The 57,671-nt window shown below is 45.7% G+C and carries 49 protein-coding genes and 3 pseudogenes (1 of these 52 running past the window's edge); 37 read left to right on the forward strand and 15 right to left on the reverse strand.

Annotated elements, in window-relative coordinates:
* The 3 genes in view from LYZ37_RS16115 to LYZ37_RS16125 are tightly spaced (at most 56 nt apart) and all read left to right on the forward strand, a layout consistent with a single transcriptional unit that may run on beyond the window.
* A protein-coding gene (locus LYZ37_RS16115; protein WP_004744111.1) for a PTS sugar transporter subunit IIA crosses the window boundary here: on the forward strand, positions 1 to 79 show its end. The gene continues 365 nt to the left of window position 1, outside the view; only the last 79 of its 444 coding nucleotides appear in the window; the start codon falls outside the window, past its left edge; it ends in the stop codon at positions 77 to 79.
* 56 nt (positions 80 to 135) lie between these two features.
* Positions 136 to 423 carry a PTS sugar transporter subunit IIB gene (locus LYZ37_RS16120; protein ID WP_004744110.1) on the forward strand — a complete coding sequence of 96 codons (288 nt, stop codon included), beginning with the start codon at positions 136 to 138 and terminating at the stop codon, positions 421 to 423.
* A gap of 9 nt (positions 424 to 432) precedes the next feature.
* Positions 433 to 1,689, forward strand: a complete 1,257-nt coding sequence (locus LYZ37_RS16125; protein WP_004744109.1) for a PTS ascorbate transporter subunit IIC — start codon at positions 433 to 435, stop codon at positions 1,687 to 1,689.
* A 60-nt stretch (positions 1,690 to 1,749) separates the two neighbouring features.
* Here LYZ37_RS16125 and LYZ37_RS16130 read toward each other — a convergent pair whose 3' ends face one another.
* Positions 1,750 to 2,520: a helix-turn-helix domain-containing protein gene (locus LYZ37_RS16130; RefSeq protein ID WP_272787914.1), complete on the reverse strand. Its 771-nt coding sequence runs from the start codon at positions 2,518 to 2,520 to the stop codon at positions 1,750 to 1,752.
* Between the two features lie 123 nt (positions 2,521 to 2,643).
* On the opposite strand from LYZ37_RS16130, the gene LYZ37_RS16135 reads away from it, so the two are divergent.
* Positions 2,644 to 3,900 carry an MFS transporter gene (locus LYZ37_RS16135; protein ID WP_272787915.1) on the forward strand — a complete coding sequence of 419 codons (1,257 nt, stop codon included), beginning with the start codon at positions 2,644 to 2,646 and terminating at the stop codon, positions 3,898 to 3,900.
* 39 nt (positions 3,901 to 3,939) lie between these two features.
* On the opposite strand, the gene LYZ37_RS16140 is transcribed toward LYZ37_RS16135, so the two are convergent.
* The gene (locus LYZ37_RS16140; protein ID WP_171320960.1) at positions 3,940 to 4,278 is read right to left on the reverse strand and encodes a thiamine-phosphate diphosphorylase; all 339 of its coding nucleotides are present in this window, start codon (positions 4,276 to 4,278) and stop codon (positions 3,940 to 3,942) included.
* 273 nt (positions 4,279 to 4,551) lie between these two features.
* On the opposite strand from LYZ37_RS16140, the gene LYZ37_RS16145 reads away from it, so the two are divergent.
* From LYZ37_RS16145 to LYZ37_RS16155, 3 genes are all read left to right on the forward strand, one after another.
* On the forward strand, positions 4,552 to 5,025 hold the full coding sequence (locus LYZ37_RS16145; protein WP_272787916.1) for a PaaI family thioesterase: 474 nt from the start codon (positions 4,552 to 4,554) through the stop codon (positions 5,023 to 5,025).
* A 197-nt stretch (positions 5,026 to 5,222) separates the two neighbouring features.
* Positions 5,223 to 5,825 carry a sugar O-acetyltransferase gene (locus LYZ37_RS16150; protein WP_420794650.1) on the forward strand — a complete coding sequence of 201 codons (603 nt, stop codon included), beginning with the start codon at positions 5,223 to 5,225 and terminating at the stop codon, positions 5,823 to 5,825.
* A 201-nt stretch (positions 5,826 to 6,026) separates the two neighbouring features.
* Positions 6,027 to 7,715, forward strand: a complete 1,689-nt coding sequence (locus tag LYZ37_RS16155; protein ID WP_272787918.1) for an amidohydrolase — start codon at positions 6,027 to 6,029, stop codon at positions 7,713 to 7,715.
* Positions 7,716 to 7,800: 85 nt separating this feature from the next.
* On the opposite strand, the gene LYZ37_RS16160 is transcribed toward LYZ37_RS16155, so the two are convergent.
* Positions 7,801 to 8,676 carry a LysR family transcriptional regulator gene (locus tag LYZ37_RS16160; protein ID WP_272787919.1) on the reverse strand — a complete coding sequence of 292 codons (876 nt, stop codon included), beginning with the start codon at positions 8,674 to 8,676 and terminating at the stop codon, positions 7,801 to 7,803.
* A 157-nt stretch (positions 8,677 to 8,833) separates the two neighbouring features.
* Here LYZ37_RS16160 and LYZ37_RS16165 point away from each other — a divergent pair, with 157 nt between their 5' ends.
* The 3 genes from LYZ37_RS16165 (at position 8,834) to LYZ37_RS16175 (ending at position 12,851) form a co-directional block, all read left to right on the forward strand.
* Positions 8,834 to 10,108: a serine hydrolase domain-containing protein gene (locus tag LYZ37_RS16165; RefSeq protein WP_272787920.1), complete on the forward strand. Its 1,275-nt coding sequence runs from the start codon at positions 8,834 to 8,836 to the stop codon at positions 10,106 to 10,108.
* A 232-nt stretch (positions 10,109 to 10,340) separates the two neighbouring features.
* Positions 10,341 to 11,036: a VC0807 family protein gene (locus tag LYZ37_RS16170; protein WP_171320511.1), complete on the forward strand. Its 696-nt coding sequence runs from the start codon at positions 10,341 to 10,343 to the stop codon at positions 11,034 to 11,036.
* A 261-nt stretch (positions 11,037 to 11,297) separates the two neighbouring features.
* Positions 11,298 to 12,851 carry a methyl-accepting chemotaxis protein gene (locus LYZ37_RS16175; RefSeq protein ID WP_272787921.1) on the forward strand — a complete coding sequence of 518 codons (1,554 nt, stop codon included), beginning with the start codon at positions 11,298 to 11,300 and terminating at the stop codon, positions 12,849 to 12,851.
* Between the two features lie 82 nt (positions 12,852 to 12,933).
* Here LYZ37_RS16175 and LYZ37_RS16180 read toward each other — a convergent pair whose 3' ends face one another.
* A complete protein-coding gene (locus LYZ37_RS16180; protein ID WP_272787922.1) occupies positions 12,934 to 13,821 on the reverse strand; it encodes a LysR family transcriptional regulator in 888 nt (295 codons plus the stop codon).
* A 112-nt stretch (positions 13,822 to 13,933) separates the two neighbouring features.
* On the opposite strand from LYZ37_RS16180, the gene LYZ37_RS16185 reads away from it, so the two are divergent.
* Positions 13,934 to 14,644, forward strand: a complete 711-nt coding sequence (locus tag LYZ37_RS16185) for an NAD(P)H-binding protein (protein WP_272787923.1) — start codon at positions 13,934 to 13,936, stop codon at positions 14,642 to 14,644.
* Positions 14,645 to 14,691: 47 nt separating this feature from the next.
* Here the strand turns inward: LYZ37_RS16185 and LYZ37_RS16190 are convergent, their stop codons facing one another.
* The 4 genes from LYZ37_RS16190 to uraH form a co-directional block, all read right to left on the reverse strand.
* On the reverse strand, positions 14,692 to 16,053 hold the full coding sequence (locus LYZ37_RS16190) for an 8-oxoguanine deaminase (protein WP_272787924.1): 1,362 nt from the start codon (positions 16,051 to 16,053) through the stop codon (positions 14,692 to 14,694).
* A gap of 164 nt (positions 16,054 to 16,217) precedes the next feature.
* Positions 16,218 to 17,624 carry a nucleobase:cation symporter-2 family protein gene (locus LYZ37_RS16195; RefSeq protein ID WP_272787925.1) on the reverse strand — a complete coding sequence of 469 codons (1,407 nt, stop codon included), beginning with the start codon at positions 17,622 to 17,624 and terminating at the stop codon, positions 16,218 to 16,220.
* Between the two features lie 158 nt (positions 17,625 to 17,782).
* Entirely contained in the window at positions 17,783 to 19,126 is a 1,344-nt protein-coding gene (locus LYZ37_RS16200; protein WP_004744095.1) for an NCS2 family permease, read from the reverse strand.
* A gap of 136 nt (positions 19,127 to 19,262) precedes the next feature.
* The gene (gene uraH, locus LYZ37_RS16205) at positions 19,263 to 19,616 is read right to left on the reverse strand and encodes a hydroxyisourate hydrolase (protein ID WP_272787926.1); all 354 of its coding nucleotides are present in this window, start codon (positions 19,614 to 19,616) and stop codon (positions 19,263 to 19,265) included.
* Positions 19,617 to 19,968: 352 nt separating this feature from the next.
* On the opposite strand from uraH, the gene puuE reads away from it, so the two are divergent.
* From puuE to LYZ37_RS16305, 21 genes and pseudogenes are all read left to right on the forward strand, one after another.
* Positions 19,969 to 20,892 carry an allantoinase PuuE gene (puuE, locus tag LYZ37_RS16210; protein WP_171320517.1) on the forward strand — a complete coding sequence of 308 codons (924 nt, stop codon included), beginning with the start codon at positions 19,969 to 19,971 and terminating at the stop codon, positions 20,890 to 20,892.
* A 1-nt stretch (position 20,893) separates the two neighbouring features.
* Complete coding sequence (uraD, locus tag LYZ37_RS16215; RefSeq protein ID WP_171320518.1) at positions 20,894 to 21,409, forward strand: 2-oxo-4-hydroxy-4-carboxy-5-ureidoimidazoline decarboxylase; 516 nt, start codon at positions 20,894 to 20,896, stop codon at positions 21,407 to 21,409.
* 121 nt (positions 21,410 to 21,530) lie between these two features.
* On the forward strand, positions 21,531 to 22,517 hold the full coding sequence (gene alc, locus LYZ37_RS16220; RefSeq protein WP_239854955.1) for an allantoicase: 987 nt from the start codon (positions 21,531 to 21,533) through the stop codon (positions 22,515 to 22,517).
* A gap of 14 nt (positions 22,518 to 22,531) precedes the next feature.
* A complete protein-coding gene (locus LYZ37_RS16225) occupies positions 22,532 to 23,095 on the forward strand; it encodes an ureidoglycolate lyase (protein WP_272787927.1) in 564 nt (187 codons plus the stop codon).
* 11 nt (positions 23,096 to 23,106) lie between these two features.
* Positions 23,107 to 24,049 (forward strand): annotated as a pseudogene (locus tag LYZ37_RS16230) (urate hydroxylase PuuD); the annotation flags it as partial.
* An 89-nt stretch (positions 24,050 to 24,138) separates the two neighbouring features.
* A pseudogene (locus tag LYZ37_RS24360) lies at positions 24,139 to 24,408 on the forward strand (urate hydroxylase PuuD); the annotation flags it as partial.
* Between the two features lie 140 nt (positions 24,409 to 24,548).
* A complete protein-coding gene (locus LYZ37_RS16235) occupies positions 24,549 to 26,468 on the forward strand; it encodes a methyl-accepting chemotaxis protein (RefSeq protein WP_272787928.1) in 1,920 nt (639 codons plus the stop codon).
* Positions 26,469 to 26,702: 234 nt separating this feature from the next.
* Positions 26,703 to 27,986 (forward strand): urea ABC transporter substrate-binding protein, encoded by a 1,284-nt coding sequence (gene urtA, locus LYZ37_RS16240; RefSeq protein WP_004744086.1) that lies wholly within the window; start codon positions 26,703 to 26,705, stop codon positions 27,984 to 27,986.
* Positions 27,987 to 28,409: 423 nt separating this feature from the next.
* Positions 28,410 to 29,711 (forward strand): annotated as a pseudogene (gene urtB / locus LYZ37_RS16245) (urea ABC transporter permease subunit UrtB); the annotation flags it as partial.
* Between the two features lie 9 nt (positions 29,712 to 29,720).
* Positions 29,721 to 30,914, forward strand: a complete 1,194-nt coding sequence (gene urtC, locus LYZ37_RS16250) for an urea ABC transporter permease subunit UrtC (protein WP_272787930.1) — start codon at positions 29,721 to 29,723, stop codon at positions 30,912 to 30,914.
* On the forward strand, positions 30,911 to 31,762 hold the full coding sequence (urtD, locus tag LYZ37_RS16255; protein ID WP_069668908.1) for an urea ABC transporter ATP-binding protein UrtD: 852 nt from the start codon (positions 30,911 to 30,913) through the stop codon (positions 31,760 to 31,762). Before urtC ends, urtD begins: the two co-directional genes overlap by 4 nt.
* Before the next feature lies 1 nt (position 31,763).
* The gene (urtE, locus tag LYZ37_RS16260; RefSeq protein ID WP_272787931.1) at positions 31,764 to 32,459 is read left to right on the forward strand and encodes an urea ABC transporter ATP-binding subunit UrtE; all 696 of its coding nucleotides are present in this window, start codon (positions 31,764 to 31,766) and stop codon (positions 32,457 to 32,459) included.
* Positions 32,456 to 33,364 carry an urease accessory protein UreD gene (locus LYZ37_RS16265; RefSeq protein WP_272787932.1) on the forward strand — a complete coding sequence of 303 codons (909 nt, stop codon included), beginning with the start codon at positions 32,456 to 32,458 and terminating at the stop codon, positions 33,362 to 33,364. The genes urtE and LYZ37_RS16265 overlap by 4 nt, the downstream gene beginning before the upstream one ends.
* Positions 33,365 to 33,421: 57 nt before the next feature.
* Positions 33,422 to 33,724 carry an urease subunit gamma gene (gene ureA / locus LYZ37_RS16270; RefSeq protein ID WP_272787933.1) on the forward strand — a complete coding sequence of 101 codons (303 nt, stop codon included), beginning with the start codon at positions 33,422 to 33,424 and terminating at the stop codon, positions 33,722 to 33,724.
* An 8-nt stretch (positions 33,725 to 33,732) separates the two neighbouring features.
* A complete protein-coding gene (locus tag LYZ37_RS16275) occupies positions 33,733 to 34,074 on the forward strand; it encodes an urease subunit beta (RefSeq protein ID WP_272787934.1) in 342 nt (113 codons plus the stop codon).
* A gap of 22 nt (positions 34,075 to 34,096) precedes the next feature.
* The gene (gene ureC, locus LYZ37_RS16280) at positions 34,097 to 35,800 is read left to right on the forward strand and encodes an urease subunit alpha (RefSeq protein WP_272787935.1); all 1,704 of its coding nucleotides are present in this window, start codon (positions 34,097 to 34,099) and stop codon (positions 35,798 to 35,800) included.
* Positions 35,801 to 35,868: 68 nt separating this feature from the next.
* Positions 35,869 to 36,321, forward strand: a complete 453-nt coding sequence (ureE, locus tag LYZ37_RS16285) for an urease accessory protein UreE (RefSeq protein WP_171803437.1) — start codon at positions 35,869 to 35,871, stop codon at positions 36,319 to 36,321.
* A 39-nt stretch (positions 36,322 to 36,360) separates the two neighbouring features.
* On the forward strand, positions 36,361 to 36,924 hold the full coding sequence (locus LYZ37_RS16290; RefSeq protein WP_272787936.1) for a HupE/UreJ family protein: 564 nt from the start codon (positions 36,361 to 36,363) through the stop codon (positions 36,922 to 36,924).
* A 10-nt stretch (positions 36,925 to 36,934) separates the two neighbouring features.
* Positions 36,935 to 37,624: an urease accessory protein UreF gene (locus LYZ37_RS16295; RefSeq protein ID WP_272787937.1), complete on the forward strand. Its 690-nt coding sequence runs from the start codon at positions 36,935 to 36,937 to the stop codon at positions 37,622 to 37,624.
* A 35-nt stretch (positions 37,625 to 37,659) separates the two neighbouring features.
* Positions 37,660 to 38,283 (forward strand): urease accessory protein UreG, encoded by a 624-nt coding sequence (gene ureG, locus LYZ37_RS16300; protein ID WP_272787938.1) that lies wholly within the window; start codon positions 37,660 to 37,662, stop codon positions 38,281 to 38,283.
* Positions 38,284 to 38,428: 145 nt separating this feature from the next.
* The gene (locus LYZ37_RS16305; protein ID WP_272787939.1) at positions 38,429 to 38,902 is read left to right on the forward strand and encodes a hypothetical protein; all 474 of its coding nucleotides are present in this window, start codon (positions 38,429 to 38,431) and stop codon (positions 38,900 to 38,902) included.
* A gap of 50 nt (positions 38,903 to 38,952) precedes the next feature.
* Here the strand turns inward: LYZ37_RS16305 and LYZ37_RS16310 are convergent, their stop codons facing one another.
* Complete coding sequence (locus LYZ37_RS16310; protein WP_272787940.1) at positions 38,953 to 40,326, reverse strand: nucleobase:cation symporter-2 family protein; 1,374 nt, start codon at positions 40,324 to 40,326, stop codon at positions 38,953 to 38,955.
* A 349-nt stretch (positions 40,327 to 40,675) separates the two neighbouring features.
* Here LYZ37_RS16310 and LYZ37_RS16315 point away from each other — a divergent pair, with 349 nt between their 5' ends.
* The 4 genes from LYZ37_RS16315 to LYZ37_RS16330 all read left to right on the forward strand — a co-directional run bounded on the left by LYZ37_RS16315 (position 40,676) and on the right by LYZ37_RS16330 (position 45,778).
* Complete coding sequence (locus LYZ37_RS16315; RefSeq protein ID WP_272787941.1) at positions 40,676 to 41,176, forward strand: hypothetical protein; 501 nt, start codon at positions 40,676 to 40,678, stop codon at positions 41,174 to 41,176.
* The gene (locus tag LYZ37_RS16320) at positions 41,169 to 43,292 is read left to right on the forward strand and encodes an ATP-binding protein (RefSeq protein WP_336314496.1); all 2,124 of its coding nucleotides are present in this window, start codon (positions 41,169 to 41,171) and stop codon (positions 43,290 to 43,292) included. Before LYZ37_RS16315 ends, LYZ37_RS16320 begins: the two co-directional genes overlap by 8 nt.
* A 201-nt stretch (positions 43,293 to 43,493) precedes the next feature.
* Positions 43,494 to 45,029 carry a methyl-accepting chemotaxis protein gene (locus tag LYZ37_RS16325; protein ID WP_272787942.1) on the forward strand — a complete coding sequence of 512 codons (1,536 nt, stop codon included), beginning with the start codon at positions 43,494 to 43,496 and terminating at the stop codon, positions 45,027 to 45,029.
* Between the two features lie 20 nt (positions 45,030 to 45,049).
* Entirely contained in the window at positions 45,050 to 45,778 is a 729-nt protein-coding gene (locus LYZ37_RS16330; protein ID WP_171320538.1) for a transporter substrate-binding domain-containing protein, read from the forward strand.
* A gap of 72 nt (positions 45,779 to 45,850) precedes the next feature.
* Here LYZ37_RS16330 and guaD read toward each other — a convergent pair whose 3' ends face one another.
* The 6 genes from guaD to LYZ37_RS16360 all read right to left on the reverse strand — a co-directional run bounded on the left by guaD (position 45,851) and on the right by LYZ37_RS16360 (position 55,120).
* On the reverse strand, positions 45,851 to 47,188 hold the full coding sequence (gene guaD / locus LYZ37_RS16335; protein WP_239856006.1) for a guanine deaminase: 1,338 nt from the start codon (positions 47,186 to 47,188) through the stop codon (positions 45,851 to 45,853).
* Between the two features lie 41 nt (positions 47,189 to 47,229).
* Complete coding sequence (gene xdhC, locus LYZ37_RS16340; RefSeq protein WP_272787943.1) at positions 47,230 to 48,081, reverse strand: xanthine dehydrogenase accessory protein XdhC; 852 nt, start codon at positions 48,079 to 48,081, stop codon at positions 47,230 to 47,232.
* 169 nt (positions 48,082 to 48,250) lie between these two features.
* Positions 48,251 to 50,635, reverse strand: coding sequence for a xanthine dehydrogenase molybdopterin binding subunit (gene xdhB / locus LYZ37_RS16345; protein WP_272787944.1), 2,385 nt, complete (start codon positions 50,633 to 50,635; stop codon positions 48,251 to 48,253).
* The gene (xdhA, locus tag LYZ37_RS16350; protein WP_004744604.1) at positions 50,628 to 52,073 is read right to left on the reverse strand and encodes a xanthine dehydrogenase small subunit; all 1,446 of its coding nucleotides are present in this window, start codon (positions 52,071 to 52,073) and stop codon (positions 50,628 to 50,630) included. Before xdhA ends, xdhB begins: the two co-directional genes overlap by 8 nt.
* Before the next feature lie 489 nt (positions 52,074 to 52,562).
* Positions 52,563 to 53,294: a GntR family transcriptional regulator gene (locus LYZ37_RS16355; protein ID WP_239824011.1), complete on the reverse strand. Its 732-nt coding sequence runs from the start codon at positions 53,292 to 53,294 to the stop codon at positions 52,563 to 52,565.
* A gap of 134 nt (positions 53,295 to 53,428) precedes the next feature.
* Positions 53,429 to 55,120: a methyl-accepting chemotaxis protein gene (locus LYZ37_RS16360; RefSeq protein WP_272787945.1), complete on the reverse strand. Its 1,692-nt coding sequence runs from the start codon at positions 55,118 to 55,120 to the stop codon at positions 53,429 to 53,431.
* A gap of 660 nt (positions 55,121 to 55,780) precedes the next feature.
* On the opposite strand from LYZ37_RS16360, the gene LYZ37_RS16365 reads away from it, so the two are divergent.
* Positions 55,781 to 57,604 (forward strand): M4 family metallopeptidase, encoded by a 1,824-nt coding sequence (locus tag LYZ37_RS16365; RefSeq protein WP_272787946.1) that lies wholly within the window; start codon positions 55,781 to 55,783, stop codon positions 57,602 to 57,604.
* Positions 57,605 to 57,671 lie beyond the last annotated feature (67 nt).

Genomic DNA, 57,671 nt, shown 5'->3' on the forward strand with positions numbered 1-57,671 from the left:
TATGAATGAAGAGCATGTAGAGCAAATCTGCAACGCTCAATCTGTCGATGACGTTTTAGCCGTCATCAAGAATTACTAAAACATAACTCCTGACTATCACCCCTATAGATATCAAGAATAAAAAGGTACTGAATTATGAAAATTATGGTTGTTTGTGGACACGGTCTTGGCACGAGCCTAATGATGGAAATGAGCATCAAGGGCATCGTCAAAGAGCTTGAGATTAATGCAGCGGTTGATCACATTGATTTAGGCAGTGCAAAAGGCACAGATTGTGACATCTTTATTGGTACGAACGATATTACTGACCAACTGAAAGCACTCGATGTTGAACCGAAGATCGTCAGCTTAGATAACATGGTTGATAAAGTAGCAATGAAAGAGCGTTTATCTGCGGCTTTACAAGAACTTGGCGCACTATAGGGGGCCAATATGGAATTCTTTAGTTTCTTAATGAACGATGTCCTATCAGAACCTGCTGTTCTGGTTGGTCTTATCGCTCTTATCGGCCTAATTGCTCAGAAAAAGCCGGTGACTGAATGCATTAAAGGCACAGTAAAAACCATTCTCGGTTTTATCATCTTGGGCGCTGGTGCTGGCTTAGTTGTTACCTCTCTAGGTGACTTTGCGACTATCTTCCAGCAAGCGTTTGGCATTACAGGTGTGGTACCAAACAACGAAGCGATTGTGTCAATTGCTCAAGAAGCATTTGGTAAAGAAATGGCGATGATCATGTTCTTTGCGATGCTGGTGAACATTCTGATTGCTCGTTTAACGCCATGGAAATTTATCTTCCTGACAGGTCACCACACGTTATTTATGTCGATGATGGTGGCGGCGATCCTCTCTTCAAGCGGAATGAGTGGTGTACCTCTTATTGCATTAGGTTCTTTGGTTGTTGGCTCAGTGATGGTGTTTTTCCCAGCTATCGCGCACCGTTACATGAAGCAAGTGACAGGTTCTGATGATGTGGCTATTGGTCACTTCTCGACGCTCTCCTACGTGCTAGCGGGCTTCATTGGCAGCAAGTTTGGTAATAAAGAGCACTCGACAGAAGAGATGAACGTACCAAAGAGCTTGTTGTTCTTACGTGATACGCCAGTCGCAATCTCTTTCACTATGGGCATTATCTTTATGGTGACCTGTATCTTCGCTGGCGGAGACTTTGTTCGCGAAGTAAGTGGTGGCAAGCACTGGTTTATGTTTGCCCTGATGCAGTCGATTACCTTTGCTGGGGGTGTTTACGTTATCCTGCAAGGTGTTCGTATGGTTATCGCTGAAATCGTTCCTGCATTTAAAGGTATTTCAGACAAGCTTGTGCCAAATGCTAAACCGGCGCTCGATTGTCCTGTGGTATTCCCATACGCGCCAAATGCTGTACTGGTTGGTTTCTTATCCAGTTTTGCTGCCGGCTTGCTAGGTATGTTCTTACTTTACGTGATGGGCTTAACTGTGATTATCCCAGGTGTGGTACCGCACTTCTTCGTCGGTGCAGCAGCGGGTGTATTTGGTAACGCAACAGGTGGTCGCCGTGGTGCAATCTTAGGTGCTTTTGCTCAAGGTCTACTGATTACCTTCCTACCAGTATTCCTAATGCCAGTATTGGGCGACCTAGGTTTTGCTAACACAACATTCAGCGACGCAGACTTCGGTGCCGTCGGTATCCTACTTGGTTTGATTGTTCGCTAATATCAATCACTAGATACGTAAAAGCCTCCAACTGGAGGCTTTTTTGTTATTGGTGACGGATTACTGTTTCTCAGTCAGTCGCACAATTGTCGGCAATGTGTCATGAAAGGCGCCTTGTGCTCCCATAAAACCAAAAGTATAGGGGGCAACCTTGAGTCCATCTCTCGCCGCGATATCTTGGCTTTCTCTGAGTAGAGTGAACATCCAGTCTTCGAGCTTACGGTTTATCTCTAAAAATTCTTGGTGAGTCAGCTCTGCTTTCAGGCTGACCAGAAAAGCCTGATCATCTTCTACGGGAATATTGATGACGCGTTTTTGCAAGCCACTTAAAACTCTGGTGGTAAAAAATTCAGGGTATCTGGCACCTTGCTCAAATGCAGTATGACCGGGAACCAAGAGCTTACATTGGTTGTTAATACCCAGAGAGATTAAGTCCGCCTTTTCGAGCATGCGTAGATACAAATGCACGGATGCTTGATCCAATTGATACCTCTGCGCGATGTCGTCTACGGTTTTGTGTTCAGCGAGTTCACTCCAAAAAGTAAACAGGGGAGGGCATTGGTAAAAAGCCGTGTCTTGCTCTGTGGTGAATAGAGGAAGCGTATCAAGGTTTTGCTCGGCTAATTTGAGCAGCTGAGACAATGGAAGCTCAATAATTTGACTAATATGAATCAGTCGTTGCATCGACATGGGTTGAGCATTATTAAGTAATCGTTTAACGCTCACGATTGAGAGATCGAGTTGCTCGGCAAGATCTTGATAAGAAACTCCCACCTTTTTTAATTCTCGTTTAATTAGTCGGCAGATTTCTACTGCCAGATTTTGGTCCATTCTATTTCCGAACGCATGTGACGATACATTGAGTATCATATTAATGACCTAAAATAGATATGTTTGTATTTTAGAATCGCTATGGGATTCTTCTCTCATTCTAACTAGTGAGTGAGATACACAATGACCCAATCAGCCCTCATATATCGATTCGCATCTCAGCAAGCTTTGCATTGGTCGATTACGGGATTGATCGTTCCGGTTCTGATTCTGCTTTTCCAAACCCGCGGCTTAAATCTCACCGAAATCGGTATCGTGATGGCACTGTGGATTGGTACAACGGCCCTGCTTGAGGTGCCACTAGGTAGCTTTGCTGATCAGTTTGGTCGAGTGAGAACTTACCGGTTGTCCCTATTGATGACCATACTAGGTGCAGCGCTAATGTTGCAGGCGTCGAGTTTGATTTTAGTCATGGTCAGTGCCGTATTACTTGGCGCGGCTCGTGCCATCTATTCGGGGACGTTAGACGCTTGGTTTTATGATCAATTTCAGTCTACTAAAGGAGAGTCTAGCTATCACTCAGCACTTGCTAAGATCAACATTATGGTGACTTTTGGCTTAGCACTTGGCTCTCTGATGGGAGGCTGGTTACCTGACTCTGACCTAGTACATTTTTCTTGGATGCAATCTATCTATGATATCAACTTACTGGTGATCATCACCGCAAGTATCGCCTTACTCATTGTGACTCAATGGTTAGTACCAATCGAGCTGTCTAAGACAGAAGGCAAGTCTGAAGTTAGACCTTCCAATTTGTTAACCAAAGGGCGTCAAGCATTGAAATTATCTTGGCATCACAGTGTTCTAAAACCAGTGATGCAAACAACACTCGTGTTAGGCATGGTATTAAGCTGTGTAGAGAATTTGTGGCAGCCTTACCTTTCAGAGCTGCTGAGTGAGCGCGACTCTGGAACTCAGGTATTTGGCCTTATCTCAGCACTTTATTTTCTTATGGCTGCTCTCTCTTCTTGGCTTTCTGTCAAAGTGCTGAGTTGGTTTTCAGGGTCACACCGAATGTTGCTTTTGGTTAGTCGCGTCGCTTCTGGTGGCGCGCTGTTTGGTCTAGCGTTGACCACTCAGCCAGAGAGCTTTGCCATCGTCTATCTGCTGTTTTTCTTTTTGTTTACCCTTGGTGAGAACTCGCAAAGCGTTTTGCTGCAAGACAACACGCCGAGTCATATGCGTTCGACTATGTTGTCGATAAGTTCGCTAATAGTGACGGTCGGTGGGATGGGGGCATCGTTAGGTTTCGGTTACTTAGCCGATCATTTTGGAATCGGGGTCAGCTGGAGTATCGCAGCGATACTATTGATGGCTTCATCTATGTTGTTTGCTTTGATCCCTGCAGAGAGCGCAAAGCGGAGCCATTCACTAACTTAGTGTTAAGCCTTCATGGGGAAGGCTTAACATCGGAATTGTTTAGAAGTACAGCGACGCCGTTAAACAGATAGTTAACGCGATTGTCGCGTACCAAAAATATTGTGAGCGATTGTCGGCAACATGAACTCTGATGTAGTTAATCTCTTCGTTCGCTAGAGTGACAAACTCGTTGTAGTTAATCACTAACTCACTGCTTGATGCTTTGAGGTCTTGCTCTAGTTTGCTAAAAGCGGCATCGACAAACTTTTTTGCTTCTTCTATCGGTGCCGTAGGCGTGATTAGGTTATTCCAAATCGCCATACGAGACTGGTATTCATCTTCACCCACGCAGTTCAAAACTCGTAGGTCATATTCACGTTTGTGACGCTCTTTCCCCATCTTCGCAGGGTCTATAGTTTTTAGTCGTTCCACGATAACTTCTCCAAAAAGGTTATGCAGTAAATTGTGTTGGGCAGCTGTTATCTGCGGATGCGGGCATAGTAGGTAGGAGCGATATTGATATCAAACGAGTGATTTTATCTAGACGACAAAAATTTTTGAGGATTGAGATATAGAATTCTGCTTTCCATTATTTCGCGAGCAAAGTCGACTATAACTATAAGATAACTATTAACTTATTCACGGAACGTGAACTCTGAATTGGAGCGAGACATGCCACAAACCGTTGCGATACAAGATCAGATCCCAAATAACCACTGTTATGGATGCGGGTCAGAGAACCCACTGGGTTTGCAGATCAAGAGTTATTGGCAATCAGAAAATGAGGCAAGTTGCGACTTTGTTCCTCAAAAACACCATTGCGCCGGACCAACTCATTTTCTCAATGGCGGCATTATTTCAACCATCATTGATTGTCATTGTGTCTGTATGGCTATTGCCAAGGGGTATCAACTCAATGGGCAGGAAGTCGGGCAAGGGGAGCCTGTTTGGTTTGCCACGGGCAACTTAAACATCTCGTTCCTTAAACCTGTTGTAATGGATTCTACGGTGACTTTGAAAGCGAAAATTGTTGAAGCATTCGAAAAGAAGATAGTGCTTGAATGTGAACTTATCTCGCAAGGTAGCGTTTGTTGCCGAGCAGAGGTGATTGCGGTCAAGGTGCCGAATGAGTGGTTTTCTGGCTGAGAAATAAGCTAAGTGACTTCCGGGTGAAAATCTCAAATTCTGCAGTGTTTTATGTGACGAATCCGAGAGAGTGAAAGAGAGTTCTCGTGGCAAGATGAGACCCATCGAAACGCAATTTTGCTTAGTTCCTGACGCGATAGCATTGAATCCTCAGCCTAGAGAAGACCATCATGTCACTAGAAAAAATCCAACAACAGATGCACAACGGCGAAGTTTACTTTTCTCATGAACAAGTACTGGTGGATGAGCAAACGCAATGTTTGGAGCGTCTTTATGACTACAACCAAACTCGCCCATCAGAAGTCGAAAAACGCAAACAGATCCTACAAGACTTCTTCGCTGAGATGGGAGAGAACTGCTATATCGAGCCGCCACTTCGCGCAAACTGGGGAAGGCATACCCATTTGGGTAAGCAGGTTTATGCCAATTTCAATCTGACCTTAGTCGATGACACCACTATCCGCATTGGTGATTACGTGATGATAGCGCCAAACGTTACGATTGCGACCGCTGGTCATCCTATTGAACCTTCTTTAAGGAAAAAGGTGGGCCAATTCAATATGCCAGTCACTATAGGTAACAACGTCTGGATTGGCGCAAACTCTGTCGTCTTACCGGGTGTCACAATCGGTGAGAACAGTGTGATTGGCGCGGGAAGTGTTGTGACCAAAGATATTCCTGCCAATGTCGTTGCGGTTGGCAATCCATGCAAAGTGATGCGCGAAATTGGCGAGCACGATAAAGAGTATTACTACAAGCAGCGTAAATTTAGCCCTGAAGTGAGTGCGATGATCGAATAATCATCTCTATCGAAGTGGAGTTGACCTTACTTTTCTTTGTTTTCAAACCACTACCTTCGTGCGCTACTCGGATTTTATCGGATGAGTTGAATGCCATTTATACGAGTTAAGCTACATTTATTCTGCAAATGTAATGACTGAAAATGTTGGTTTGAGCTTATAGTTGCTAATTATCAAGTGAGTATTTCACAAGGAGATTTTATGAAGAGGCTAGCAATATCTACCCTTATCGGTTGCACCAGTTTTGGCGTCTTCGCTGATGCTGACTCCATTTTTTACAATGCAAAAGTCTATACGGTGAATGATGCAATGCCTTGGGCACAAGCGTTTGCCGTTAAAGATGGGGTAATTGTTGAAGTTGGTGATCTCGCTAAGGTTGAACAACACCGTGATGCAGCGACTAAGATGGTTGATCTAAGCGGTAAAGTCGTTATGCCTGGTATGGTTGATGAGCACATTCACCCTGACATGGGTGCTGACAACTATATGAATATTTTTGTCTCGCCTTTAGACCCGTGGGAGAAAGTCGTCGCTACATTAAAAGAATACCGTAACAAGTATCCTGATAAAAAGTGGATCTATGGCGGGAATCTCAACTGGCTTGCTGACAATGGCGAGTTTATTTCTGGGACAACGACCCCGTCTCATAAATCTGCTTTGGATGCGGTGATTGATGATAGGCCTGTAGCGCTGTGGGATCAGGGTGCTCACGCCATGCTACTCAACTCACTGGCTTTAAAAGAGCTGGGTATTACTAAAGATCGTGAGCCTCCTGCTGGTGGTATTTTTGTTAAAGATGAAAATGGAGAGCTAACGGGTGTTGTACGAGAGACGGTTTCTGAGTGGGTGATTGCTGCACTAGACAACCCGACGGTCGAAGAGTGGGCGGATAAAGGTATGAAACCATTTTTTGATGAGATGCACTCGTATGGTGTGACTGCAATGAACGATGCTTATGGCGTAAAGCGAAATTTTGATGCCTATAAGTATCTAGAAGACAAGGGAGAAATGGAGGTACGTATGCACGTCAGTATTTCCTCTCCACTTAATACACCAGAACCAGAAGCAAAGGCAGCCCAACAGTACCTAATTGATAACAAAGAGTCTTTCGCTAGTGAGTTTGTTTATCCATATGGAATCAAATACATCCTCGATGGTTCCGCAGCTGGGCGAACTGCGGTGATGCTAGAACCGTTTATTGGCACTAAGTACTCAGGTTCCCTACGTATTCCTCAAGAAGATGTGATGGAGGAGATGGCAAGGTTAGAAAAACAAGGCTTTGTGTTTAAGGTTCACGCGATTGGCGATGGCTCTATTCGAATGATGTTGGACAATCTAGAGCAATTGCCTGTGCGAAATGATGGTCGGTACCACAGTATTGCCCATGGGACTTTCGTTAACCCGCAAGACTATAAGCGTTTTCATAAGTTGAATGTCGTTTATGAAGCTTCTCCTGCACTGTGGTTCCCATCTGATGCGATCGGCATCATTGAAAAAGATATCGGTAAAAAACGCGTTCAGTACATGTGGCCGATTCGTCAGTTGTTGGCAAAAGATACCTTGATCTCTTATGGTTCCGATTGGACGGTCGCTTTCTCGCCAAATCCTTGGTTGGCTATCGAGTCATTGGTCACGCGTGAAGTGCCGGGAGGTTCGATTGAAACCGCGTTTGATTTTAGCTCAATTTCACTGACTGAAGCTCTGGAAATTGTTACCTTAAACGGTGCTAAAGCGATCGGATTGGGTGACAAGCTAGGCTCTATTGAGAAAGGCAAGTTCGCTGATTTTATCGTACTAGACAACGATATTTTTGATGGCGAGATTCGCAAGCTTCATAAGACGCAGGTCAAACAAACTTACTTCAACGGTAAGTTGGTTTATGAGATGTAACTTCAGCTCGCTGGGGAACGGGAGCTAGTTTTCGCTCCCTTTTTCATCGGTTTAGGATCAAAATAAATGCAGCAAATAACAATGGCTATTCAAGCATCTTAATCAGCTGTTCACGAATGGGATCGTAAACCTTTTCGGTTGACCACAAAAGTTCAACAGACCAAGTTAGGTGGAAGTCATCTTCGGCATCGAAGGGGGTGATTTTTCCAGATTTAATGTCAGCCTCAACCATTGAAATGGGTAAATTACTCCAACCTGCGCCATGCCGAGCTAACTCCCTAGCAATAAGTAGGCTATCTGAGTTAATCACGTTGTGACTATACACTTGGCTCTCTACACCTAACTTACGCAGAGGAGTCATCACCACCTGAGTCATACTACGTACCGTACTTGGTGAGAGTGGCTTACCTTTTTGGTAACCGAATTGCTCTAAGTAAGCTTGGGTTGCGACACGTGTTAGCGGAAACTCCAAATAGCGAAAGCCGTTTATCTCTGCGGGTAAAGAAAACGTTGCCAGAGCAAAAGCCATATCCGCCTCACCGTTCACAAGGGCTGTACGCACGGATTCGGTATCACCTGTCTTGATCGTGACTTTCACAGAGGGCATGGCACGAATCAATTGGCTAATGGACTCTAGCATACCTAACTCTATTACTGAGGTGTCTATCACAATAACAGAGCTTCCAGTGTGACCATGAAAAATACTATTTACTTTAGTATCAAATAAACTTGCTTCGGTAAGAAAGGCTTTTGCATGGTCGTAGAGTGCTTTAGCCTGTTCGGTAGGCTCAAGGTATCGGCTATATCGCACAAACAGATCAAATCCTAAATAATCTTCTAATGCACTGATTTTACGGCTAAATGTTGAGGCGTGCTGGGAGGATTTACTTGCGGCTTTAGCAAAACTTCCCTGTTCATATACGTCAACGAATGCCGCTAAATACTCAAGGTTAAGGTTCATATCTTCTCCCATAATCGATTTGAGCGTGCGCATTACGCATGCTTAGCAATTATGACATGAAACTAGATTGGATTAAATTCCTTCTCAGACCTTACAGATTTTATGTCAAACAACGTGCCTTAGGATGGTTCTTAACGCACTGACTTGGAGATTCAATATGAAACTTAAAGTACTCTCTCTTGCCGTTCTACTAAGTAGCACTTTTATGGTGAATGCCGCAACGTTCAGCAAACCTGATACCGCATTTGTAGAAGCAGCAACGGCCTCTGGGGTACCTGCTGCGCTTTGGGATAATGCGGAATATGCGGCATCTACCTTCCCAAATGCGTATAAGTTCACGCCATCTTACGAGATTCAGAAATCAGGAATAGCTCCAGAGCAGTTCAAGACCAACCAGTCGCTAGACTTTGACAAAATCATGGTTCCGGCAATCGACGGTGAAATGACCCTCAACGACTTTCTGCGTGATCGCGTGAAGAATCACTCAATGGTTGTTCTTAAAGGCGACCACATGCTGCACGAGCACTACTGGAATGGTATGAATGAGCACTCAACTCACCTAGATATGTCGGTTACTAAATCATTTACAGCAATGCTTGCAGGTATCGCAGTGAGTGAGGGTAAGCTTGATATGTCTAAGCAAGTCACTGATTACCTACCACAGCTTAAAGGGTCGGCTTGGGATGGAGCGACCGTTCAAGAAACCGCTGACATGCGTACCAACGTTGTACAAGAAATTCAAAAACACAAGTCTTGGGATAATCGTATGACTGATTCTCAAGGCTGGAGCGGTAACCATGAAGCAACTTATCCTAATGGCATTAACGATTACTTCCCAATGGTGAAAGAGATCTCTGAGCCTATGGGGTCTAAATACTCTTACCAGTGCATCAATACTGAAGTGCTAGGTAAAGTCGTTGAAGCGGCAACGGGCGAGAAACTGGCTGATCTTCTAGAGAAGCAAATCTGGGGTAAAGTTGGCATGGGTGAAAACGCTCATTATCAAGCGGACTTTGCTGGCAATCCAGTGGCGTCGGGTGGCTTAAATGCAGCGACAAAAGATCTTGCTCGCGTTGGTCGCATGCTTATGAACGGCGGTAAGAACTACAAAGGCGAGCAAGTGGTTCCCGCTGACTTCATCAACAACATCTTAGAAGGTAACGATGAAGTGCGTGCTGCATGGCTGAAAGGTAAAGAGTCTGCACTGGCTGAAGGTTGGTACAAAGACCAGTTCCGTTCTTTAAACATCAATGGTCGTCAGATTATTGCTATGGTGGGTATTCATGGTCAGGTTGTAGCCATGGATCACAAAACAGGTACTGTTGTTGCAATGAACGGTGGCTACCCTCAAACGGAAACACCACGCATGGCTATCGCTATTTTCTACAAAGCACTTCCTGCAATTTTTGCAGCGGCTGACGAAGTTAAATAATGGTTGGGGCAAATAGCTAAAACCAACGGGTAAATCCGGATTCGAGAAATCGAAGCCGGATTTTACTTACTGATTCAATCTGCAGTGACAAAGGCTTATTTTATTCTTCCTACCCACATATTTCATAAGTCGTTACACAACTCGACGTTTTAACGCTTTACATCTCAAGCTAAGCGTTGAACACTTCTCCCCGAAACTAAAATGAAGCGACAGAGTAGAGTCAGTAACAATTATGAGTAACACCACGACGAAAAAGTCGAACCCCCTATTCGAAATCCTGTTTAACGTATTTATTCCTTCATTCATTCTGATGAAGTTCAGCGGCGAAGAGCACCTAGGTACTGTAATGGCATTAGTTGTCGCACTGGCTTTTCCGATTGTGTATGGCGGCATGGATCTTATCCGCAATAAGAAGTTCAACTTTATCGCCGCACTAGGTTTTATTAGCGTTTTATTGACAGGTGGTATTGGTCTATTAGAGCTTGATACCCGTTGGTTAGCACTAAAAGAGGCGTTAATTCCTGGTCTTATTGGCTTAGCTGTTCTGGGGTCGACATTTACCCGCTACCCATTTATGCAGAAAATGATCCTTAACGACACTGTGCTGAACCTAGCGTTGATCACTGAGCGTTTAAAGGAAAGGGGCAAGACGGATGCATTCGAGCGTTGCTTAATGTCGTCAAACTATCTATTCGCGAGTACTTTTGCATTCTCTTCTGCGATGAACTATTTCCTCGCAACTTGGATTGTGACTAGTCCTGCAGGCACGCCAGAGTTTAATGAAGAGCTTGGTAAGCTTACTCTATACAGCTACCCAATTATCGCGATTCCTAGCATGTTGATGATGTTTGGTATCTTCTACTACGTATGGCGTCAAATCCGCGCGATGACCTCATTGGAAACTGAGCAAATTTTCCATACCAAATAAGAACAACTTAAGAACATCAAGGGACGGAAACGTCCCTTTTTTTGTTTCCTTTATTCAGTGACTTAGCTAGTTTTTACTTCCCCAAAACCTGCTTCTAATCTCTTTTTATTCTTTGTTTAAGATTCAATCAGTGCATGATGGTTGAGGCAAATAACATTTGTGTCAATGCAATGGTGACAAGGCTGTAACAACATGTTACAAATCGCAAAAACCATTATAAAAATAAGTACTTATTGCTAGCCTGCTTCATTGAGAAAGATCATGACTATAAAAAGAAAACTGTTCGGCTTGACCGGACTCTCTATTATTGCGCTTATTGCCATTGTTGCCATCACGGAGATTAGTAACCTCAAGCTGCTCAAACTTGAGAAAACGCTGATAGAAGTAAAGGATATGGAAGTCTCGTTGCTAGATATGAATCGTATCGAATATGACTTTCTCGACAAACCTTCGCCAGCTAAGTTGGAAGCCTTCAAAGCGGAGTACGCGAGGTTCCAATCGTTATCAGGTTTACTAACAACGGACTTGGAAGAACTAGGGATCGTTGTTCAACAGCTACCGACATTGCGCAGCAACATCACGCTTTACAGAAAAGACTTGGAAAAAATGGCCCAACACTACGGGTCGGATGCTAATCAAGTTGAGCAGTTAAAGCAGGAGATGAAAGGTCTGTTTAAAGATATCTTCACCATTTTTCATGGAATAGAAGCCACTCTCGAAGCTGAAATCGAACATGCTCAAATTGCCATAGAACGTTTTATTTCCGGTTCTGTTGTCGTTGTCGCCGGGCTGATGCTATTGGGTTCATATTTCCTCATCAGAAGTGTTCAAGACAATATCAAACAGCTGAGCAATATGATGTCTACCATTGCCAATACACATGATTTAACCTTGAAAGCAAACACGGAGCGAAAAGATGAAATTGCTGAAATGGCAGGGCAACTGAATATTCTACTGGCCAGTATGCAGGGACTCATCTCTCGGGTGCAAGGGAGTGTGAGTGAGCTTGGGGCAGCGTCGACTCAATTACAGCAGAGTAGCATTGATACAGAAGCGGCACTTAACCAACAACAGTTGGAAACAGATAGTGTTGCTGCTGCGGTAACTGAAATGGGCGAGACGATTAAAGATGTGGCGAGTACCACTGAAAGCGCAGCTGGCAACACACAAAGAAGCTATGAAAATGCTCAACTCGGCTTCGATGATATTGTGGAAACCCGTGATACCATTTCTTCTTTATCTACCGACCTTTCAACCGCAAGCGGCGAAGTAAATCACCTTCTTGCTCTGTCTGATCAGATTAGTTCAGTACTGAATGTCATTGGAGAAATTGCCGAGCAAACCAATTTGTTGGCGTTGAACGCCGCCATTGAGGCTGCACGAGCGGGTGAGCAAGGACGTGGTTTTGCCGTCGTTGCTGATGAAGTGAGAACCCTAGCAGGTAAAACTCAGCGCTCAACAGCAGAAATCTCAGATATTATTGGCGCGGTTCAGCAACAGACCCAGACTGTGGTGTCTACAATCCAATCTTGTAGTATTAAGGGGGCTGATAGTGTTCATATGTCAGAGCAAGCGTTAAGCCACATCGAAGCTATTATGGAAGAGATGAAGCACATCCTAGATAGCAGTACGCAGATTGCACTCGCAGTGGAGCAGCAAAGTACTGTGTCTGAAGAGATAGCGCGCAACGTCAATACTATCCGCGATTTGACCTACGCCAATGTGGGCGCAGTGTCTGAAAATGCGCAATCGGCAACGGTTGTTGCGGGTCAAGCGACAGACTTAACGCTGGCAATCGACCGTTTCAAAGCTTAGTGACTTTGGTTAAGCGAATAACAAAAACAAAAGGGGCGATGAGCGCCCCTTTACTAAACTTGATTTCTCAATAGTGTACCTGTCATAAGCTTAGATATTTAGTCAAGAAATCAAACACTATGCGTACTCTTTTACTCGTGTGTAGTTCTCGGTGACATACAAGCCATGCATCTAGTTCGAAGGGCTGAAAATGATCTTTGAAAGCAATTCGTAAATCTGGATTTTTACGAGCAATATGCTCTGGTAAAAGGATTAGTGATTGAGTGAACTGTACTAACTGCCATTGCACTAACTGGTTGTTACAGATCAGGGTAAAAGGGTTGTGTATGAGATCCCAACCGGATCTTATTAGATGCTGGCGTAGATACTCTTCCTGATCAAATCCGAGAATGGATACGTTTGCGACATCATTAGGCGACTTGCCTTGAAAGTTTTTAACTAAATCTTTATGCCCGTATAGATAAACGGTTTCGTGACCGACTTTTTTTGCAATTAGATCTAGATCAGTAGGTCTTTTATAGCGCAATGCGATATCGGCCTCTCTGCGCTTTAAGTCACTGACCTGATTGGATACGACAAGCTCGATATTTATCTGTGGTGCATATTCCTTTAGTTTGCTAACAAATGGAGGAAAACGGAAAAATGCATCAAGTTCCGTAAGAGAAATGCTCACTTTTCCAGAGAGACTTTCATCTTGCCCTAGTGCTGCGAGTAGCATTTGATTTGCAGACTGAGCCATTTGGTTGACGTGTTGATAGAGTATTTGACCACTATCTGTCAGTACCAGTTTTTTGCCCACTCGCTCAAATAGAGTGAGTTTGAGCTCTTCCTCAAATGCGGCAATTTGGCGACCTAAAGTAGGTTGGCTCATATTTAAAGCTCGGCCTGCTGCGGAGAATGAGCCTTCTTCAGCAACAACCAAAAACGCTCTCGCCCGATTCCAGTCAAATCCAATATGTTTCCATTCCATGGTTAAGCCCTACATATTCAATTATGAATGATTGTTATACATATCTAGTGGATTTCCAAACAATTTTGAATTGATAAGCTAATGGGTAAGCGATAGTCGAAAGGAATATTAAATGAAAATACTGGTACTAGGAGCCACTGGAGCGACGGGGAAGCTAGTTGTTAGCCAACTTCTTGAAGCTAATCATCATGTGGTTGCTTTAGTTAGGGATATCAACGTATTAGTAGAGCACTCGAATTTGACACAGTACCAAACAACAGCACTAGCGATGCCCATTCAGGAACTAGAAGGGATCGTGGCAGAGTGCCAAGCGTGTGTCTGTTGCCTAGGCCACAACTTGACGTTGCAAGGTGTTTATGGAACACCGCGATTATTGGTTCGAGACAGCATATTGCGTATTGCTTCAGTGATATCACCTCAACGAAACGAGCCGCTAAAGTTAGCTTTAATGGGCTCAACAGGGGTGAGCAACCATACAATCAATGAACAAGTTTCTAGGCAGGAGAGATTGCTATGCCTTTTGCTACGAGCATTGTTACCGCCGCACCGTGACAATGAAAAAGCAGCTGAGCTCTTAAGCAGAAGCCGTAAACTGAGCACTCTGTTAGAGTGGGTTATCTTGCGACCAGATACCTTGATTGACCGCTGCGACGTAAGTCCATATTCATGGCACAATAGCCCGACTCGCAGTGCTTTGTTTAATGCTGGAGAAACCAGCCGAATCAATGTCGCCAATGCGCTAACTCGCTTAGTGACTGATTCTCAGCTTTGGCTAGATTGGCGGGGGGAAATGCCCGTCATCTACAACGTAGAAGCAAACTAGCAAGCCTAAAATCAAAGAGCCCCAGTAAGTGACTGGGGCTATATGACTTACTCACCTAAAGCTTTACGCGCTAGCCTAGATGCGGCCGCTTTATGGCGTTCCATCAATTGATGGATGTCGACGCCAATCACCTCACTGTTCATTACTCGCCAGTGACCTGCAACCATTACACGGTCAGCTTGTTGAGCGCCACATAATAGGAGTGCAGCAAGAGGATCATGACTGCCTGAGAAACGAATATCATCGAGTTTGAACATCGCAATATCGGCCTGTTTCCCCACGCTAAGCTCGCCAATATCATTACGTCCCATCGCTTGTGCTGAGCCTTTGGTCGCCCAACGCAGCGCATCAAAATGGGATACGTTTGCCGAGCCATACTGTAGGCGCTGTAAGTACATCGCCATACGCACTTCGGCAATCATGTTTGAGCCGTCATTTGAGGCTGAGCCATCAACGCCTAAGCCGACTTTAACACCTGCGGCTTCTAGGTCATTGTTTTTACAAATCCCTGAAGCAAGCATCATGTTCGATGTTGGGCAGTGGCTAATGCCTACGCCTGCTTGGCCTAGCCTGCGGATCTCTTCATTATTGAAATGGATACCATGGGCAAGCCAAGTTTTATCATTGAGCCAGCCAACATCTTCGAGATAATCGACCGGGCGCATGCCAAATTGCTCGACACAGAAATCTTCCTCATCCAGCGTTTCGCACAAATGGGTGTGCATCATGACATTCTCTTGCTTGGCGATGTGGGCAGTTTCTTTCATCAAATCTGTAGTGACGGAGAAAGGAGAGCATGGCGCGAGCGCGATTTGGGTCATTGCCCCTTCTTGTTGCTGGTGGTATTGGCGAATCAAACGGTAGCTGTCGTCGACAATCGCTTGCTCGGTTTGAATGGTATGCTGTGGCGGTAAGCCGCCGTCTTCTTTACCTAAACTCATTGAGCCACGAGTAAAGATGGCTCTGACACCAAGCTTTTGCGCCGCTTCGACCTGCAAGTCTATCGCGTGTTCTAAACCGTTTGGCAGCAAGTAGTGATGATCGGAAGCAGTGGTACAACCCGACAGCATCAACTCAACTAAGGCAAGCTCAGTCGCGACACTCATCATCTCTTCATCTAGGTTTGCCCAGACGGGATACAGGCTTTTTAGCCAATGAAACAGTTCTTTGTTTAACGCGTCAGGGTAAGCGCGCGTTAAGGTTTGATAGAAATGGTGGTGGGCGTTAACGAGCCCAGGTGTGACGACATGCCGAGAGGCATCAACCACATAATCTATTTGGTGGGACGGCGTCCCATGTTTTGGGATAAGTTCGGCAACTTTGTTTCCCTGAACCACGAGACCACCTTGGGCGTCTTGCGTGTTTCCGGTATAAATTGCCAGTGGATTCTTAATCCAGATGGTTTCCATTCATAATAGTCCTTAGCCATCTCAGCCATTTCAGGGGAGAGGGTCTTAAACGTTTTAGTTACAGTTAAGCTAGCAAGTACTAGCGGTGTTATTGTTGTTAAGCTCAGATTGATGTCAGTGAGCTTAGGTCTCCTTTTGATGCCTTTGTTGTGATTAAAGTGAGTTTATTCAGTGGTCGTTGCTTCAAGTTTACTTTCTACCACTTGTGGCGCTTCATCATCTGATTTTCGAATGATCTTTTCTTCGACTTGAACCTTACTTTCTGTCAGTGCTTCACGAACTTCTTTGTTGGAAGACTTAGGAAGAAGTTGATGAAGAAGAACCGTTGCTATGGTGCCTGTAGTAATGCCAGAGTGAAGGAAGTTAGCAATATCGTGTGGTAAGTGCTGAAGTAAACGAGGTTCAAAAGTCACGGCTAAACCTGATGCTAAACCGACACAGATAACCAAAGCGTTGCGTTTGGTGTCCGCGGCCATAATCAGCATGCGAATACCAGCGTAGGCAATCATGCCAAACATAACAAAGCCAACACCGCCAAGAACCGGTTTAGGGATGGTGACCGCGACGGCTGCAAGTTTAGGGAACAAGCCGCCTAAAATCAGTAGCCCACCTGTTGCTGCAACAACATATCGACTCGCTACACCAGTAATGCCCACTATCCCTACGTTTTGGCTGAAAGAAGCCAGTGGCATAGCGGTTAAAATCGAAGAAAGCGTACTGCCTAAGCCATCACCAAGCAGACCGCGTTGCAAATCTTTGCCCGAGATTTGTTTATTACAGTTGTTTGCTAGTGCCATAAAGTCACCCGTTGCTTCAGCAATGACGACAATATAAACCAAGCTCATGCTCACAATGGCGCTAGCTTGAAAGCTTAAACCGTATTTAAGAGGCTCTGGTCCACCAACCCAAGCGGCAGAGGTAATATCATCGAGGTTTACCATGCCTAGGGATAGCGCGACGATGTAACCGCCCGCTAGACCAATAACAATCGCAGATGCGGCAACGGCGCCTTTACAGTAAACCGAGACTGCAACCACGATGCCCAGTGAAACGATGGCTAAGAAAAGCTTTGGTAGAGTGGCAAAGTTTTCACTCGCTGCGGGCGCATCACCCACCCAGTTCATCGCAACGGGCAATATGGTTAAGCCGATTAAGGTGACAACAACGCCACTCACTACCGTTGGGAATAGCTTGCGGACTTTGTCCATATAAAAGCTAGCAACAATCACCACTAGAGAGCCGACTAAAGCCGAGCCCATAATGCTAGCGACGCCGCCTTCGCGGCCAATAGCAATCGCCACACCTAAGAAAGCAAAACTAGAGCCCATGACAACAGGTAAACGAATACCTATAGGGCCGACACCAATACATTGCGCCATGGTGACGATACCCGAAGCGAGTAGGGCGGCATTGATTAGCGAGACAATCTCTTCATTAGGCAGTCCGATGGATGCGCCAACAATGAGCGGGACAGCCACAATACCACCAATGGATGCTAGCATGTGTTGCAAAGCGAGCAGCAAGGTAATGCCGTGTGGTGGTTTTTGGTTGAGTGTATACAGAAGTTTCATTGGTTATACCTCAGAGAGATTCCATTTGTCTCTCGTAGATTGGACAATTGACTTCTACAAACTACGTAGGGTCACGAATTTTTCGTATAGGAAGCTAGCCCGAACCCATGCTCAGGCTAGTTTTCACAAGGATAATTAGGGTCATCAGACCCTAGGAATTAGATGTAGATAAGCTTAGCGACGAAGACGACAGTCAGGATGTACATTGAGATAGAGACATCTTTAGTTTTTCCTGTCGCGACTTTCAGTACTGTGTAAGTAATAAAGCCAAGAGCAATACCGTTTGCAATTGAGAAAGTCAGCGGCATCATCAGAGCAGTAATCGCTGCCGGAGCGCCATTGGTAAAATCTTTCCAATCGACATGCTGCATACTGCTCATCATCACGAATGCGACGTAGATTAGTGCACCTGCCGTGGCGTAAGCTGGAATCATACCTGCCAGAGGTGAAAGGAAAATAGCGGCTAAGAATAGTGCTGCTACCACAATGGCTGACAGACCTGTACGAGCACCTGCTGCTACACCCGCTGCACTTTCCACGTAACTGGTGACAGGCGGACAACCGACACAAGCACCTGCGACACTAGAGATAGAATCAGCCTTTAACGCCTTGCTAAGCCCTTCAATTTTACCTGTTTCTTTGTTAACCAGATGCGCACGTTCAGCAACACCCATCAGTGTGCCCGCAGTGTCGAACATGTTAACGAACAAGAAGGCTAAGATGACGCTCACCATTGAGATGTTAAACGCGCCAGAGATGTCCATTGCCAAGAAGGTAGGTGCAATACTTGGCGGCGCTGCAAAGAAGCCGTTGTATTGAACAAGACCTAACATCATACCAACAACAGTGACGCTCAAAATCCCGATCAGTACCGCACCGAAAACTTTACGCTCACTAAGTACCGCGATGATTAAGAAAGCGATAGCTGCAAGCATCGCATCAGGTTTAGTGAAGTCGCCAAGCGAAACCAAAGTGGCTGGGTTCTCTACCACAATCCCCGCGGTTTTAAGCCCGATAAGACCTAAGAAAAGGCCGACACCTGCGGTCATGGAGAAGCGTAAACTCTCTGGAATACTTTCAATGATCCATTGGCGTATTTTGTAGAAGCTCATCCCGACAAATAGGATACCTGAGAGGAATACCGCACCAAGCGCGACTTCCCAGCTGTAGCCCATTTCACTAACGACAGTGAAAGAGAAGAAGGCGTTAAGGCCCATGCCCGGCGCCAAACCGACAGGCCAGTTGGCAAAAAGTCCCATTAACAGACAGCCAATCGCTGCACCAATACAGGTTGCAACGAAGACTGCGCCAGAATCCATCCCTGAAGCCGCCATGATTTGAGGGTTAACGAAAATGATGTATGCCATAGTGGCAAAAGTGGTAATCCCCCCGATCATTTCGTTTTTAACACTGGTTCCATGTGCTTTCAGTTTGAAAAAGCGCTCTAGCAAGCCACCCGATTGGCTTTCGTTATTCAGCACTTCTGCTTTGCTTTCATTCATGTCAGCAAGTCCTTTTGTTTTGATGTTTCTGAAATTGAATACCGCTTTCTGCATTTTGATGGTGTTTTTGCAGACTCCAATTCTCCCGATTGATATGTATGACGTTGTTAGGGTTATCTATTGCTGATTACTTTGGTTAGCTTCCACGATAGGTAGAGAAGCTGTACGGCGAAACAAGCAAAGGCACGTGGTAATGTGCACCTGTTTCTCCTAGACCAAAGCGAATCACAACGTCATCTAGGAATGGGATTTCACCAAGGTCGACATCTTGGTTCTTGTAGTAATCGGCAACATGGAATACCAGTTGATATTTGCCTGTCACAAACTCATCGCCTTCTAGCACTGGTTCATCAGTTCGACCATCAAAGTTGGTGGTGACCGTTTTAATCTTGGTCAGGCTGCCCTCTCCAACACGGAACAGCTCAACTTGAATATTTGCACCGGGAACGCCGTGCATTGTATCCAATACGTGTGTAGTTAATTTGCCCATAATTGTTATTCGCGCCCAGCGCTCTCCTTAGCGATTATTGATTTTAAATTGTATACAAAGTTGTTTTAAATTTGCTTCTGTTACCTATATATGTACACAAAATATTCGGATAGTAAAGCTTGATGTTATAATTTTGTTACTAGTAAAAGTGAACAAAAATCAGTTTTGTGAGATCGAGCTAGATACCCATTTAAGCCTAAGTGTACATAACTTATTGATAAAATGGCTTTTGTTTACGTAAATTAACTTTAACAACAAAATCTTTACATTAAGATAATTTATTGTATACAATAAATGTATGAAGTTTAAGAAGGCATAAAGACAAAGTGTCTTGTATTTAAGGAGAGCCTGAATGGATAAGGATTATTCACGAGACCTGATTGGCTATGGGGCGAATCCTCCGCACCCTAAATGGCCAGGTGGTGCTCGTATCGCCGTGTCGTTTGTGTTGAATTACGAAGAAGGTGGTGAACGTTGCCTTCTACATGGGGATGATGAGTCCGAAGCCTTTCTGTCAGAGATTCCAGCCGCGCAGCCAATTAAAGGCGAGCGACACATCAGCATGGAATCTATCTACGAGTATGGTAGCCGCGCAGGTGTGTGGCGTGTGTTAAAGCTATTTGATGAGTACGAGATTCCATTGACCGTATTCGCAGTGGCGATGGCGATTGAACGTCATCCAGATGTCGCAGAAGCTATGGTTCAAGCGGGACACGAGATTTGTAGTCACGGCTATCGCTGGATTGATTACCAATACATGGATGAGTCGCAAGAGCGCGACCATATGATGAAAGCGATTGAAATCATCAAAGAGATCACCGGTGAAAGACCGCTTGGTTGGTATACAGGTCGTACAGGGCCAAATACCCGCAAGTTAGTTGCAGAAGAAGGTGGTTTCTTATACGACTCAGATGCGTATGACGATGACTTGCCTTATTGGCATACCGAGGCGGGTCAACCTCAGTTAGTGATTCCTTACACACTGGATGTCAACGACATGCGCTTTGCCACTGTGCAAGGATTTAACTCGGGTGAACAGTTCTACCAATACCTAAAGGACACATTCGATACTTTATACGCTGAAGGCGAGACAGCCCCTAAGATGATGTCGGTTGGTCTGCATTGTCGTCTGATCGGCAGACCCGGTCGTATCGCCTCGTTAAAGCGCTTTCTAGATTACGTTAAACAACATGACGATGTTTGGTTATGTCGCCGTGTTGATATCGCTCGTCATTGGCACGAGCATCATCCATACACACCAAAAGAGGGAAAATAACATGACTGAATTTCGTTTTTGCAAACCATCTCAAATGGAACGTACGGAATTTGTCTCCCACTTTGGCGATGTGTATGAGCATAGCCCATGGGTGGCAGAAGCCGTCTACGATCAAGGGTTATCAGATCAGGATAACTTTGTTTCAAATCTGCATTTAAGAATGGCTGAAACGCTTTTAGACGCAGAGAAAGCAAAACAACTTGCACTTATAAATGCTCACCCAGATTTAGCTGGGCGAGCAGCAATTAACGGCGAACTTACTGCCGCATCCACTGCGGAACAAGCTGGCGCAGGCATTGATCAGTGCTCAGCGGAAGAGTTCGAAAAATTCACTACGTACAACGACAGTTACAAAAGCCGCTTCAACTTTCCCTTCATCATGGCAGTGAAAGGGGCCAATCGTTACCAAATTCTTGAATCCTTCGAGAAGCGATTAGGCAATGATAGTGACACTGAGTTTGCTACTGCGATACAGGAGATCAACAAGATCGCACTGTTTCGCCTACGAGATATGTAAGTCACGGAGATGGCGACTGTTTCGTTCTGATATCGATTGATATCTGCCCGACAAAGGGCATAGAGCTCTAGATGAGCATACTCACTTAACCTATTTTTGAATAATTGGAAGGATAAAGGACATGTCCTTAGATATTGAACAATACATTAACCTTGCTGACGATAAACTTGGCGCAGAAGCTATCTACGCTACCGATGATTTTTTTGCTGATAAGAGCCGACTCTTACGCCGTGAAGCACCAGAATGGAAAGACGATCTTTACGATGATAATGGCAAATGGATGGATGGCTGGGAAAGCCGCCGTAAGCGTGGTGAAGGCTACGATTACTGTGTCATCCGCCTAGGTCTTGCAGGCACAATTGCGGGTGTTGATATTGATACGTCTTTCTTCACGGGTAACTTCCCGCCGTCGGCTTCGATTGATGCTTGTTACTCCCCTGACGGTGATCCAACTGACGCAACGGAGTGGCAAGAGATTCTGCCGTCTATGGGTTTGCAAGGCGATCACCATCATCTTGAACAGATCGAAAGCGATGAAGTGTTTACTCACTTACGTCTCAACATTTATCCAGATGGTGGTGTTGCACGTTTACGCGTTTATGGTCGACCTAGCGTTGATTGGGATCGCATCGATAGCCAGCAGAAAGTCGACCTTGCTGCGGTTGAAAATGGCGGTCGCGCTTTGGCATGTAGTGATGAGCACTACGGCAACAAGTCTAATATTCTTGGCCCAGGTCGTGGTGAGAATATGGGTGATGGTTGGGAAACAGCCCGTCGTCGTACTCCGGGTAATGATTGGGTGATTGTCGCGCTGGGACATGCAGGCAACATTGACCGAGTAGTTGTCGATACAGCCCACTTTAAAGGTAACTTCCCAGATAGCTGCTCAATTCAAGCTGCGTATGTCAAAGGCGGAACGGACGATCAAGTTGCAACTCAGAGTCTCTTCTGGCGCGAACTCTTGCCTGCGCAAAAGCTCAAGGCACATGACATTCACGAGTTTAGCTCAGAGGTGAATGATCTTGGCGCTGTGACTCATGTTCGCCTTAACATTTTCCCTGATGGTGGTATCAGCCGTTTACGTTTGTTTGGCACTAAAGCGAAATAAGCGAGGGAAGCAATATGAGCAATGGAATTCGCCGTTTAACCATCGAACCTTTGACCAAGCAAGCATTTTCTGAGTTTGGGGATGTGATTGAAGTAGACAATAGCGACTACTTTATGATCAACAATGGCTCGACTCGTCGTTATCACAAGCTAGCGAGCACCGATGTACAAGAGCAAGGTGGTGAAGCCATCATCAGTATCTTTCAAGCGACGCCGCTTAGCTATCCGTTAACGATAAAAATGTTAGAACGTCATCCTTTGGGATCGCAAGCTTTCGTTCCGTTGCTTGGTCAACCGTATCTTATTGTTGTTGCGCCAAAAGGGGATCAACCAAGTCTGAAGTCATGCCGCGCGTTCTTGAGCAATGGACGTCAAGGTGTTAACTACCACAAAGGCGTTTGGCATCACCCAGTGTTAGCCCTAACTGACCAAGATCAGTTTCTTATCGTCGACCGAGGCGGTGAAGGGCATAACTGCGATGAAGTCTATTTCGAGAACGACTTAGTCTCACTACATTTGGACGATCTACCGAGCAACAACAAGCTGGAAGAAAAACAGCGCATGGAACAAGCGCTGTAAAGGAGTAAATTATGGATCCACATATCACGGAGTGGTTGAATCTAGCGATTCGCTGGGTTCACATGATAGTTGGCATCGCATGGATTGGTGCTTCATTCTACTTTGTTTGGTTGGAGAACAACCTAAACCGGGTTAACCCAAAAACGGGCCTTTCAGGTGACCTTTGGGCGATTCACGGAGGTGGTATCTACCACCTAGAAAAATACAAACTTGCACCACCAGAAATGCCTGAGCATTTGCATTGGTTTAAATGGGAAGCGTACTTCACTTGGATCACCGGTGTGCTGCTATTGGCTGTGGTTTACTACCTAAACGCTGAGATCTATTTGATTGCACCAGGCTCGGGCTTATCACCAACGACGGCAATTGCCATTGGTGTTGGTGCTTTGGTTGCTGGCTGGTTTATCTATGATTTGTTGTGTGATTCGCCACTAGGTAAAACGCCAATGCTATTAGGTGCGGTTCTATTCGTACTCTTAGTTGGCGCGGCTTATGGTCTAGCTCAAGTCTTCAGTGGCCGCGGCGCTTATATTCACGTTGGTGCAATCATCGGTACGATCATGGTCGGTAACGTGTTCCGCGTTATCATGCCTGCACAGCGCAACTTAGTGAGTGCGATTGAAGAAAACCGCGAGCCAGACCCTGCACTGCCTGCGAAAGGCTTACTGCGTTCTCGTCACAACAACTACCTAACCTTGCCAGTGCTGTTCATCATGATCAGTAATCACTTCCCGAGTACCTATGGCTCGGAGTACAACTGGGCAATACTCGCAGGTTTGGCGATATTCAGTATCTTGGTGCGCCATTACTTCAATACTCGTCATGGTAGCCAGAAATTCGCTTGGACGGTTCCTGTAGCTGCATTAGGTATGGTGACACTTGCGTTTGTAACCTCACCGTATGCTAAGAAAGCGGCAGCCCCAGTGGCGAAAGCACCTGTTGCGGTTGAAGCGACTGCGCAGCCGGAAGCAAGCTCTACAGACACAGTGGCAGCAACATCGGAGAGCCTTGAGCAAACAGGTGCGTCAGCATCGGAATCTGCGGCGCCTAGCGGTGTTAGTTTTGCAGCAATCAATAAGGTCATTCAAGAGCGCTGCTCGGTATGTCACTCTGCAACGCCAACCCATGCTGCCTTTGCTGCTGCGCCAGCCGGAGTGATCTTAGATACACCTCAAGAGATACAAGCCAATGGTCCACGTATAGCGCAAACCGTTAATACTAAATACATGCCATTAGGTAATTTGACCCAAATGACAGATGACGAACGTGTGTTGGTTGGCAATTGGGTAGAACAAGGGTCAGTAATCAACTAACCCAACTTATCTCGCTTATCGGATTGCAAGCCCGATAAGCGTGATTCATGCAAACGTGGTATTTCCCGCTATTTATCTCAAGTGAGATCCCCCGGCCCCTGTTCCGGGGTTTTTTATACCGCTAAAAGGAGTGACATGTGATGGCAACTGGATTAAGTATTCGACACAAGACTATCGTGGCGACGGTGATGGCAGTGATTCTGGTCATTGTGGTGCTAATTAGCATTACCGTCAGTCAGGGCCAGAAGATTATCCTCGACAAAACTTATTCACAGCAGATGCCAGCGGCGTTGGGAGAGGTCAGTAACCAAATTCAACTGGAACTAGAAAAGCCTTTGGTTGTTGCTGAAGTGATGTCCCAGCTACAACCACTTACGGATTTTGACGGTCAAGATAGTAGGCAGATCAGTGCACAGCTTGCCGCGATCAAGCAGCAGTTTAATGCTTTAACGGCCTTTTTCGTTACCACTGTCGACGACAGCTATTATTTGCCCAGTGGAAAGCTCAAATCTATGTCGAGTTCCTCAGCGGATGACCAATGGTTTTATGGCTTTCTCAATGGCGACAAACAGGTCGAGCTGTCGATTGATATCGACGATGGTACAGGCATCGCAACGGTTTTTGTTAACCATGTTGTGATTAGTCAAGGCCGCCGCGTAGGAGTGACGGGGATTGGTCTGTCGCTCGAAAACTTAGGCAATACTGTCGCTAACTACTCTCTAGGCGATTCAGGTCGATTAATGTTGGTCGACAAGAACGGTGAAGTCAAAGTGCACCCTAATACCCAGCAAGTTGGAAAGCAGTTGGCTGATATTGGGCTTGGAGCATTGACGCCTGAGCTGCAAACTTTGATTGGAACAGCGCCTGTTATACATGAATCAAAGCTTGAACAAACATCGACGATCGTTGGTTTGATGGCCTTACCGCAACTTGATTGGGTGCTGATTTCTGTTCAACCCACCGCTGAAGTGCTCACCGAGATTAACCACTTCATCGAAACGATGATTTGGGTCGGCGGATCTGTAGCACTGCTGTTTATCATTATCAGCGCATATATGACACATATCTTGCTCAAACCACTTTCGACTACAGCTCAACTGCTGCTTGAAATTGGTAGGGGAGGTGGCGATCTGACTCAACGACTGGATGAAAGTCGTAGTGATGAAGTGGGTAACATTGCCAAGGGGTACAATCAGTTTGTCGCCTATATGGGCAACGTTTTACAAGAAATAGAAAGAGCGCGTAAAGAGCTAGTTGCAACCATCAATCTGATTGATCAACAAGCTAACGAAATGAAACAGCAGATCCATGGTCAAGAACACAACATTGATCAGGTAGCAACCGCGGTTCATGAAATGAGCGCCAGCTCTGAAGAAATCGCTAACAATGCCACCCATACCTCAGACAATGTCTACAAAACTACATTAGAGGTGAAAAACGGTTTGAGCTCAGTGAGTAAAACATACGCACGTACTGAAGCTATGAGCCAACAGTTAGAGCAGAGTAACCAAAGCATCGGAAAGCTATCAAATGATATCAATGCCATTGATACGGTACTGGATGTCATCAGTGGTGTCTCTGAGCAAACCAATCTACTGGCATTAAACGCTGCTATAGAAGCGGCACGAGCAGGTGAACAAGGCCGTGGCTTTGCTGTTGTTGCCGATGAAGTAAGAACATTAGCCTCTCGAACCCATGAGTCTGCCAGTGAAATTCGTACCATCATTGAAAACTTACAGGGACTTAGTAACACAGTCGTTAGTGAAGTTAGCCAGAGCCACAAAATAGGTAGTGAGTGTCTCACCGCAGCTAAAGAGTCTGAACACCACCTTGCCTCTATCAGCAATATTGTTGAGGAGATCAATCAACTCAGTGCACAGACTGCCACCGCAACAGGCCAACAGTCTCAGGTCATTAATGAGATTGCACCGCACGTTGAAAGTATTGCCGATGTAGCAAAAAGCAATACTGAGATGGTCACGCAAACATCACAACACTGCGTTAGTTTGAAGAGAAATGCTGACTCTCTTAGTGAGCTAGTGGCTAAGTTTCGGTTTTAGTTGAGGTAATTTTACGAGTCATCTCTCCAAATTGGTGAAATTGAATATGTAATTGCACTAGTATGCAGCGATGTGCTATCGCTTGGTTGCACCAAAATAACAAGATTTAAATTTAATCTATTTATAATCAAATAGTTATGAATTTTATCTTTAAGTTATTAATTTGGCATCGATTTTGGATTTGTTTCCTTAGGAAAAAGAATTGAATAACAATTCACTATAAGGAGATATCCAATGAACACGAAGTTCAAACTCAAGCTTGCAGCAGTAGGTACCGCATTGGCCTGTATGTCAGGAGTGGTGAGCGCCGCCGACACTATTAAAGTTGGCGTTTTGCACTCGCTTTCTGGCACCATGGCGATCAGTGAAACCACATTGAAGGACACGGTTCTTATGCTGGTGGAAGAGCAAAATAAAAAAGGCGGCCTACTCGGTAAAAAGCTTGAGGCGGTAGTGGTCGACCCTGCTTCAAACTGGCCGCTGTTTGCAGAAAAAGCTCGCGAGTTGATTGAAAAAGAGCAAGTCGATGTGGTGTTCGGTGGCTGGACATCCGTATCGCGCAAATCTATGTTGCCGGTATTCGAAGAACTCAACAGCCTACTTTTCTACCCTGTTCAGTATGAAGGTGAAGAGTCGTCGAAGAATGTGTTCTACACTGGTGCTGCGCCAAACCAACAAGCGATTCCAGCGGTTGACTACCTAATGAATGAACTTGATGTTGAGCGCTGGGTACTGGCCGGCACTGACTATGTATATCCACGTACTACCAATAAAATCTTAGAGTCTTACCTCAAGAGCAAAGGGGTGAGCGAAAAAGACATCATGATTAACTACACTCCATTCGGCCACTCAGACTGGCAGTCGATCGTTTCTGACATTAAGAAGTTTGGCGCTGAAGGCAAAAAGACCGCTGTGGTTTCGACGATTAATGGTGATGCCAACGTCCCCTTCTATAAAGAGCTTGGCGCTCAAGGTATCTCTTCAGAAGATATCCCAGTTGTGGCCTTCTCTGTTGGGGAAGAAGAGCTGTCTGGTATGGACACCTCTCCGCTTGTCGGCCACTTAGCGGCATGGAACTACTTCATGAGCGTCGATACGGAGAAAAACGATGAGTTCGTCGAAACGTGGCAAAAGTTTATCGCCAGCGAAAAGCGTGTGACTAACGATCCTATGGAAGCGCACTACATCGGCTTTAACATGTGGGCGCAAGCGGTCACCAATGCAGGAACGACAGATCCTGAAGCCGTGCAAGATGCATTGATTGGCGTGTCTGTCCCAAACTTGTCAGGCGGTTACTCAACTATGTTGCCTAACCACCATATCACTAAGCCTGTGTTAATCGGTGAAATCCAAGATGATGGTCAGTTTGATATTGTTTGGGAAACGACGGGCCTTGTAGCAGGTGATGCTTGGTCAGAGTATCTCCCTGAATCGGCGAAACTCTTCTCTAGCTGGTCGAAGCCGTTTTCTTGCGGTGCGTTTAATGTTGAAACCAAGAAATGTTCAGGGACCAATTAAGACTCAACACCCCCAATAAATAACCTGAAAAGTTTGGCGCTGCATGTGGTAACGCAGCGCATTTTTATTGCCATAAATTCTAACGCAAGGATGCATATCATGACGACCGTATTACGGATGCTCTGTGTGCTCGTTTCTGTGCTTATTGGATTAACGACAGCGTCGGCCGAGAACGTTAAGCCACTGACTCAAAACTCTTTTTTCCAGACGTTGACTGGAAAGAACACACACGAAAAGCAGCAAGCGGCTAGCTGGCTTGCCTCAAACTATTCTCATGACACAGCCAAGCCCATTCTAGAGGCGTGGCTGAATGGACAGCTCTATTACCTTAAAGATCATAAACACGCTCAGCATCAGCAGCTATTTATTATCGAGAGTGCTCAAACAGGGGCAGAGGCGAGACAGGCTTGGATTAACGATCCTCTGATCATTGAAAACAAGCGTAAGTTTAAAAAAATAAAAGTGAACAATAAACTTCGTGCTTACCTTCGTACTGAAATTGCATCACTTGGTCTTAACAGCGAGGACCCAGAGGTTCGCAAGCAGTCAATCAAAGCGCTAACTGGTAACCCTGAAGCGATAGATAAGCTCAGCGCATTACAACAAAGTGAAACCAACGCAGAGATCGTTGCTATGTTGGCGTTCGCCATTGCGGTTGATGCGGCGCTTGATCCCAAGGCTCCCAATCGCATTGACGCTGTTGAGTCTATCTCTCAATCCAACCAACCCATTGTACTTAAGACTCTTAACACGATTTTGGCGCAAGAGACTGATCCACAAATCATTGCGGCCGCAGAGCGTGGTTTACAAGATTACCAGCAAAGCCAGCGACTCTACGCAGGTGTCGAGACGTTGTTTTTTGGGCTAAGTCTTGGCTCTGTATTGGTGCTGGCGGGAATTGGCTTAGCGATTACCTTTGGGGTTATGGGCGTGATCAACATGGCGCATGGTGAGTTGATTATGCTTGGAGCTTATACCACCTATGTGATGCAGCAACTGCTTCCGGCTCATACCGGTGTGGCGCTGATCTTGTCGATTCCTATGGCATTCCTGGTGTCAGGATTGGTTGGGATCTTGATTGAACGCAGTGTGATTCGCCATCTGTATGGGCGACCTCTTGAAACGTTATTGGCAACCTTCGGTATCAGTTTGATTCTTCAGCAGGCAGTTCGCTCTATCTTCTCTCCGTTAAACCGCTCGGTAAGTACGCCAGATTGGATGGCGGGTGCGCTGGAAATCAACCCCATGCTGTCACTGACTTACAACCGCCTCTACATCATCTTGTTCTGTGCCATAGTATTTCTGGCTTTAGTGATGATCTTGAAGAAAACCCCCCTCGGATTACAGGTTCGTGCCGTTTCGCAAAACCGCCCGATGGCGAGAGCTATGGGGATTCGTTCTGAGCGTGTCGATGCGCTGACATTTGGTTTAGGTGCGGGTGTGGCAGGTGTGGCAGGCGTAGCTCTGTCTCAGTTGACCAATGTTGGGCCAAATATGGGCCAAGCCTACATTATCGATTCCTTTATGGTGGTGGTGTTTGGTGGCGTAGGCAACCTTTGGGGAACACTGGTCGCTGGTTTAGGTTTGGGACTGTTTAATAAGATCTTAGAGCCATGGGCCGGAGCGGTACTGGCTAAGATTCTGGTGCTGGTGTTTATCATCTTATTTATTCAGAAGCGACCAAGAGGATTGTTCCCTCAACGTGGTCGCGCGGCTGAGAGTTAAGGAGGCGTTATGACCAATCAAACACACACGAAACCCTCACGCTCTTTTGTCCTTTCTGCACTGCAAGGCGATAAAGGCGGTCAGATGACAATATTGGTCATCTTGGCAGCGGTGATCTTAATTCCGGCGGCGAATATGATGTTGCCCGCTTCGCACCCGCTTCACGTCGAAACCTTTACGATTTCATTGTTGGGTAAATACCTTAGCTATGCGATGTTAGCGCTCGCCGTCGATCTAGTATGGGGCTATTTGGGTATTCTCAGTTTAGGCCATGGCGCTTTCTTTGCGCTTGGCGGCTACGCGATGGGTATGTATTTAATGCGTCAGATCGGCGATCGCGGTGTCTATGGTAATCCTATCCTGCCTGATTTTATGGTGTTCCTAAACTGGCAAGAACTGCCTTGGTTTTGGCATGGCTTCGACCAATTCTGGTTTGCGGCTCTGATGGTGGTGCTGGTACCCGGCGCAATGGCGTATGTATTCGGCTATTTGGCGTTTCGCTCTCGGGTCTCTGGGGTCTATCTCTCCATCATTACTCAAGCTCTCACCTATGCGCTGATGTTGGCGTTTTTTCGCAATGAAATGGGTTTTGGTGGCAACAATGGCTTAACCGATTTTAAAGACATTCTGGGTTTTAGCTTGCAGCAAGACAGTACCCGAATCGTACTGTTTATTGCGACTGGTATAGGCCTTATCGTCAGCTATTTGGTCTGTCGCAGCGTCGTGGCGAGCCGTCTTGGTCGCGTATCGGTTGCGATTCGTGATTCCGAATCGCGCACACGCTTTATGGGTTACGACGTCGATGGCATCAAACTGTGGGTGTTCGTCCTTTCTGCGGTGATCGCCGGGATTGCTGGGGCGCTGTACGTGCCGCAAGTTGGCATTATTAACCCAGGTGAATTTGCACCGCTCAATTCGATAGAGGTGGTGGTTTGGGTCGCACTTGGCGGTCGTGCGACCTTGTTTGGTGCGATTGTTGGCGCCTTGGTGATCAACTATGCCAAAAGCTGGTTCACGGTGGAGTTTCCAGAAGTGTGGCTGTTTGCCCTCGGAGGCTTGTTCGTCCTTTCAACGCTCTACTTCCCGAAAGGCTTAATCGGCTTTATCAGTGATAAGTGGCATTTAGTCGTCAATCGAAACCGCGGGCATGACTCCGCTGAGTCGAACACTGACGAAGAGAAAAGCAAGGAGATCTTGGTATGACTGAGTTAAAGCGCACCGAGCAATTTAAGCAATCACTCGCTGAAGTTACGCGTCGAGATCAAGTGTTCTCGTTTCTTAAGCCGGACGTCCACCCACTGATTGATACCAGACACAACATCTTGCTCTATGTGGAAGGGGTGAATAAAACCTTTGATGGGTTTAAAGCGATTAATGATCTCAATCTGTACATCCGTGAAGGCGAGCTGAGATGCATTATTGGCCCAAATGGAGCCGGGAAAACCACCATGATGGACATCATCACGGGTAAGACGAAACCGGATACTGGTGAAGTTTGGCTCGGCTCGAACCTCAACTTACTTAATATGAATGAAGCCGAGATCGCCAATGCGGGAATTGGCCGTAAGTTTCAAAAGCCGACAGTGATCGAGTGCTTAACAGTGTGGGAGAACCTCGAACTGGCGATGTCGGGTGTGCGTTCCGTGTGGGGCTCGTATGTGGCGAAGATGACGGGAGAGCAAAAAGATAAGCTCGAATCGGTACTGAGTTTAATTCATCTGCATGACCACCAAACGCTGCTGGCAGGCAACCTTTCCCACGGCCAAAAACAGTGGTTAGAGATAGGAATGCTGTTGATGCAAAACCCTAAGCTGCTGCTTATTGATGAGCCTGTGGCTGGCATGACTCACCAAGAGATGGATCGTACATCTGAGCTACTTAACTCACTAGCTGGTAAACACTCTGTGGTGGTCGTTGAGCATGATATGGACTTTGTTCGCTCTATCGCTAGCCATGTCACTGTGCTTCATCAGGGGCATGTGTTGGCAGAAGGCACTATGGATGAGGTTCAAGCGCACCAGCAAGTCAAACAGGTTTATTTGGGGGAATAACATGCTATCAATTTCTGGATTGAACCAGTTTTACGGTGAGAGCCACACACTTTGGGACTTGGAGATGGAGATCCCCAAAGGAAAATGCACCGTGTTAATGGGGCGTAATGGTGTGGGTAAGACGACCTTACTGCAATGCATTATGGGGTTGGTCAAAACAGAGAGTGGCGACATCGCCCTTGAAGGTGACTCTATCATCAAAAAAGAAGCCGAAGCTCGGCCCAGAATGGGGATCGGCTATGTTCCACAAGGTCGTCAAATCTTTCCAATGTTAACTGTGGAAGAAAACTTGCAAGTAGGTTTACCTATCCGAGCAAGAGGAGACCGTCACATCCCCGAATTTATCTTCGAGCTGTTTCCTGTGTTGAAGGAAATGTTGCATCGCAGAGGGGGCGATTTATCGGGTGGGCAGCAGCAACAACTGGCTATAGGTCGGGCGCTGGTAATCAACCCTAGCTTACTGATTTTGGATGAACCGACGGAAGGGATTCAGCCCAATATTGTGCAAGAAATCGGCGATATTATTCGCATGTTGAATGAGAAATTTGGACTTACGGTTTTACTGGTTGAGCAAAAACTGCCGTTCGCCCGTAAGGTCGGTGATCAGTTTTGCATCTTGGATAGAGGGCGCACTGTCGCCCAAGGGGACATGGAAGAGCTGGATGATAGATTGATAAAGGAGTATCTCACCGTATGATTTGTGAACCTGCCGTTGCGTTTGATTTAGGTGATAATAATCAGACGCTTAAAAAGAACATCGAGTCTGATGTAGAGAAAGGCTGGAAGGCCATGTTATCGCTTTTGTTTAAAGATAGAGGGGATAAAACCGTCATCAAAGACCGTCAACAGAAAGGGCCTTTAGCGATTCAGCGCCCTTTGTATCCCGAAGGGAAAACGTGCCATACCTATTTGTTGCATCCACCCGGCGGTGTGGTCGGTGGCGACACTCTGCAAATAAGCACTCGTGTGGAACAAGGGGCTCATGCTCTGGTCACCACACCGGGTGCGACTAAGTTTTATCGCTCTGAAAAACGCTACGCTCATCAGAAACAGATATTGCATGTTGAAGGTGGTGGTTTACTTGAGTGGTTACCGCAAGAAAACATCTTCTTTCCTGACGCCCATGCTCGCCTTGATACCGAGATTCACCTTGATCATGATGCCCTATATGTGGGCTGGGAAATGCACTGTTTTGGACGTCCTGCACTAAATGAGGGATTTTCCTCCGGACATTTAGTTGGAAAAACAGAGGTTTACCGAGATGGAAGAAAAATTTTGACCGAGGGGTTAAATATTTTTGGTGGTGATAAGTCCATGATAGAAAAGGGTTTGCTTAATTTCTCTCTCGCGGGAACGCTGTATATTTCTGTCGAAAATGAGGATTTTTTTCAACTGGTACAGAGCTTGCTCTCTAACATACAGCAAGAAGTCGGCACAGAGGACTTAGTGATTGCTGCGACACAGATAGAAGAAATGGTTGTCGTGAGAGCGCTGGGTCGATGGAGTGAGGTGATCTTGGAGAGCTTTCAACAGGTTTGGCAACAAGCGCGCCAATACTGGACAGGTGAAACTCCCCAGCCCCCAAGGATTTGGGCAACCTAAACTCCATGTTTCTCTTTGCACCTTCTCCATCATGTTAAGGGAATGGCAAGGAAACCAATGGAATTATCACCGAGAGAAAAAGACAAACTGTTGATCTTCTGCGCTGGGATGCTGGCGCAGCAACGAAAAGAGCGAGGGTTAAAGCTTAACTATCCAGAGTCTGTAGCATTTATTAGCAGTGCCATTCTTGAAGGTGCTCGCGAAGGCAAAACGGTGTCTGAGCTTATGGACTTTGGACGAACACTACTTACTGTTGATGACGTTATGGAGGGCGTGCCTTCCATGATTCCTGATGTACAAGTCGAAGCCACCTTTCCTGATGGGACCAAATTGGTCACCGTTCATGAGCCAATCGCCTAGGAGATCATATGTCAGCACCAACAAGTCAATATTCTGGTTTTATTCCCGGTCAAATTGAATCCGCCCCCGGTGAGATTGAACTCAATGTTGGCCGCGCGACCATCAAGGTCAAAGTAGAAAATATCGGCGATCGACCAGTACAAATCGGCTCGCATTATCACTTTTTTGAGGTCAACGATTCACTGCGCTTTGAACGTGAGGCGTGCAAAGGGTTCCGTCTCAATATCCCTGCCGGCACTGCGACCCGCTTTGAACCTGGCCAATCTCGCACGGTTGAGTTGGTTGAGTTTGCAGGTAAGCGAGAGATATACGGGTTCCAAGGAAAGGTCATGGGCAAACTCGCCCAATAAAAAACAAAGACAAGGATAGGTAATGGCAAGCATTTCTCGTCAGGCATACGCCGAAATGTTTGGGCCAACAGTGGGTGATCGCGTGCGACTCGCAGACACCGAACTGTGGCTTGAAGTGGAAAAGGATTTCACTGTTTACGGCGACGAAGTTAAATTCGGCGGCGGTAAAGTGATTCGTGATGGCATGGGGCAAAGTCAACGACCAAGCGCTGAAACGCCAGATTTGGTCATCACCAACGCAGTGGTATTGGATTATTGGGGTATCGTCAAGGCAGACGTGGCGGTTAAAAATGGGCGTATTCAAGCGATAGGCAAAGCCGGTAACCCTGATGTGCAGCCAGAAGTGACGATTGTGATTGGACCGGGGACAGAGATCTTAGCAGGGGAAGGATCAATATTAACCGCGGGCGGTATCGACTCGCACATTCACTTTATTTGTCCTCAGCAAATCGAAGAAGCATTGGCTTCAGGTGTCACCACCATGATTGGTGGCGGTACTGGCCCCAACACAGGAACCAACGCGACAACCTGTACTCCCGGCCCGTGGAATATGCACCGTATGCTTGAATCGATAGATGAGTTCCCAATGAACTTTGGCCTGCTCGGGAAAGGTAATGCTAGTCAGCCAGAAGCGCTAAGAGAGCAGGTAGCGGCGGGTGCGGTGGGATTGAAGTTGCACGAAGATTGGGGCACGACGCCGGCATCAATTGACACCTGTTTGTCGGTTGCTGACGAGATGGATGTTCAGGTCGCGATTCATACCGATACGCTGAATGAGTCAGGGTTTGTAGAATCGACGTTAGGTGCGATTGGCGATCGTGTGATTCATACCTATCACACCGAAGGAGCAGGTGGTGGGCACGCCCCGGATATTATTCGCGCTGCGGGTGAATCCAATGTTCTGCCATCGTCGACCAATCCAACTCGTCCTTACACGGTCAATACCGTTGATGAGCACCTCGATATGTTGATGGTGTGTCACCATTTGTCGCCTTCTATTGCTGAAGACGTGGCGTTTGCCGAGTCTCGAATTCGCCGCGAAACCATCGCCGCCGAAGACATTCTGCACGATCTCGGTGCTTTCTCGATGATTGCCTCTGACTCACAGGCAATGGGGCGTGTGGGCGAAGTGATTACTCGCACTTGGCAAACGGCGCACAAAATGAAAGTGCAGCGCGGCAGCTTGAAAGAAGACTCTTCCTACAGCGACAACTTTCGACTCAAACGCTACGTCGCTAAGTACACCATTAATCCGGCAATTACTCACGGTATGGCGCATGAAATCGGTTCAATTGAAGTGGGTAAGCTTGCTGACCTCGTGCTGTGGAAGCCCGCTTTCTTTGGCGTTAAGCCAAGCGTCATCCTAAAAGGGGGCATGATAGCCATGGCTCCGATGGGCGATCCTAATGCTTCGATACCAACCCCTCAGCCTGTCCATTATCGCAGCATGTTTGGCAGCTATGGTAAAGCATCGCAAAACACCTCCATGCTGTTTGTCTCCCAAGCGGCTGAGCAAGCAGGCATCGCGAGTGAGCTTGGTCTTGGCAGCCAAATCGGGGTTGTCAGCCATTGCCGAGATATCAGTAAAGCCGATATGAAGCTCAACGATTGGCAGCCGAACATCGAAGTGGACTCACAAACCTACCAAGTTCGCGCTGATGGGGAGCTGTTGGTGTGTGAACCTGCTGACGTGTTACCCATGGCACAAAAGTACTTCTTGTTTTAACGCTGCAACGAAATAGCTAACCAGTAAACGAACGATTGAATGAGAAAACGAACTGATAAGGAGATGAGATGATCGAACTTACCGAAATCAGCAAAGAAATTTGTACTAAACCTAATGCGTTTCTGAGCTTGCCAATTGATAGCCGAATTAAGAGCCGACTTAAAGTTGAGCTAGATGATGGTCGTGAAGCGGGCTTGTTTCTGCCACGCGGACACATTTTACGTGGCGGTGAACAACTTAAAAGCCAATGCGGCATGATCGTCGAAATCAAAGCCGCGCCGGAAAAGGTCTCTACGATTTATTGCAGCGATCTGCATCTACTAACGCGCGTGGCGTACCACCTTGGTAACCGGCATGTACCGCTGCAAGTTGAATTTGGCTGGGTTCGTTACCAGCACGATCATGTGCTCGACGAAATGGTTGAAGGCTTAGGTGCGAAAGTGACCACAGAAGACGCGTCATTCGAGCCAGAAAGTGGCGCTTATGGCGGCCGCTCTGGTGGGCACCATCACCACCACTAATCACACACAAATTAAAGCAATAACAACAAGGAAGTTATTATGAAAAAAACACAACAATTTGCTGCATTCACCTCTCTGGCTCTTCTCTCATCTTCGGTGATGGCGCATCCCGGTCACGAAACTGGGTCATTCTCCGCAGGCTTAACTCACCCGGTAACTGGTTTCGATCACCTGGTTATGTTGGTCGCGTTTGGTATTTTAGTCGCATGCGTACAGACGTCAGCTGTGCGTAAAGTAGGATTAGTACTCAGCGCGCTTGCCTCATTGTTGGTTGGCCTCGCTGCTGGGCAGGTGTTTGGCGGCTTTAATGGCGTCGAGCTTGCGATAGGGGCTTCGCTGTTTGTCGTGAGCGGCGCAATCTGGCAAGCCTTCCACGCTTCAAAAGATATGCTGCGTTTGGCGCTGACTTTATGTGTTGGCTTAGTGTTTTTCCACGGTTATGCGCACGGTGTTGAAGCGCAAGGCGCAATCTCTTCGTTTGCCGCGGGCATGACCGTCAGCGCAGCGGCGCTTATGGTTCTTGGCTTGCAGTTTGGTCGCGCACTTTCAAGCCCTTGGCTTTCTGTTGGTGTTGCCTCAGTTAGCGCCCTCGTTATCCTGTAAACCTTAGCCTATGTCTTATCAAAAAAGGCCAAGCGATCTGGCGTTGTATCGCCTGTTTCAGTTGATAAGCCCCTCTCTACCCATCGGTGGTTTTACTTATTCGCAAGGTTTGGAGTGGGCGGTTGAAGCGCAGTGGGTATCGGATCGTGCTTCAATGCAAGATTGGTTAGATAACATGCTGATGAACAGTGTCGCGACACTAGAATTGCCAATCCTTGAGCGCTACGCCCAAGCGCTGAAAAGTAATAACAAGCAACAGTTAATTGCGCTGAGTGAATTGCTCTACAGCAGCCGAGAAACCAAGGAACTCAGGGCCGAAGAGAAGCAGCGTGGACAAGCGCTGTATACGTTACTCAAGCAGCTCGATATCTATCATGACAGTTTTGATTATGCCGATAGCGAGCCAAATCAGCTGCTCGGGCTGTGCGTAGCCGCGCAGCACTGGGACATAGAGATTGAGCACCTCAAACAAGGCTACTTATGGAGCTGGGCTGAAAACCTGATTATGGCAGGGGTCAAGCTTGTGCCTTTAGGTCAAACAGACGGGCAACGTGCTCTGATTCAACTCAGTGAGCGGTTTCCTCAAGCATTAGATAGAGCCAGAACGATTGAAGATTGGATGATCGGCAGCTTTACTCCATCAATCTCAATTGCTAGCAGTTTGCATGAAACTCAGTACACACGGCTGTTTCGCTCTTAGCGAAGTAGCAAGCAAAGATTTAGAAGGACTTAATAATGGAAAGCTACAAACAACCTTTACGCGTCGGTATTGGCGGCCCCGTAGGATCGGGTAAAACAGCATTGCTTGAAGTGTTGTGTAAAGCGATCAGAGACAAACTCAATATCGCGGTTGTGACCAATGACATTTACACCCAAGAAGATGCCAAAATCCTCACCCGTGCTGAAGCATTAGAGCCGGATCGTATTATCGGTGTTGAAACTGGAGGTTGCCCACATACCGCCATTCGTGAAGATGCCTCGATGAACTTAGCGGCGGTTGAAGAGTTGGCAAAACGTCATAAAAATCTTGATGTAGTGTTTGTAGAAAGCGGCGGAGATAACCTCAGTGCTACCTTTAGCCCAGAGTTGGCGGATTTGACCATCTACGTGATTGATGTGGCGGAAGGGGAAAAGATTCCGCGTAAAGGTGGCCCGGGGATTACTCGCTCAGATTTGTTGATCATCAATAAGATCGATTTGGCACCATACGTTGGGGCGTCGTTAGAAGTGATGGAGCAAGATACTCAACGGATGCGTCCGAACAAACCTTTTGTGTTCACCAACCTTAAGGAAAGCAAAGGGCTAGATACCATCATCGATTTTATCGTCACTCAAGGTATGTTAACCCTGAAAGGCTAAACTCCTCGCTTGGGGCAAAGGCACCGTGTTTGGTGCCTTTTTTGATCTTGGCGTAATCCAACCTATTGGTTTTACCAGTTATTTTCGGTTTGTAGTTATTATTTTATAAATATATGGTTAACAAATATTAACTGGAGAGAAAATTATGCCTATTAATGGAATATGTCACGACTTTGCTTTTACTCGCTGTTTCCCTGTCGAGAGCAAAGACAGAACACCTAGCGCGAAAGAGAGTGTCGACCTTTGGCGCATCTTGCGCACTAAGATGGAGCTTATTCATCCAGACAATATCGAAACTCTAAAACCTGGCGTCTTAACGGTAACGAATGCAACAGGGCATCCGACATACACTCCGCACTCTTATTATGTTGGGGAAGGCAACGTTTTATACAGCACCAATGACCCATTTTTTGACAAAGTAGAGAAGAGTAAAGTGGATGTGAGCACTCAACATGGAGTGGGGGCGATCACCTATTCTCTTGCAACGCTTAAGGCAGCGCTGAATAACGTTACAGATGGTCCAAACGGTGCGAGCGCGAGAATTGGTACCGATAATCGAGATTTGCAGTTCTATTGGTGTTCTCCCGCCGTTGCTCGTTTAGGCTGGTGGTCTAAATAATTGGAAGCGCCCTCAACCACGAGTAATAACGGTGTTGAGGGCGGTTTGGACTAACTATCTGCCAGAATCACTTCTTGACCCTTTTCATTCTTTTGACGATCAAATAAAGCGAGTACCGCTGTCATGGTAAGTGCCGTGAGACCAGCCAGTGTCACCGGCGAGCCAAAGATACTTTGAACCAGTTTTGGCGTATTGCTCAGCAGATCTGGTACCAGCATAACCCCTAATCCGAAGCCAAAGGATAAAGCGATAGTCATGATCTTTTGACGATTTAGTGTTTCGCTGGCGATGATCTTAATACCTGCCGCTGCGACGGTACCAAACATCACCAATGTCGCTCCACCTAGTACGGGCTTTGGAATGGTCATTAGCAGTGTGCCTAGCATCGGGAATAAGCCTAGTAAGAACAACACTCCTGCAATAAAGTAACCAACATATCGGCTCGCAATACCTGTTAAATGAATAACCCCGTTGTTTTGGCTAAATGTCGTATTTGGAAATGTATTGAATGTGGCTGCAATCAATGAGTTAACACCATCTCCCAGAACACCCGCTTTTAAGCGTTTTAAATATTTCGGACCAGTCACCTCTTGTTTAGAAAACATGCAGTTTGCAGTGATATCACCGGTGGATTCAATCGCTGTGATTAGATAGATAAACGCAATAGGAATAAACACTTCCCAATCGAAGCTAAAGCCGTATTTGAAAGGGACAGGAACACTCAGAAAAGCTTGGCTTGAAAAGTCGATAGAGCCGACTTTACCTAGTAGTGCTGCGGCGATCCAACCTACGATAAGGCCAACAAGAATCGAAGAGAGTCGAACCCAGGTATGTTGGCTCAGGTTCATGATGACAATGGTAGTAAGCACTAAACCACCTAGCATCAAGTTCTCAAGGCTGGCAAAATCCGGTGCATTGAAGCCGCCTGCTAAATCAGTCACACCGACTTTGATCAAGTAGATCCCAATAGTAGTGATAACAATACCTGTGACAATTGGAGTGATCACCGCTTTAAGTTTATCGATAAGCTGTGAGAGAAAGATTTCGATAAATGCCCCGATGAAACACACTCCAAATATCACCGCTAGAATTTCTTCTGCGCTTCCGCCACGTCCTTTGACCAAAAAGCCGCCAGCTAGAATCGACCCTAGAAATGCGAAACTTGTTCCTTGAACACAGATAAGTCCGGCACCAATTGGGCCAATACGCCTTGCTTGAATGAAAGTGCCGACTCCAGACACCATCAACGCCATACTTATGAGGTAAGGCACATGTTCACCTAAGCCTAGCGCGGAGCCAATAATTAGCGTCGGAGTTATGATGCCGACAAAGCTTGCCAGTACGTGCTGAATCGCTGCCCACGCCGCTGCTTTTGGCGCGGGCCTATCATCAAGTGCGTATATTAAGTCGGAAGTCTTTTCCATTGTGTTCTCCTTTGTATTTTAACTTGTATACAATGACTGCGTAGATATTGAGCAATCTATATGCCAAGAGATTTATTTCTTTAGAAACAAGGTGGTATGGATGTTTTTGAGTGTTTGTTAAGGTTCTCGCGCACTGATAAGGAACAACCTGCATCATTATTGGTGCAGTGCAGATAGTGAGAGCAAGGTGATTTGTGAGAAGAGTGTTGCTAGGAACAAGGAATTAATTCGTCATCGATTCAATGACATACATTAGTTGATTTCCATCCCTCTACAGATTTTTGTCTATACTGACTTGATAGACCTAGATTATAGCGTGATTACTCAATAACTGATTTCCGAGGCAACTATGCGAACAACTCTAATTATGAGTGTGATTAGCACTTTATTGTTTATTAGCCAACATGTATTGGCGATATCGCCGGCAACGGAAGAGCCAATCCTTTGGGTATCGGGCAATATAAGCGAAACGAACTCTCTAGATGGGGTAGAGCTTGATGAAGCGATGATTTTTGGCTTAGAGCAAGGGACTATTCATACCAACAACCATGTTGTAGAAGAGGTCGTAGAGTATCGCGGTCCAACGCTTATAAGCTTGCTAGACTATGTGGGAGCAAGAGGGGACACCATTAAGGTTATTGCATGGGACGAGTATTTAGTCACCATACCCGTGGCAGATATCAAAAAGTATGGGGTCATACTTGCTACTCATGAGTCAGGTAATCGAATGACTCTTGATGACAAAGGCCCTTTCTTTGTCGTGTTTCCATTTACTGATCACGCAGAGTTAAGAAACGACGCCTATTACAGCCTATCAGTTTGGCAAGTCAGGGAAATTGTCGTTGAGTAACACTTCTAAGCAGGCTCGTTGGAAGCTAAGACATACATTTTTAGCCATCATTGGGGGGCTCAGCGTTTCTCTCGTATTGATGATAGGCTACTTCTTTTACTCACTGTCTGAAATTAGAAATGTGACTCCTCAACCCTATGTCACCATAGTTAACAATAACCTTTCTGCAAAAGTGAAGCTGCTGTCAGTAAAAAATGAAATTTTGACCTTTCGAAACAAGCCGTCAGAAAAGGCGTTAGCTGCCCTCAAGATGAAGGCTCGAATCTATAAAGCGAGTATATTGCAAGACTTTGCCGCCGAGCGAACGATTAGGATTCATACCCAATATGGTGATGTCGATCAGCTAGCCAAAATAACCAGTCGAATCGAGAACGTGCTGATTCGTTTACAAAGTATGGCCTCAGTGAACGATAACCAAGCTGAATTAGCCCAGAAAGAGCTACAGAGTGTCTATGCCGATGTGAATGCGTATTTATCTAGGTTTGTCTCCAATGTACAGAAGAATCAAATGCAGTTCGTTCAGTACAAAGAAGACTTTTACAATCGGCAGTATGTTTACCTAGCTATGATATTACTTGGTTCGATTATGATGATCGGAGTAGTCTCATGGATGTATCTAAACCAGAGTAAACTCAGTCGCGATCTTCAAGAAAGAACTGAAAAACTAGAAGAGGCGAAAAAGCTCGCTGAGCAGCATGCAACCGCTAAAGCTCGCTTTTTGGCCAATATGTCGCATGAAATGCGAACGCCTTTAAACGCTATTATCGGGCTTAGTCACAAAGAGTACTACGAGTCTACCGATGAGCAGACGCGCAACTTTTTGTCGATGATTAATAGCTCAGGCCAACACCTACTAAAGCTGATTAATAGTGTGCTTGATATCAGTAAGATAGAGCAAGGAAAGATGAAGCTGCAAACAGAACCATTCTATTGCAGTGAGTTAATTGAGCTGTCTAAAACCATCTTCGTTGATATGAGCAAAAGCGATGTTGAGATCTTTTTTTCGACACAGTTGGATAAGGATTACAAACTCATCGCAGATAAAACTAAGTTGCTGCAGTTGATCAATAACTTAAGCTACAACGCTCTTAAGTTCACTGAACGGGGCTATGTTGATGTGTGCCTTTCATTGGAGCGCTTAGAACAAGCGAGCTTATTAAGAATAAAGGTGTCTGACACCGGTATCGGCATGTCACAAGAGCAACTCGATAAAGTATTTGAAGAGTTTACGCAGGCCGATGATTCCATCACAAGAAAATATGGTGGTACTGGCTTGGGGCTGTCTATTTGTCAGTCATTGGTCAATCTAATGGATGGGTCTATAGAGGTCGAGAGCGAGTTAAATAAAGGCACAGAGTTTAGCGTTGCAATACCAGTTAAGGTTGAGGGAGAGAAAGCCATTGGCTGTGTTGCGAATCTTGAAAGCCGGTTAAGGGTGGTTAGTGCTGACCTCCATGCCAAAGAGCTAATCAGTAATGAACTAAAACGCTTTGGCTTGTTTGATGAATCTGGTGATATCACTGTCTACTACCAAAGTGGCGACAGCAGCATAGAGAACAATTTACCTGTGGTACGCGACAATGAGGAAATGATCGTTGTGATTGCGGATTTACCTAATTCAATTACCGTCTCAGATAAGCAATTAAAGCTGACTAAGCCTTATGATATTTTCAGCTTGCTCAGTGTGTTAGGTAGTCAGAAGCAGAGTATAGTACAACCAGAGGTTTCGCTGACTAACAGTTCGGGCTTATCTGCTTTGATCGTGGAAGATATGCGAGTCAATCAGATCGTCGCGCAGAAAATGTTGTCGACATTGCAAGTTGAAACTACCACTGCAAACAATGGACAAGAGTGCTTAGATATTATTAAGCAACGCCATTTCGATATCATCTTCATGGATATTCAAATGCCGATTATGGATGGGATAGAAGCGCTGAAAAGAATTCGACAAGATGATTTGGCGCCAGACACCGCAATTGTTGCGCTAACCGCAAACACCTTCGATAAAGACGTATTGCACTATTTAGAGCTAGGTTTTAATGATGTTGTACCTAAGCCTGTTCGTATTGACTTAGTGCAGCGTATTGTAGACAAATACGCCCCTGCAACCATTTAGGTTTGACTTATCTGACTGTCCATTGGTCACAATCATGTTTGTTAGGGGTATTGATGCCAGTCTCTCGGTATTTCTCCTTTTCTGTAACGGCAGCCATACACCCTAAAAAATGTGATTTAAATCTAATTAAACCCTTAGTTTGATAATTGATTAATCAGTTACTACTTTTTTATTAACTGTCGAAAAATTTGGGAGGCAGTTTTGAAAAAGTTAAAGGTCGTATTTTTAGTACAGGTCATCATTGCTCTGACTCTAGTGTTACTAGTATCGGCATTCCTTAAGTATCAAGGATTTAAAGATAACTTATTAGTTGAGTTACAGCATTCGGTAGAGAATACGACTCAGCGGATGATGATCAGTTTGCCCAAGGCAGTATGGGATTTTGATTTAGACTCGGCAAAAGTTTCTATTTCCGCAGAACTGAAGCTGCCAGAAATCTCCGCCGTACAATTGATTGATAACGAAGGCAGCGATCTTCTCTTCCTGACTCACCAACTAGTTAATGAAGAGTATGAAACGGTCGAAGTAACAGATAAATCTCTGTTTACCGAAGAGAACAGCATGAGTGCTGCACTGACTTTTGTCGAATATGGTGAGGAAAACTCGGTCGGTAAGGTGACGGTTTATTTTGATACCCATGCTCTCGATACCAAGCTTGCAGATTCACTGACAACCAACATTATTGAGCTGATTGTTCTCGATATTATTTTATCGATTGTGATCGTCGTGGCATTGTCTATGACGGTGATTCGCCCAATCTCTGAACTGACAGAAGTGGTTAAAGATCTCGCCTCTGGTGATGGCGATCTAACCAACAAGCTTGCCCCAGCAAAATATCAAGAATTTGCAGACATCACCGAAGGAATTAACAGCTTTACAGAGTCGCTCAGGGTAATTGTTCAAGATGTTAATCAATCTTCCGATGCGCTTAAAGACAAGGCGCAAGCCAATGGCGCAACGGCAAAATCCAACGCTGAAAAGCTTGAAATGCAAAAGCATCAATTAACCACTGTGGCAGCAGCGGCAACAGAGCTAAATCAATCGGTTTCTACCGTCGCAGAGACGGCGTCTGAAACTGCCCAACAAGCACATACAGCGACTTCACTTGCTACAAATGTCAGTGATGCAATCGAGAGCTCTGCTAGTGACATCATTAACATGCGTGAAGAGATGAATCATGTAAATGCTGAGATGCACATCTTGATTGAAGAAGGAGAAAAGATCACTACGGTTCTTAACGTGATTAATGACATATCTGAGCAAACTAATTTGCTTGCGCTTAATGCCGCAATTGAGGCGGCAAGGGCAGGGGAACAAGGACGTGGCTTTGCTGTTGTGGCGGATGAGGTGAGAAATCTTGCGGTGAAAACCAGCGAATCCACCGAGCAGATTCAAAAAAACATTGCTGCATTAGGTGCGGCGACCAAATCGGTAGAGGATGAGTTGACTCGTATTGCGACTTTACTTGAGCAAACGGCATCAAGAGTGAGTGAATCTCAAAGCTCAGTCAGTGAAGTGCAAGGCTTGATTACCGTTATTTCAGATAGAAGTGGGCAGATTTCGCAGGCAACTGACGAGCAGCGTATGGCGGTTGAAGAAATTAGCCAAGCGATTGTTGAAGCATCTGAGGCAACCAATGATGTTTCATCAGGTGCGACTAAGAACGCTAAAAGAACGGAAGAAGTACTGAGCTTAAGCCAAAGTATTGCTAACCATATGGCTAAGTTCCGTACCTAAAATAAGACAGAGGATAAGTTATGAAAAATCTCATTTTGATTGTGGTGAGTACACTGTTTTCTTTTGCTTTAAATGCAGCGGTCATTACTGCCGCGCAAGATCCATGGGCGCCGTTTGTTCAAAAGGATAAAGCAAATCCGGGAGTATCTGTTGAGATTATTACTGAAGCCTTTAAGTCGCAGGGGCATAGTGTTGATTTCAAAATTATGCCTTGGACTCGCGCACTCAATGAAGTTAAAGGCGGTAGGGTAGACGTGTTAGTGGCGACTTGGTTTACCAATGAACGTACCTCTTTCTTGAAGTACAGTGACCCTTACCTAGAAAACTCGCTTAAATTTATTATGCGCAAAGGGGAAGGATTCGAATACAACGGATTGGATAGCTTGTCGGGTAAAACAGTGGGTATTATCCGTAACTACGGTTATGGTGATGAATTTTTAGCGGCGAATAACTTTAAAAAGCCCGAAGCGAATGACTTGGTTGCCAATGCTAAAAAGCTGATGGCCAAAAGGATTGATCTGACGTTGGAAGATGAGCTTGTGGCGAAGTCTACTTTGTCTGGTGCGGGAATGAATTTGGCTGACTTTGAGTTCACCAATAACGCCTTGTCCGTTAACCCACTGCATGTTACCTCAGGGTTAGCGAATCCTAATCACGCCGAATACATTGACGCGTTTAACAAAGGGTTAGCCGAAATTAAGGCCAATGGTACCTTTGACAAGATCTTAGCCAAATACGGCATTAAGTAGAGGTATTAGGCTGGCAAATAAAAACGCTCCCATCAAAAACAGGAGCGTTTTTAAATTGCAGGTTATAGGAACCTAGCTAGCGAACTTTTTTCCATCTATCTTACCTTTAGCATCATACGCTTTTTCACCGTAGATAAAGGTCTCGCACACTGTTCTATCGTCACCTAAGCTCATTAGAACAAACAACTTCTCTTCAAGGGTTGTCGCTTGGTTCATGCGGAAGCGCATCAGCTGCGTTGCGTGAAGATCAAGCACCACAAAATCGGCTTCTTTACCCACCTCTAGGTTACCAATCTTGTCTTCCAAGTGGAGTGATCGAGCACCGCCTAATGTTGCAAGGAAGAGAGATTTAAGTGGATGTAGCTTCTCTTGTTGAAGCTGCATGATTTTATACGCTTCACTCATGGTCTGAAGAATCGAGAAACTGGTACCCGCTCCAACATCCGTTCCCATTCCGACTCTTACGCCGTGCTCCTCTAGTTTTGGTAGCTTAAACAAGCCCGAACCTAAGAAAAGGTTAGACGTAGGGCAAAAAGCGATCGCTGATTCCGTGTCTGCTAGGCGCTGGCACTCACAATCAGACAGGTGGATACCATGTGCGAATACCGAGCGTTTGTGCAGTAAACCATAGTGGTCATAGACATCAAGATAAGAATCTCGCTCAGGGAATAAATCGAGTACCCATTCGATCTCTTTCTTGTTCTCTGAAAGATGAGTGTGCATATACACATCGGGGTACTCTTCAAGCAGTTTACCCACAGTGGCTAACTGTTCAGGTGTGCTAGTGGGAGCAAATCGAGGAGTAACAGCGTAAAGCAGACGACCGCGGTTGTGCCATCTTTCAATCAGTTCTTTTGATGCTTCATATCCAGATTCTGGAGTATCGGTTAGGTAGTCTGGCGCGTTTCTATCCATCAATACCTTACCTGCAATCATGCGTAGGTTACGACGTTCCGCTTCACCAAAAAATACGTCTACTGACTCTTTATGTACCGTACCAAATACAAGGGCTGTAGTAGTCCCGTTGCTTGCCAGTTCATCAAAAAACAACTTAGCGACCTTGAGCGCGTAAATTGGGTTCTTAAAACGGCGTTCTTCTGGGAAGGTGTAGTTTTCTAGCCAGTCGAGCAGTTGTTCACCGTATGAAGCGATCATACCCGTTTGCGGATAGTGAATATGGGTATCGATAAACCCAGAGGTAATTAGCTTGTCTTCGTATTCGGTAATATTGAGGTCTTTGGGTTGGCGAGCGAGCACTTCCTCGGTTTCACCAATATCTACAATATGCCCGTCTTCGACCACGATGATACCGTCATCAAAGAATTGATATGAATTGTCCAGTCCGACATCTTTCGGATCCGCGATACTGTGCAAAATTGCTGCACGATAAGCGTTGCGTTGCGTTGTCATTTTTACTTCCTTTTTCAACCCAAATTAAACGGCTGATTGGGTTAGGCGATTTTCTCTTCCAGTGGCGAATCGCTCATATGATTACTTTTACTGTGTGCCGTAGGGCGCTTTTCTTCAAGTGGAATGCCCTGATAGTGTGCGATTAGTTCACCTGCAACCGATACCGCGATTTCTGCCGGATGCTTGCCATTCACCATGCTGACGCCAATCGGGCAAATCATAGTGTTGATCTGTGCATTACTGTAACCACGCTGGGCTAAGCGCATATCAAATTTCTTGCGTTTAGTCAGTGAACCAATCATGCCGAAATAGACGCTGTCATCTCGGTCAATAATGGCTCTAGCGAGATCAAAATCGAGTTGATGATTGTGAGTCATGACTAAGTAGTAACTGTTTGGTGGCAAGTCTCGTACCTCTGCGACCGGATCATCGGTCACTAACTTAGTCACATTACGTGGTAGTTCTTCAGGGAAAACATCATCACGCTCATCAATCCAGGTAACTCGGAAGGGAAGAGTCGAGACGATATGTAAAAGGGCTTTGGCAACATGACCTGCTCCAAACACAACCAGATGCTTTTGCGCGGTGCCAATAGGTTCAAAGCTCAGTGTTGCCATTCCGCCACAACACTGGCCTAGACGGGCACCTAAATTAAAGCGTTCTACTTTGAGTGAGCGTTCACCAGCGATCAGCATCTCACGAGCCATTTTGGTCGCGACATGCTCAAGGTGACCACCACCTATAGTGGCAATCAACCTGTCACGGGTGACCAGCATTTTGGTTCCTGCATCCCTTGGCACAGAGCCACGGTCTTCCAATACAGTCACCATCACGCACGGTTCGCTGTTTTTCTCTAGTTGTGCCAGTTCATGAATCCAATTGTCCTTAAACATACGTCTCTCCTTGAACTATTTATCTTGTCGTCATTCTCGGCAACAAGGACTCTTTAACCATTGTCATCCTCAAGAGCGAGGAACGAGAGAGTTGGGGATCTCTTATAGATAGTGCCGATTTTAAGAGATTCCCTACTCCTTCTTTCATCAGTCTATGGAATGACGCCTACTAGGCTTGTTCAGCTTTCTCTGGTGCCGTTTGTGGCTGGCTCACTTTCGCAATCGCCATCAAGACACGTTCTGGTGTTGCTGGTGTATCCAACTTAGGAATCGCTCCCTCGACGGCGACAGAAGCAATCGCATCTTTCAATGCACTCCAGACCGACATACCCAACATGAACGGTGGCTCACCGACGGCTTTTGAATTAAATACCGTATCTTCTGGGTTCGCTCGGTTCTCCAGTAAGTGGGTATGGAACTCAATTGGCATATCTGCGATCGCTGGGATCTTGTAGCTTGCAGGGCCATTGGTCATTAAGCGGCCTTGCTCATTCCAGATTAACTCTTCGGTGGTTAACCAACCGACACCTTGCAGGAAGCCACCTTCAATCTGACCGATATCAATGGCAGGGTTTAGCGAAGCACCTACATCATGCAGAATGTCTGCACGTAGAATCTTGTACTCACCTGTTAAGGTATCAACGATTACTTCCGAACAAGAGGCACCGTAAGCAAAGTAGTAGAATGGACGACCGCGAGCCTTTTCATGATCGTAGTAGATCTTCGGCGTACGGTAGAAGCCTGTGCTCGATAGTGATACTTGGTTGAAGTAGGCCAATTGAACAAAGGATTCGAAGGTCATGATTTTATCGCGGATCATGATCATGCCGTTTTTGAAAACCACCTCTTCAGGTGAGACTTTAAAGTGGCTAGAAGCAAAATCAATCAAGCGCTGCTTAATGGTTAGTGCGGCATTTTGCGCGGCTTTACCATTGAGGTCGGCGCCCGATGAGGCTGCTGTTGGCGATGTGTTCGGTACTTTGTCGGTATTGGTTGCGGTGATTTGGATACGTTCAACATCAACTTGGAACTCCTGTGCAACAATTTGTGCCACTTTGATATTCAAGCCTTGTCCCATCTCTGTACCACCGTGATTCAAATGAATACTGCCATCGGTGTAGATGTGAATGAGCGCGCCAGCCTGATTGAGGAAAGTCGCCGTGAATGAAATACCAAATTTCACTGGAGTGATCGCTAAGCCTTTCTTCAAGATAGGGCTTTGCTTGTTGAACTCGGCAATTGCTTTGCGGCGAGCGTGGTAGTCACTGCTTTGCTCTAGCTGCTCTGTGATCTCTGGTAAGAAGTTATCTTCAACCTTTTGGTAGTAGTGAGTGACGTCACGTCCTTCACCACCGTAGTAGTTGGCTTTACGTACTTCGAGTGGGTCTTTGCCTAAGTAACGGGCAATCTCATCCATGATGTGCTCAATGGTCATCATACCTTGCGGGCCACCAAAACCTCGATAGGCAGTATTTGAGGCAGTATTGGTTTTACAACGGTGACCTGTGACCGTTGCGTCACCTAGGTAGTAGGCGTTGTCTGAGTGGAACATTGCGCGGTCGACAATTGAGCTTGATAGATCTGGTGAGTAGCCACAGTTACCTGCAACGATGATCTCTGACCCTTGAATGACACCATCATCATCAAAACCAATCTTGTATTGGTTGTAGAATGGGTGACGCTTGCCCGTCATGGTCATATCTTCTGCGCGTGGTAGGCGCATCTTAGTCGGGCGCTTGGTTAGATGAGCAATCACGGCCGCCATACATGCTGGCGCTGCGGCTTGGGTTTCTTTACCACCAAAACCACCACCCATACGGCGCATGTCAATCACGACTTTATGCATAGGGACGCCAAGAACTTCAGCAACTAGCTTTTGTACTTCTGTCGGGTTTTGCGTTGAGGTGTATACGATCATACCGCCATCTTCGGTCGGTATAACGCTACTAACCTGAGTTTCAAGGTAGAAATGTTCTTGACCGCCAATTTCTAAATCACCTTCAATGATGTGCTTAGCATTGGCAAGTGCTGCTGCCGAATCGCCACGTTTTTGCTGGTGGCTCTCAGTCACAAATAGCTCTTTTTCTAGTGCTTCTTTGACATCCAGAACCGGTGGCAGTGCTTCATACTCAACAATGGCGGCTTGCGCGGCTTTGCGTGCGGTTTCCATGTCGTTTGCTGCAACTGCGAGTACGGGTTGTCCATAGTATTGAACTAGCCCGTCAGCAAGCAATGGGTCACCGGGTAGTATGGCGCCGATATCAAGTTGCCCAGGTACGTCTTCATGGGTAATGGCAATCGCCACGCCTTCGAATTCATAACATGGAGAAACATCAAGCTTGGTAATTTTCGCATGAGCGTGGGTACTTAAACGCGCATACACATGCAGTTGATTTGGGAATTCAAGACGGTCATCAATATAGACCGCTTCACCCGTGACCTGCTTTGGGGCGCTGTCGTGTTTTACGCTTTTACCAACGCCAGTTTTGAGATCCTGCTTTACAATGGCGACCATCTCTTCATGAGTTAGGGTCTGATGGTGTGCGTTAGACATAAGACGTTACCCTCGTTTCAATCTGGTTGTTCTGATGGTTCTGCTCGATAAAGAAACGGCGCAGCATGTTCGCGGCGGTCATAGAGCGATATTCTTTGCTTGCTCGGAAATCAGACAGTGGCTCAAAGTCGCTGTATATCTCTTTCATTGCTTTATCGATAGTCTCTTGCGTCCAGCTCTGGCCAATTAAAGCAGCTTCACAGTTCGAAGCGCGCTTTGGTGTTGCTGCCATACCGCCAAAGGCAATACGAGCGTCAACCACTTTGTCATCTTCTATCTGGATATTGAACGCACCACATACTGCTGAGATATCGTCATCTAAGCGCTTAGAAAGTTTGTATGCACGGAAGGTGTCGTTGCTCTTCGGTTTAGGAATAATGACTTGTTCAATAAACTCACTTTCTTGCTGAGCGGTCACCTTGTAGCTGATGAAGTAATCTTCAATCGGCAGGATTCTTGATTGCTTACCACGGCGCAGCTTAACCTGAGCATTAAGTGCGATGAGAAGTGGTGGCGCGTCTCCGATTGGTGAAGCGTTACCAATATTGCCGCCAAGCGTACCTTGGTTGCGTACTTGCAATGATGCGAAGCGATGTAGCAGCTCGCCGAAATCAGCGTAGTGGCTGGTCAGCAGTTGGTATGCATCGCTAATTGCCACGTTAGCACCAATGTGTAGAGCGTCTTCACTCTCTTCGCAAACCTTCATGTCTTCAACAAGGTTGACGTTGATTAGAGTTTCAATTTCTCGGTGGAACTGGGTTACTTCTAGCGCCAAGTCGGTACCGCCAGCAACCAGTTTCGCCTTAGGATTTGCAGTGTAAATTTCTGCTAGCTCATCGACGCTACGCGGAAGGTACGCGGTCAAGTTTCCATGACTTAAGCTAGCTGGCTGTTCTTGCAAGGTTTGCAGTCTCGCGACCGTTTTCTTCTCAAGCTCAACAAACTGATCCATTAGTGGCTCGTTTGAAACCAATGACAAGGCAGCATCCACAATAGGGCGATAACCCGTACAGCGACATAGATTGCCAGCCAGTGATTCCATGACATCTTCTTTGTTCGCTGCTGGTTTGTTCTTACTTAAAGCGAACATGGACATAATAAAGCCCGGAGTACAGTAGCCACATTGAGACCCATGAAAGTCCACCATGGCTTGCTGTGTTGGGTGCAGTTTGTTTTTGTTCTGCAAGTCTTCGACGGTAATAAGTTGCTTACCATGAAGGCTAGAGACGAACGTCAAACAAGAGTTAACAGAGCGGTACTGAAGTTTTCCTTCAATGACTTCACCCAGTACAACGGTACAGGCACCACAGTCACCTGAACCACATCCTTCTTTGGTACCCGTTTTTTGTACATGTGTTCTCAGGTACTGAAGCACTGTCATGTTAGGCGACAGCTCACTTTCTTGTTTGAGTTCTTGATTGAGTAGGAAAGTAATCAAGAGACCTCCTTGTGCATTGACACTATTGTTCTGATGTTTTTTCTGACCTTGTGGTCAATAATTGGATAATTTGACCATAAGGTCAACTTTATTTTTACAAAAATGCAACACGAAAAGGCGTTTTTTAGGCGCTATTCAACAGAGGTGTTTTCGATAAGCTTATGATTAATATGATGAAGTTATCTAATCTTCGAGTAAAAAATCTTTACGTAAAGAAAATTAATATTGTATTTTTTATTGTGTACAATCTTCGGGATGCGGGATGCGGGATGCGGGATGCGGGATGCGGGATGCGGGATACGGGATACGGGATGTAGGCACTGTCATCCTGAAGAACGAGGGACGAGTGAGTTGAGGCTCTCTTGCAGCGAGTATTGAGGGAGAGAAATTCCCAACACCTTGTTAAGTTAGCGTTGGGAATTTGGCTTTTTCTCGTAGCGCAGCGGTCTCACATCCAAAAGCGAAGCGTTCCCGCATCGTGCTACCTTATCAACGCCCTTTAATCAGATCAGAGAACACAACGTGCAGATCGTTGGAAGCGGCGCCGCTATCTAAGTTGAGCTTGGAACGAATATGGTCGATATGCACTCGCATTAACTCGACGGCCTGCTCGGTTTTACCTGCCTCAATGGCATCAAGTAACACCGTATGTTCATCTAAAGAACAATTAGCGTGGTTGCCTGTTTCGTACTGGGCGATAAGCAGTGACGTTTGAGAAACTAAACTGCGTTGGAAGGCAAGCAGCGGAGCGTTGTTTGCAATCTCGGCTAGCTTAATATGGAACTCACCTGATAAACGTAGCCCTTTACCATAATCACCATTGTCGAAAGCTTGATTTTCTTTTTCAACCAATCGACGACACTCGTCAATCTCGGCGGGTGTTGCGTGCTCAACGGCTAACTCAGTAATCGCTAGCTCCATGACTTCACGCGCTTTAATGATCTGCTTCGCCTCTTCCTTAGTAGGCGCTGCGACCATAGCCCCGCGGTTTGGGCGAATACTGACAACTTGCTCCATAGAGAGTCTCAGCAAAGCGCGGCGAATGATGGTTCGGCTGACACTAAAGATTTCGGCTAAGGCTTCTTCATTGAGTTTCGTTGCTGGTGGAAGGCGTTGTTCCAGAATTGCATCGAAAATGTGGCAGTAAACGACATCATCTTGGGTCTGACCCGCGACCTTAGTCTTGATATTTTTTGCCACAGAATTTTTTAGATTTGCCATAGGCGGCGTTCACTCTTAAACCATTTATTTCCTTTATAAAACAATCATACTTTACTTTGTATACATGTGGCTAGAGCAGGGCTGAATTTGCGACTTTGAACGCACTGTTCAAAGCCGCTATTTTCAACATTTGGTTAACAACGGAATTTGCGTAGATTGTTGTGAAGATCGACAGCATTTTTAGCGATGGCTTCACTAGTAACTGCAGACTGCTTAGTGTCTTCGGCGGTCTCATCTGCTAGCGTTTTTATGCTGATAAGATTGTTGTCTAAGTCTTGCGTAACAGTTGATTGCTGTTCAGCTGCTGCTGCGATCTGCAGGTTTAGGTCAGCAATTTGGTTTACAGACTCAGCTGCAAGCGAGAATGTATTGGCAGATTCACTACTTTTAGATAGACATAGCTCCGCTGTGTCGGTGCCTTTCTTCATACTCGTGACTGCGTTTTTGGCTTCTGACTGCAATCTTTCCACTAGCTGTTGAATATCAATAGTTGCTTCCTGAGTTCTTTTAGCCAGAGATCTTACTTCGTCTGCGACTACAGCGAAACCACGTCCGGTTTCACCAGCTCGTGCGGCCTCAATAGCAGCGTTTAGTGCGAGCAAGTTTGTTTGTTCTGCAATGCCTTGAATTGAGTCCAAGACTTGACCAATGTTGTTGGTTTCTGAAACCAAGTTTTCAATGACACCTGATGAGCTTGTTACTTCGTTCGCCAGTTCTTGAATTACTTCTTGCGTAGCGAGTGCTTCTCTATGTCCTTCTAAGACGTTTTTCTTAACTTGGTCGGTGACTGAAGAAGCATTAGCTGTACTGTTTGCAACTTCTTGGGTCGTCATATTCATCTGGTTAATAGCAGTGGCGACCTGTTCAATATCAATACGCTGTTTTTCTACGTTTTGTAATGTTCTTTGCAAAGAGCTAGAAGTCAGGTTCGAAGAACTTTGCAACTCCTCTGCCTTAGAGTTGATTTGTGAAATCATAGAGCTCAGAACACCTAAGAATTTGTTGAAGGATCTTGCTACTGTGCTCGTCTCATCGTTGGAGCTGGTCTCAAGTTTTACAGTGAGGTCTCCATCTCCGCTAGCCACTTGCTCTAACCTTTCAATTAGATTCAATATGGGGGAACGAATAGAGCGAGTTACTAAAAGTGGCAGGATAATACCGACCACCAAAGATATAGCGGCTATGATAGTCATCCATTTTATGGCTTCTTTCTCATCTTGCTCGGCCTGTAATGCGCTTTTCAGTGTAAAATCCTGAACCCTATCCAGTATCGCGATTAAAGCTTTATCCAGTTCGTCTTCATGTGCCTCGACCTTGTGCGAGATTTTTAACATCTTCTCGATATCACCGTTGAGTCCATAATCCATGACTTGGTCGACTTCGCCCGTCAAAGTACTGTAGGACGCCTCTACTTTTTTCAGGTCTGCGAGCAGTTGAGCAAATTCCTGTTTGGCTTTTTCTGAGTGAAGTAAAGGGATCGCATGTTCTATGAATGACTCAATTTCGATGATCTCTTCTTGTACCTGTACCGTCAGGTCATGCACTTTATCCTTGGCCTTTTCGAAGGTTTGTTTACTTTCCATCCCTTGATCTACACGAATGGCTTTGAGTAGGGCTCGTTCGAATAGAATTGCTTGTTCAAGTTGATGTTCAGTAACGACAGTGAGCTTTTTGGTCAGTGGTATATCCTCTTCCGCTATGTCGATAAGTTCGTTACCAATTTTGTTCATTTGATAGAGTGCGAACCCACCTAAGATAGCCATAGCAAGCAGTTGGCAGAAGCCTAATAAATACACTTTTTGAGCAATCGTTAGTTTAGACAGCATGCAGAAATTCCTTTCTCTTTATTGTCTGACGCAATATTGATTTACATTTTTACAACCATCAAAGCAAAGGGTGTGCCACAGGAAGGTGCTGAATAAATAGGGAATTAACCCTTAAACACTGTCTTCTTACGCGTTGGTTGTATATCTAGTTTGCATATTGCAACTATTTTGCAACATGCAAAAGTCCTTCAAATCATTACTGGAGTTCAAACAGAACAAAAGCCGATTTATAAGTGTGTAGTTTCTTAAAAATGAGACGGTATTTTAATGTGTCAGCTATCGGGGCTCTTGAGGTATTAATTGAATTTTTACTCTATATCTTTGACGGGAAGCTGTACTGCAAAGTATGAAAGCGAGAACTAAACTTTAGGCGTAAATCACGTGCTACTTGTTGATGGTTTTGTGTGGATTAATTGGCGCACATTTTTGTCATTAGCAATAAGCCTTTGCTTTGTTACAACTAAATATTGCTCAATTTTATACTTCGCTTGTTATTGATTTATTTGCGTAAATTTTAGTGAGCGTTCGGTAAAAGCGAGTTGAGCTATAAACTTGCTCAATTTTGGTTCTATCTTCCATGTTTAATGCGCGATTTATCGCTAAACACTTCCTATCTTGCTGTTGGGAAGAAGGAGTTTCTACAAATAACAGGAAAGAATAATGAACCAACAACGTCATTTAAGCTGGATGATTGCCGCTATCATGGGCACGTCTATGAGCTGGTCTGTGGCTGCGGCAGAAATGGTGCAAGTCAGTGATGATGCATTACTACAACAAACTCTTCAGGCTCAATCGAACAGTGTTGTTCCAGTAGAGACAGGTTTCGTCGAAGTGAAACGTGTCGTATTGCCAAACGGAAAAACAAAGGTCCGTTACCAACAAACACACTTAGGCCTGCCAGTATTTGATACTTCAGTTGTCGCCACCGTGTCGAAAGATCAGCCTAGCCAAGTGTTTGGTACCATGGCTCAGGGTATTGGTGCCGATCTAGCAACGACAAGCCCAACGCTGGATGAAAAGCAAGCCGTCTCGGCGGCTATTGCAGCCTATCAAGGTAAGTCTGTAGCTAAACCTAACGTTGAAAATGAAAACGCTAAACTTATGGTCCGTTTAGATGAGTCACAGACGGCGCAAGTGGTATACATGGTAGATTTCTTTGTCGCAGAGGAAGAACCAGCGCGTCCGTTCTATTTCATCGATGCCATGACAGGTAAAGTACTTCAGCATTGGGATGGCTTAAACCATGCAGAAGCAACCGGTACAGGCCCCGGAGGTAACTTAAAGACCAATCGCTATGATTACGGTAAAGACTTCCCAGCTTTTGCTATCGACAAAACCGGTACTAAGTGTAAGTTGGAAAATGCTGCGGTCAAAACCATCGATTTAAATCATGGTACTTCTGGTACTCAGGCGTATACGTACGATTGTACTGATGGTACTAACTTTACCGATCACAAATACATCAATGGTGCTTATTCACCACTTAATGATGCTCATTACTTCGGTAATGTCGTGTTTGACATGTATAAAGAGTGGATGAACACCGCCCCTCTGACTTTCCAATTAACGATGCGTGTACATTATAGCTCTAACTATGAAAACGCATTCTGGAATGGCTCGTCAATGACGTTCGGTGATGGCCAAAACACCTTTTATCCACTAGTGGACATTAACGTCAGCGCACACGAAGTGAGTCATGGATTCACTGAGCAAAATTCAGGGCTCGTCTACCAAAACATGTCTGGTGGTATTAACGAGGCATTCTCTGATATTGCAGGTGAGGCTGCGGAGTACTACATGCGTGGCAATGTAGACTGGATTGTGGGTGCAGATATCTTTAAATCAGAAGGTGGCCTACGCTACTTTGATCAACCTTCAAAAGATGGTCGTTCAATTGATCATGCATCTCAATACTATGATGGTTTAAATGTTCACTACTCCAGTGGCGTTTTCAACCGCGCGTTTTATCTGTTGTCGAATAAGACTAGCTGGAATGTCCGTAAGGGATTCGAAGTCTTTACAGTGGCTAACCAACTTTACTGGACAGCAAACAGTACTTTTGACCAAGGTGCGTGTGGTGTAGCGAAAGCTGCTGCCGATATGGGATACAGCGTCGATGATGTTAAAGCGGCATTTACCACTGTTGGTGTTGATGCGAGCTGTGGCGCAACGCCTCCTGGCGGCAACGTTCTCGAGAAAGGTAAGCCTCTCACTAACCTTAGTGGCAGCCGCTCTGCTCAAGACTTTTACACCTTTACCGTAGATTCAGCATCAAATGTGGTTGTGTCTATTTCTGGAGGTTCAGGTGATGCTGATTTGTACGTAAAAGCAGGCAGCAAACCAACGACGAGTAGCTATGATTGTCGTCCATACCGAAACGGCAATAGTGAGCAATGCAGTGTATCAGCCCAAAAAGGCGTGACTTACCATGTGATGCTGCGCGGTTACACAAACTACTCTGGCGTGACACTAAGACTTGATTAAGATTATGATCTTAGACATATGACTTAGGGCATCTTCGGATGCCCTTTTTAGTCTTGTGCTATTTGCA

The organism is Vibrio tubiashii (assembly GCF_028551255.1).
GTDB lineage: Bacteria > Pseudomonadota > Gammaproteobacteria > Enterobacterales > Vibrionaceae > Vibrio > Vibrio tubiashii_B.

What these genes read in the sequence shown, in the direction of transcription:
- LYZ37_RS16120 (WP_004744110.1), top strand. Translation starts at nt 136, where the DNA reads ATGAAAATTATGGTTGTTTGTGGACACGGTCTTGGCACGAGCCTAATG.
- LYZ37_RS16125 (WP_004744109.1), top strand. Translation starts at nt 433, where the DNA reads ATGGAATTCTTTAGTTTCTTAATGAACGATGTCCTATCAGAACCTGCT.
- LYZ37_RS16130 (WP_272787914.1), bottom strand. Translation starts at nt 2,520, where the DNA reads ATGGACCAAAATCTGGCAGTAGAAATCTGCCGACTAATTAAACGAGAA.
- LYZ37_RS16135 (WP_272787915.1), top strand. Translation starts at nt 2,644, where the DNA reads ATGACCCAATCAGCCCTCATATATCGATTCGCATCTCAGCAAGCTTTG.
- LYZ37_RS16140 (WP_171320960.1), bottom strand. Translation starts at nt 4,278, where the DNA reads ATGGGGAAAGAGCGTCACAAACGTGAATATGACCTACGAGTTTTGAAC.
- LYZ37_RS16145 (WP_272787916.1), top strand. Translation starts at nt 4,552, where the DNA reads ATGCCACAAACCGTTGCGATACAAGATCAGATCCCAAATAACCACTGT.
- LYZ37_RS16150 (WP_420794650.1), top strand. Translation starts at nt 5,223, where the DNA reads ATGCACAACGGCGAAGTTTACTTTTCTCATGAACAAGTACTGGTGGAT.
- LYZ37_RS16155 (WP_272787918.1), top strand. Translation starts at nt 6,027, where the DNA reads ATGAAGAGGCTAGCAATATCTACCCTTATCGGTTGCACCAGTTTTGGC.
- LYZ37_RS16160 (WP_272787919.1), bottom strand. Translation starts at nt 8,676, where the DNA reads ATGAACCTTAACCTTGAGTATTTAGCGGCATTCGTTGACGTATATGAA.
- LYZ37_RS16165 (WP_272787920.1), top strand. Translation starts at nt 8,834, where the DNA reads ATGAAACTTAAAGTACTCTCTCTTGCCGTTCTACTAAGTAGCACTTTT.
- LYZ37_RS16170 (WP_171320511.1), top strand. Translation starts at nt 10,341, where the DNA reads ATGAGTAACACCACGACGAAAAAGTCGAACCCCCTATTCGAAATCCTG.
- LYZ37_RS16175 (WP_272787921.1), top strand. Translation starts at nt 11,298, where the DNA reads ATGACTATAAAAAGAAAACTGTTCGGCTTGACCGGACTCTCTATTATT.
- LYZ37_RS16180 (WP_272787922.1), bottom strand. Translation starts at nt 13,821, where the DNA reads ATGGAATGGAAACATATTGGATTTGACTGGAATCGGGCGAGAGCGTTT.
- LYZ37_RS16185 (WP_272787923.1), top strand. Translation starts at nt 13,934, where the DNA reads ATGAAAATACTGGTACTAGGAGCCACTGGAGCGACGGGGAAGCTAGTT.
- LYZ37_RS16190 (WP_272787924.1), bottom strand. Translation starts at nt 16,053, where the DNA reads ATGGAAACCATCTGGATTAAGAATCCACTGGCAATTTATACCGGAAAC.
- LYZ37_RS16195 (WP_272787925.1), bottom strand. Translation starts at nt 17,624, where the DNA reads ATGAAACTTCTGTATACACTCAACCAAAAACCACCACACGGCATTACC.
- LYZ37_RS16200 (WP_004744095.1), bottom strand. Translation starts at nt 19,126, where the DNA reads ATGAATGAAAGCAAAGCAGAAGTGCTGAATAACGAAAGCCAATCGGGT.
- uraH (WP_272787926.1), bottom strand. Translation starts at nt 19,616, where the DNA reads ATGGGCAAATTAACTACACACGTATTGGATACAATGCACGGCGTTCCC.
- puuE (WP_171320517.1), top strand. Translation starts at nt 19,969, where the DNA reads ATGGATAAGGATTATTCACGAGACCTGATTGGCTATGGGGCGAATCCT.
- uraD (WP_171320518.1), top strand. Translation starts at nt 20,894, where the DNA reads ATGACTGAATTTCGTTTTTGCAAACCATCTCAAATGGAACGTACGGAA.
- alc (WP_239854955.1), top strand. Translation starts at nt 21,531, where the DNA reads ATGTCCTTAGATATTGAACAATACATTAACCTTGCTGACGATAAACTT.
- LYZ37_RS16225 (WP_272787927.1), top strand. Translation starts at nt 22,532, where the DNA reads ATGAGCAATGGAATTCGCCGTTTAACCATCGAACCTTTGACCAAGCAA.
- LYZ37_RS16235 (WP_272787928.1), top strand. Translation starts at nt 24,549, where the DNA reads ATGGCAACTGGATTAAGTATTCGACACAAGACTATCGTGGCGACGGTG.
- urtA (WP_004744086.1), top strand. Translation starts at nt 26,703, where the DNA reads ATGAACACGAAGTTCAAACTCAAGCTTGCAGCAGTAGGTACCGCATTG.
- urtC (WP_272787930.1), top strand. Translation starts at nt 29,721, where the DNA reads ATGACCAATCAAACACACACGAAACCCTCACGCTCTTTTGTCCTTTCT.
- urtD (WP_069668908.1), top strand. Translation starts at nt 30,911, where the DNA reads ATGACTGAGTTAAAGCGCACCGAGCAATTTAAGCAATCACTCGCTGAA.
- urtE (WP_272787931.1), top strand. Translation starts at nt 31,764, where the DNA reads ATGCTATCAATTTCTGGATTGAACCAGTTTTACGGTGAGAGCCACACA.
- LYZ37_RS16265 (WP_272787932.1), top strand. Translation starts at nt 32,456, where the DNA reads ATGATTTGTGAACCTGCCGTTGCGTTTGATTTAGGTGATAATAATCAG.
- ureA (WP_272787933.1), top strand. Translation starts at nt 33,422, where the DNA reads ATGGAATTATCACCGAGAGAAAAAGACAAACTGTTGATCTTCTGCGCT.
- LYZ37_RS16275 (WP_272787934.1), top strand. Translation starts at nt 33,733, where the DNA reads ATGTCAGCACCAACAAGTCAATATTCTGGTTTTATTCCCGGTCAAATT.
- ureC (WP_272787935.1), top strand. Translation starts at nt 34,097, where the DNA reads ATGGCAAGCATTTCTCGTCAGGCATACGCCGAAATGTTTGGGCCAACA.
- ureE (WP_171803437.1), top strand. Translation starts at nt 35,869, where the DNA reads ATGATCGAACTTACCGAAATCAGCAAAGAAATTTGTACTAAACCTAAT.
- LYZ37_RS16290 (WP_272787936.1), top strand. Translation starts at nt 36,361, where the DNA reads ATGAAAAAAACACAACAATTTGCTGCATTCACCTCTCTGGCTCTTCTC.
- LYZ37_RS16295 (WP_272787937.1), top strand. Translation starts at nt 36,935, where the DNA reads ATGTCTTATCAAAAAAGGCCAAGCGATCTGGCGTTGTATCGCCTGTTT.
- ureG (WP_272787938.1), top strand. Translation starts at nt 37,660, where the DNA reads ATGGAAAGCTACAAACAACCTTTACGCGTCGGTATTGGCGGCCCCGTA.
- LYZ37_RS16305 (WP_272787939.1), top strand. Translation starts at nt 38,429, where the DNA reads ATGCCTATTAATGGAATATGTCACGACTTTGCTTTTACTCGCTGTTTC.
- LYZ37_RS16310 (WP_272787940.1), bottom strand. Translation starts at nt 40,326, where the DNA reads ATGGAAAAGACTTCCGACTTAATATACGCACTTGATGATAGGCCCGCG.
- LYZ37_RS16315 (WP_272787941.1), top strand. Translation starts at nt 40,676, where the DNA reads ATGCGAACAACTCTAATTATGAGTGTGATTAGCACTTTATTGTTTATT.
- LYZ37_RS16330 (WP_171320538.1), top strand. Translation starts at nt 45,050, where the DNA reads ATGAAAAATCTCATTTTGATTGTGGTGAGTACACTGTTTTCTTTTGCT.
- guaD (WP_239856006.1), bottom strand. Translation starts at nt 47,188, where the DNA reads ATGACAACGCAACGCAACGCTTATCGTGCAGCAATTTTGCACAGTATC.
- xdhC (WP_272787943.1), bottom strand. Translation starts at nt 48,081, where the DNA reads ATGTTTAAGGACAATTGGATTCATGAACTGGCACAACTAGAGAAAAAC.
- xdhB (WP_272787944.1), bottom strand. Translation starts at nt 50,635, where the DNA reads ATGTCTAACGCACACCATCAGACCCTAACTCATGAAGAGATGGTCGCC.
- LYZ37_RS16355 (WP_239824011.1), bottom strand. Translation starts at nt 53,294, where the DNA reads ATGGCAAATCTAAAAAATTCTGTGGCAAAAAATATCAAGACTAAGGTC.
- LYZ37_RS16360 (WP_272787945.1), bottom strand. Translation starts at nt 55,120, where the DNA reads ATGCTGTCTAAACTAACGATTGCTCAAAAAGTGTATTTATTAGGCTTC.
- LYZ37_RS16365 (WP_272787946.1), top strand. Translation starts at nt 55,781, where the DNA reads ATGAACCAACAACGTCATTTAAGCTGGATGATTGCCGCTATCATGGGC.